The sequence below is a fragment of the Acinetobacter sp. P1(2025) genome, from assembly GCF_051390655.1.
Taxonomy (GTDB): domain Bacteria; phylum Pseudomonadota; class Gammaproteobacteria; order Pseudomonadales; family Moraxellaceae; genus Acinetobacter; species Acinetobacter junii.
In genome coordinates this window covers 1-56190 of sequence record NZ_JBPKBJ010000009.1, presented here as the reverse complement: position 1 = coordinate 56190, position 56190 = coordinate 1, and the positions used below count along the sequence as shown (strand labels likewise).

The window sequence follows — 56190 nt, the reverse complement described above, 5'->3', positions numbered from 1 at the left end:
ATCTAGATCTAAGATCTTTTCACGATGATGATTATTGAGTACTTCTGTGGAGTATCTTTCTAAGTCTTTGTGGATATCTTCTAAGATATCCGCAAGTTCATCAAGCTTTGCTTCTAGTAACCCCAATAAGATCCACGTCGGATCTTTATAGTCCATATCATAGTCATTGCGACGCGCGCGGGCACGGAATGCACGGAAAGCGACGAGCTTCTCACCACGCATGGTAAATAAACGGTCTTTATGCAAAATAAATGCGACGGTTTGTACCATTGCAAGCATATGTGATGAGTCGTCAGTATCACCATCTACCTGATAATTTTTATTCTTTGTTAAAAAATATGTGCTGATATGCAAAATACCATCATCATCACGGTAAAATCGTGCGGATGAGGAAATGTCTTCAAGTGATTTGAGAGTAGGTAAGTTGCGCTCATAAGCATCAAGTACCCATTGTTGTTCTTCTTGTGATGGAGCGATTAAATCAATCCAAACTAATTCAGGATGCAGATCAAAACTCCCATTGATCGTTGCATCTTCTAGACTACCGCGCTCTGTGGCATAAAAGGCTTCAAGCATGTCTTTTTTCCTCGCGCAGTTTATGAAAGTCAGCGTGTATTTTAGACAAGGATTGAACTAAAAACACTTGCCTAAACGCTATTTTGTCAAAAATCTTGTTTCATAGCCTACTTTATCAGCATGACAGTTATATAAAACGGTTTTAATTGTATGAATTCTATATGTGTTTTTTGCGGTTCTTCTCTCGGTAATGATGTGGTTTATGAACAAATCACTCAAGCAACAGGTCAAATAATTGCTGAACAAGGTTTGACCGTTGTTTATGGTGGTGGTCGTTCTGGCTTAATGGGTGTGGTTGCCAATAGTGCGCTTGAAGCAGGTGGCAAAGTGATTGGTGTTATTCCTGAAGCTTTGGTTGATCGTGAGCTTGCGCATGCTGAACTTAGCGAACTATATGTTGTGAAAGATATGCATGAACGAAAAACCAAGATGGCTGAATTGGCAGATGGTTTTATTGCATTACCTGGCGGTGCAGGGACTTTGGAAGAAATTTTCGAGCAGTGGACATGGAATCAATTAGGGATTCACCAAAAGCCTTGTGCATTTTTAAATATTAATGGCTTTTATGATGATCTGATTAAAATGTTACAAGCTTCAGTTGAGCATGGTTTTAGCCAAGCTCGATTTGTAGATACCTTGATTGTGTCTGATAATATTCATGATATTTTAGCGGCATTTCAGAAATATCAACCCGCAGTTCCGAAATGGACGTCTCGCAATGAAATTCAAGCTTGAGGATAACCTTTGAAAACAATCACTGTCGCTGCTGCCATTATCATGAATGACAAAAATGAGTTGTTATTGGTAAGAAAAAAGAACACGCGTGTGTTTATGCAAGTTGGCGGAAAGCTTGAACCCAATGAAGCGCCTGAAATAGCAATTCAGCGCGAAATTTTAGAAGAGATTGGGTCTACTTGTGACATCAAGCAGTATTTGGGGCGATATGAGACAGCAACAGCAAATGAACCTGATCATCAATTAATTAGCCATCTGTTTGTTGTCGAACTCCATCAACAACCTGAAATTGCGGCTGAAATCGCGGAAATGAAATGGATTGATTTGCATGAAGAGCCTATTTTGCTTGCGCCATTAACTACCGAGGTTGTCATTCCTTGGTGTCTTAAGCAATAACATCATGATTTGCCTGTTTAACACCACCAGCGGCTAAACAGGCTGAGTATATATGTTGGCACCCCAACTGTTTTAATACTTGACTGAGGGCATTGATAGAGCTGCCTGTGGTCACGACATCATCAATAATCAGCACTTTTCTATAAATCAATTGAAGATGTGTTTTAGCGACAAATTGATCTTCTATATTTTCCAGTCGCTCTAAACGGCTTAAACCTTTTTGAGAATGTTGAGCTAGTCGTTGCACGGGCTGCCATACTGGAATATTCAATACTTTGCTCAGTTCCTTAGCGATTAAAAGTGATTGATTGAAACCCCTTTCCATCAGTCGATCATTTGAAATAGGCATTGGTACGATGGCATGTACTTTTGGCAGTTTAAGTTCGAGTAATAGTCCGCTAAGTAATCGAAGATGATGTAACTGTTGCTCGTATTTAAATTGTTGAATGAGTTGGTTGATGGGATAGTCATAATGACAGGCAATAAGTATATCTTGCTGATGTCGTTCGATTTTATGTTTTAACCATGGCAATTGTTGCCAGCAATTTTGACAAACACCATGGTGTGCTCTGACACCAATATCGCATAAGTGACATGCTATTAAATAATCAGCAACTTGTTGTGCTCCTCGACTCAATAATTTAAACATAAGCGTATCGAGGTGCTTCAGGTAGCCAACGTTTTAATAGTCCTTCAGCATGTTGTGGATAATCTTTTAGTAATTGTTCAGCAACAAAATGTGCTTGGGTGAGCAAATGGTCATCACGTTCTAAGCGTGCGACACGAAACCCCATATCTCCAGTTTGCTTGGTTCCTAGTAATTCACCTGGACCACGTATTTCCAAATCTTTTTCAGCGATCACAAAGCCATCGTTGCTTTCACGCAAGATGGAAAGACGTTCTTGTCCATTTTGTGATAGTGGCGTTTTGTAGAGTAGGGCACAAAAACTAGCTGTTGCACCGCGACCAACTCGACCACGTAACTGATGTAATTGAGAAAGTCCAAGTCGTTCCGCATTTTCAATCACCATAATAGATGCATTGGGCACATCGACACCCACTTCAATCACTGTGGTGGCAATCAAAAGTTGTGACTGGTTGTCTTTAAAGGCTTGCATGACAGCTTGCTTTTCATCAGCTTTCATTTTGCCGTGTACTAATCCCACATTTAGATCAGGGAAGCGTTCTTTAATTTCTTGAAAAGTTGCTTCTGCTGCTTGGGCATCCAAGGTTTCAGATTGTTCAACTAAAGTGCAAACCCAGTAGGCTTGTTTACCTTCACGACAGTTACTGGCGATACGTTGTAAGACCTCTTCTCGACGATCAAGAGGAATCGTGACAGTTTGAATCGGGGTTCGTCCAGGTGGTAGCTCGTCAATGATTGAGGTATCTAAATCACCATAAGCACTCATTGCGAGTGTGCGTGGGATAGGGGTCGCTGTCATCACTAATTGATGTGGTGTAAATTGATCAACGCCTTTATTACGTAATGCAAGTCTTTGATCTACCCCAAAGCGGTGTTGTTCATCAATAATCACTAAGCCTAACTTCGAGAATTCTACATTGTCTTGGAATAGGGCATGCGTTCCTACAACGAGTTGTGAGTGACCTTCTTTAATTTCCTGCTCTGCTAAAGTTCGTGCTTTACCTTTTTGTTTACCTGAGAGCCAAGCCACTTTTATGCCTAAAGGCTCAAACCAACGTTTGAAATTTAAATAGTGTTGTTCAGCCAAGATTTCGGTGGGTGCCATCAGCGCCACTTGCCATTCAGCTTCTAAAGCATGGCATGCTGCAACGGCTGCAACCAATGTCTTACCTGCACCCACATCTCCTTGAACTAAACGCAGCATGGGTTGTTCTTGCTTCAGATCATGTAGAATTTCTTTAGAAACCCTTTTTTGTGCGTTGGTCATCTGGAAAGGCAGGGCATCTAAAAGGCTCTTTGCTAAAACTTTGCTGCTGCTAAAGCGAGGTGCTGCTATTTGTCGAATATAAGCACGACGTGTAAGTAAGCTGATTTGATGCGCGACCAGTTCTTCAAAAATCAATCGTTGCTGTGCAGGATGTGAGCCTTGATTGAGTTGTACCATATTGGCATCAATCGGTGGTTCGTGAATATAGTGCAGAGCTTCTTTTAATTCGTAGCCATTACTGTATTTGGCGGGCAGTAATTCAGGTAAAGCATCGCTATGATGTTCCAGTGCTTGGCGAACATATTCACGCAACTTAGGTTGTGTTAGACCCTCAGTGCTTGGATATATCGCTGTTAACTGAGTTTTGGGTAATGCGGTATGTCGTTGAATGACTTGTATTTCAGGATGATAAAGCTCTAAGCCTCGTGCACCGACACGCACTTCACCAAAGATTCTTAAACGTGCACCTGGTTTTATACGATCCGTTAAACCTTTATAAATATGATAAAAGCGTAAGGTGACTTTGCCAAAATCGTCTTGTAGCAAAGCAGCAAAGGATTTCTTTTTTCCTTGTGGGAAATCAATAGATTTAACTTCCCCCTCAAGCAAATAACTACGTCCAACAACCAGCTGATTCATTGGAATAATAGTGCTACGATCTTCATAGTCACGCGGAAGATGAAACAGTAGATCATCCGTGCTAAAAATATGGAGCTTTTCTAGTAGGCTTGCTGCGGCAGCACCAACGCCTTGTAATTGCTGGACTGAAGTCATTTTTTGGTCAAGGATCGGTATGCATATTTTATTTATTGGTTATGGTAAAACATCTCAGCGTGTCGCTAAACACTTATTTGAGCAAGGCCACCACATTAGCACAATTAGCCGTACTGAAAAAACAGATCATTACGCAACACACCATATTCAAGATGCCCATCATCTTGATTTAAGTGAATTTGAACCAATCGATGTGGTATATGTGATTCTTTCACCAAGTGAAAGTGGAATTGATGCTTATCAACATATCTATGTCGATAGTGTGGAACCAATTGCTAAAGCTTTACAACATCATCCTGTCAAACGGATCATTATCGTCTCTTCAACACGCGTTTATGGTGAAAACTCAGGAGAGCTTGTGGATGATGAGTCTGATATACGTCCAATAGATGAACAAGGACAGCTATTACGAAAAATGGAGTTATTATGGCAATCCTACTATCCACAACAGGCTGTGATTGTTCGTCCAACAGGTATTTATGGTGTATCCGTTGAGCGTTTAAAAAAGCTTGCCCAGCGTACACAGAGCTATCCGACGATTCACTTTAGTAATCGTATTCATATAAATGATTTAGCTCGATTTTTAGCTTTGTTGGCGACTTTGGAAAGTCCTGAATCAAGTTATATTCTCAGTAATAATAGACCTATAGCGATGCATGAAATTTTGCTTTGGTTTCAGCGAAAATTAGGTTTGACAGCATTGAAATTGGAGTCTGAACAGCACACTGGAAAGCGTATTTATGCGACTCGAGTCGCTAAAACTGGTTTTGAATTTGACCATTTGATTTGCTTTAATGACTATGAAGCCGCGCTGTTCGTACATAGTAATGAAAAATAATTAGATTAAACTGCGATCATGATTGAAGAGTTGGTATGAATCTTGATAGATACTTACCAACACATTCCGTTAAGGAACTGCCTAAGTTTGCACGTAGTTTGCAGTGAGGCGTTGAAGGTTGTATATGAGAAAAATAATTTATTTAATTTTGCTGTTATTTATGGGAACAACAAGCTGGGCTGGTGAGCAGGTTTGGTGTGTGTTTGAGCCTTTGAGTTCCAAAGGCGATATCAGCCGTCGTCTGCAAGATATACGTTTGCATGCCATGCAAAGCCAAGTTCAATTAAAATTCAGTTATTTTAAAATTGAAAAAGATGCGATTCAGGCTTTTGAGCAAAATAAATGTACAGGTTTAGTCGCATCAAACTTTAATACCTACCGCTACAACTCATTTATGGGAAGCACTGGTGGAATTGGCTTAATTTCGAATAATCGTGTTGCACGAATGTTTTTGCAACTGATGAATAATTCGAATGTTGAAAAAAGAATGATCAGTTCGAAGTATGAAGTGGTTGGTATGATTCCGATCGGAACGGCATATATGATCATGAATACTCAACAGATCAGTAAAGTATCCCAACTCAAAAACAAGCGCATAGGGATTCTAGAAGATAACCCACCACAACAAGCTTTAGTTCAAAGTGTCGCTGCTAAAGCGACTTATGTTGATTTTTCAAATGCAATTGATTTATTTAAACAACATAAGATTGATATTCTAGCAGCGCCTGCTTATGGAATTTTGCCTTACAATCTCAAAAAAGAGTTTGGTGAAGCAACACAGGTTGTGAATTTCCCAGTTGCTTATTTTGCAATGAATATTGTGATTAAACCAAAATCATATCCTGCAAATTTTGGGCATCATGTTCGTACATGGTTTGTCAAAAATAGTAATGTATTGGCCGCACAGGCGATTCAATGGGAAAATCACTTGCCTGCTTATTACTGGGCGGATATTTCAGACTTTGAGAAACAAGGTTATGAAGCATTGGTTGCGAAAATCCGTAATCGTTATGTTGAACAAGGATACTACGATGCTTTTTTTGTAGAATTAATTAAACGACTTCGATGTATCGATGATCCAAAATATCTTGAATGTCGCAAATGACGTAAATAAAAAGCCAAATCTAAGATTTGGCTTTTTTGTTTCGAGATGAACGTTGAGATTATGCTTTCTTACGCTTTAGACGACGTTTCGCTTGTTGAGAAGCCATTGCTTCCAAAGCGGTAGCTAATTCTTCATCACTAAACGTAGTAATATGTTGCAGCATCTGTAAAGTGGTTTCATCTAGAACCAATTGAGCACCTGCAGCCATTTCACTAAAGTTATCATCATATTCGATGAAGCCTAGCTCGTTGTTGCGAATATAGTTTTGCTGAGTCAGAACTTTAATAAAGCTTTGGAATAGTGCCTTATCAAAGAATTCTGGTGAATTGAATTCATATAACACCGATAAGCGCTGACCTAATAAGTGGCTTAACTCCTCAACTTGTTTGGTTGAGATGTTGCCTGAGCCTCGCTGTGTGATCAGTGCCAACGTCATATAATAACGTTCAAGACTTTGTTTTACAGGCATTGCCAAGGTCAGTAATTTTTGGTGCTCTTCACTGTTTGGAGTAGGGCTAAATAAATTACCGTCATGGTCTTGGAAAATTAACCCAATTTGAACCAAAGCATTTACATAGCTGTCGATGTGTTGTTGTAACTCAGAAGCTTGCCACTTCATAAACAATTCAGCTTTTAAGAATGGATACAAAGTACGAATTACATTACTTAAATCTAATTTATTGATCTTTCCATTGTGTTCCACTAAAGATGCAACAAGTGAAGGTAAAACAAAGGCATGCAAAATGTTGTTACGGAAGTAAGTCAACAATACCGCTTGATTGTCTTCGATCGCGATAATATCACCAAGTACATGGTGAACACGTTTGATCAGTTTTAATTTCAAGCCATAGGCAATAATTTCTTTGCCTGATAATGAAGTCACTTGAGTGCGTTCATCGTAAGGATGTTGAGTCGCTAAATCACGATAAATATCAAGCTGCTTAGCACAAATTTCTTCATCAAGCGTATGTTTCGGCGTTGCCAATAAGATCAGAGATAATAATGAAACAGGGTTAATGACAACTGCACGGTTAATATTTTCTAAGATTAGATTTGCTGAGCTAGAAACAACTTTCGAAATTTCAGCTGGAATAGGTGCATCATTTTTCTCGATTTGGATATTGTCTGCTTGATGCTGCTTCAAAATATCATCTAAGAAAACAGGCTCACCAAAATTCACATGTACCTTACCAAAAATACGTTCGATTTTACGTAAGGTTTTTACGATGCCAAAAATAGATTCTGCTTCTTTAGGCTTACCTTGCATCTCGCCAACGTAAGTTGAACCTTCCATCAAGCGTTCGTAACCGATATAGGTCGGCACGAATACAATTGGTTTGGCACGTCCACGTAAATGACCATGAATCGTCATGGCTAACATACCTGTTTTAGGTGGCAATAAGCGACCCGTGCGTGAGCGTCCACCTTCAATAAAGTATTCAATGGGGGTGTTGCGAGACAAAATGCTGTAAAGATATTCTTTAAATACAGATGTATATAGTGCATTACCGCGGAAAGAACGACGAATAAAGAATGCGCCACCGCCACGAAGTAATTGACCTACAAATGGAAGGTTGAGGTTGTCGCCAGCAGCAATATACGGAATCATCAAGCCACGTTTATAAATCACGTATGACAATAATAAGTAGTCGATATGACTGCGGTGACACGGTGTGTAAATGATTTCATAATCTTTAGCGAGTTCACGAACTGTACTGAAGTTATGAACTTCGACACCGTCATAAAGTTGTGTCCACAAACGCGTTAATGCCATATCAGCAAAACGAACGGCTGAAGCTGAGTAGTCTGATACGATTTCATTAACGTATCCGATAGCACGTCGTTCAGCTTCGAGCATACTGATTTTGTGTTGAATACTTTCACGACGGATTGCATCTTGAACATCACGAGATTTGACCACTGACTGCATGACGTTACGACGATCCGACAAGTCAGGGCCCAAAACAACTTCACGTTGCTGATCTAAATAAGTATCTAATGAGCTAGCGATATAAGTCGCAGGAGAGAGATTTGGGTGGTTGGTCTTGGCATAATCTACCAATTCTCTCAATGATTGAGGCTCATGGAATTCCAAATAAGACTGGCGACCATGTAAGCCGATATTCATAAGTTGTTTAACAGTACCTGGTGTTGCCCAAGTATCTGAAAATAGTAATTTGAACCAAGAATCTTCTTTATCAGGCGCACGTCCCCATAATACCGTAACAGGCACGAGTTCTATTTCAGTTTCAGGATGTTTTTCGAGGGCTTCAATGAGATGTAAAAGTTTGCTAGGAAAAGTTTGAGTATTAAAGTAATTATTTTCGTTATGATGAAGGAATAATACTGAGTTCTTTTCCTGATATGACCCAAAACTCAATGGGTCTAGTGCAGGTTTCAGATGAAGCCGACGAGTTTCACCATCGACAACAAGCGCATTACTGCGTGAATAGTTTTGTAAAACATAGCATACAATTTTATTTGAATCGGTTGTATTCTGCTCTGTTTTGGTGGATTCTGTAGGAACTTCACCAAGAACATGTGGGGTAACCACAAGGTCAAGTAACTTACTCGAAAGTTGACGATACATTTGACCAAATCCAGTCTTGGACATTACAGACTCCTAAATAATAATCCTGACATATAGCCATGATGAACACGACATTCTGCGATATTCTTACATAAAACGATATGCTATTTTCTGACAAAATATAGCGTATTTGGTAGATTTTATCGTTAAAAATCGTATTTTTAGCGGTTATAAATAAGGATTAATGTGACGGACAAATCATTTTATCCTGAGCATCTTTATTGGAATTTGTGGCACAATCAAAATCATCAACTAATATAACAATTCGTTGATCTCTCCTGATTGATGTTGGAAGGTTATTACATGAATGCTTTGACTCAAGAACTCGTTGAACTTTTGACCTTAGAAAGAATAGAAGATCATATCTTTCGGGGTAACAGCCGCAATTTGGTTGGTAAACGAGTATTCGGTGGACAGGTTCTTGGTCAAGCATTAAGAGCTGCTTCGTATACTACTGATCGTCCTGCACATTCGTTGCATGCTTACTTTTTATATGGTGGGGATGTAAATGCACCCATTATTTATGAAGTTGATCCATTGCGTGATGGAAAAAGTTTTGCAAGTCGTCAAGTGCGAGCAATTCAACATGGGCGTACAATTTTTTCTGCGATGGTATCTTTTGCCAATCCTGAAGAAGGTTTGAACTATCAACATAAAGAGCCTGAGTATCCAGCTCCAGAAGCACTGAAATCAGAAAAAGAACTGAAAGAAAGTATGTTGAATTTCGTGCCTGAAAATGTTCGCGCCAGTTTTATGCGTGAACGTCATGTTGAAATTAAACCGATTCAGCCTATGAATCCGTTTCAACCTCAGCCGGAAGCTCCTTTTTACGCACACTATATTCGTACTCATGATCGAATCCCATCGAACATTGATGAAATTTCACTTCATCAAGCGATTGTTGCGTTTTATTCTGACTTTACCTTGATGACAACAGCATTGCGTCCTCATGGTCTGTCTTGGATTTCCCCAAATCTACAATGTGCCAGTATTGATCATACGATTTATTTCCATCGACCTCTGCGTGCAGATGATTGGATGTTGTATGACATGGAGGCAACGATTAGTGCAAGTTCTCGTGGCTTGAACTTTGGAAAAATGTGGCAAAACGGACAATTAGTCTGTAGTACAGTACAAGAAGGTTTGATTCGGCTCAGAGAAATAGAAACGCAATAATGTGAAATTATTCTGCATGAAATCGTATTAAAGCCATCATTATGATGGCTTTTTTGTCATAAGCTTGTGACAAAAAATTGCTCGATTCTTAGATTTGAGCGTGCCATAGTAGCTGTACTGCATTCATTTTTAATACTCACAATGAATTTAAATACCCAAATTTTAATTGCAGCTATCGCGGGAGTAGGGTTAGGACTTTTATTGACTAGCTATCCTCAGGCTGATTTTGCTCAAACAACGTTATATGTTTTAGGTATTTTAAGTAGCATTTTTATTGGTTTGTTAAAGATGTTGCTGATCCCTTTGATATTTAGTTCTATCGTTGTAGGGGTTTCAAATTTACAAGCTGGAGGTGAGTTCGGTCGAGTTTGGAAGATTACCGCCTTGAGTTGTGTGACCACTACAACGCTTGCACTGATCTTAGGAATTGGCTGTGCACATCTTTTTGATGTTGGTAAGGGCGTTGATATCACACTTTTTCAGTCAGCAATGCAAAATCATCAAACGCCTGATACGCTTACACCTTCTAGTTTTCTTACCAATTTTATTCAAAATACCTTAATCAATCCTTTTAAAGCATTTAGTGAAGGGAATGTACTCGCTGTTGTGGTTTTTGCACTTTTCTTAGGCGTTGCTCTCGTTAAAGGTGGTGAGCGTTTTAATACAGTTCGTCAACTCAGCCAACAATTCTTTGAAATGATGATGATGCTTGTCAGTTGGGTAATGAAACTCGCGCCACTTGGGATTTTTGCATTATTGGCGAAGTTGATTGCGACTGAGGATTTATCTGTATTAAGTCGTCTTGCTGAGTTTGCATTCGTGGTGACTGGGACAACGATTTTTCATGGCTTAGTGGTTTTACCTACACTGCTTTGGATTTTTGGAAAAATGAATCCTCTGACGTTCTTCAGAGGTGCGCGAGCTGCATTGGTGACGGCATTTGCAACAAGCTCTAGTTCTGCGACCATGCCACTGAGTATGCGTTGCGCACAAGAGAATTTAGGGGTAAGGCCGCAAACGGCAGGCTTTGTAATTCCTTTGGGTACGCAGTTAAATATGGACGGTACAGCACTTTATGAGGCTGCAGCTGCACTTTTTATTGCCAATTTGATGGGTTTGGATTTAACCCTAACCCAACAGTTTATTGTCTGTCTCACCGCAATGATTGCATCATTAGGTGCGCCGGGGATTCCAAGTGCAGGCATGGTAACGATGATAATGATGTTGCAATCAGTCGGTTTACCTGCGGAAGCGATTGCAATTTTACTGCCGATAGATCGTTTGCTGGATACCGTTCGAACTGTAGTTAATGTACAGGGAGATATGATGATCAGTGTGGTTGTCGATCGTTATGCAAAGCAAACGGAAATAGAGCCAAGTTAATCGAGTTGTACGGACATAAAAAAAGCAGGAGAAAACTCCTGCTTTTTCTTTCTCTTCACTTATGCAGCATGTTGTAGTGCACGCTTAGCAGCAGGTGAATTATTTAAATAATTCACAGCATCTTGGGTACTTCCTTCTTTCACAGGATCATACCAAGGCATCAAATAATCAATTTGTTGTGATACTAACCAGATTGGATTTGGAAGAATTTGATTGTCTTTACGGCCAATCTTATACCATTCCAACCATATCCAAGGTTTGAATATACTTGGTTTTTTATCTGCAAAACGAGGGTCTTGGCTCATGATGTGAGCAGCACCATCTACCCACAAACCAAGTACCAGAACGATTACCGCAACGCTGAGGTAGTAACGTGCAATATAGCTACCACCTAAATGACGATAAAGATCAAATGCAACGGTACGGTGCTCGATTTCTTCAGAACCATGCCATTTAATTAAATCGATCATCTCAGGGTCAGCGCCAAGCTCTTCCCAACGTTTGTTGTAGAGTGCGTATTTACCAAGAACACACGTCATATGCTCAACGGTTGCAATCACACCTAGACGGAATAAATCCCATTGATGATCTAATATTTTAGGAACTTCTTTACCAAAAGGCTTATCAGCTAAAGCTTTGGTAAATAAGAAATCCATGATGTCTAAGTTGCGTTGAATATCGATATTGCGTTGGCTGAGATATTCTTTATTCGCAGAGGTATGAGCAACAGCATGCATTGCTTCTTGACGAATAAAAGCTTGTACATCTTCTTTTAATTTTTCATCAGTGATTTCAGGAAGTACTTTGTTGTACAAACGACAAAACCAGAACTCACCAGCAGGCAAAATGTTATTAATTTCGTTAATAAAATAGCTAGCAAAAGGTTGATTTGGAATCCAATCTACAGGGGTTTTTTCCCAATCAAATTTTACTTTTCGAGGGAGAATTTTATAGTCAATCGAAGAACCAAGAACTTTGTTCTTCACAAATGATAGTAATTTCATCTTTAGTCCTAATCGATAGTGCAATGAACCAACACTAAGCAGTATATGAAAACTACCTAGTGTTTGTGTTTAGCAATTCAGGACAATTAAAAATTATTTTATGCATCAAGTTGCATGAAATGCATAATTTATTCTTTATCGTCAGTTTCTGATGCTTCTGGGATTTGATCGAGGTCAAATTCCACCGTTTGATCAAGTGTGTAATTTAAACGACCACCCATAACACTCGCTAACTCCTCTAGACCAATACGGTTAAGAGAAGAGAATAGTTGTATTGAGAAGTCAAGCTTCATTTTTTTCAATTGTTGTTTAACGTCGAGCAAAGTTTTATTTGCTGGACCACGATTCAGTTTATCCGCTTTAGTGAGAAGAATATGAACAAACAAATGACGAGAATGCGCCCATTCCAACATCATTAAATCAAAGTGTTGTAAAGGATGGCGGATATCCATCAATAAAACTAAGCCTTGTAAGCTTTTGCGATGGATCAAATAATTTTCTAGTTCTTTTTGCCAAACAATTTTCATTGCTTCTGGTACAGCGGCATAGCCATAACCAGGTAAGTCTACCAAACGTTGATCAGGATTACCCAAGCTAAAAAAGTTGATCATTTGGGTACGACCTGGTCTTTTTGAAGCACGTGCCAATTGCTTTTTATTGGTTAAGGCATTAATTGCACTCGATTTTCCCGCATTTGAACGACCCGCAAATGCAATCTCATAGCCTGTATCTTCAACGCACAAAGCAAGTTTTGGTGCACTCATTAAAAATTCAGCTTGGCGTAACCAATTCAAAGACTGTACTGCATAAGCGGTTAATGCAGGATCAGTCTTTTTCTCATAACTGATTTTTTCTTTAGGTGCGAGTCTAGCTTTGGTGTCTTTCGATTTTTCACTACGGTGCATAGAAGCTTACTTTTGAATTTGAATAGCAATAAGCATTATAAAGGATGTATTGGATTCGTGCGAATCTTCATCCTAAATCTAAGCTTTTTGGACCAGTTCTAAGAATGTAATATCTGATCGAGTGGAAGATGGGAGTATGCCGTGTTGAACCACTTCACCCAAAGTATATTGATCTAAGCTTTGATAAAAGCTTTCAAGTGCTTGATCGAGAATGCCTTTCAGACCACATTGAGAGCGCAAGACGCAAGGGGGTGTATTGCATTCCACAATTTGCTGATGACCTTGTAAAACACGGACAATTTCACCAAGTCGAAGTGTCCGTGCTGACGGATTTAATCGAATTCCACCGCCTTTGCCTCGTGTAGTAACAATCCATTGTTGTTTACCCATGAAATGTACAATTTTAACGAGGTGGTTTTGTGAAACATGCAAATCTTTTGCAATATCAGCAATAGTGTAAGGTATCTCGCTCGGACGGGCGACATACATCAGGATTCTGAGTGCATAATCTGTAAATTTATTGAGTTGCATTGTTTCACTCAATCTATTGCGATAAATAGAAAAGGCTAGTCTATCATAGGCTAGCCTTATACAAAACGCAGCATTAATTAGCTAAGTTTTACACCACCTGTGCCAAATGCTTCGCTATGAATATTTTCAGCAGGAATGCCTCGTGCAACAAGTGCTTTGTGTTGTTCAGCCATAAATGGCATCGGACCACATAAATAATAATCAGCAGTTGTTGGCAATAGTGCTGCATCCATAGACGCTAAATCTAAACGACCGGCTGCTTCATAATCCACGCCTAATACATCCCCATCATGCGGAAATTCATATGTCGTAAATGTGCTTAGACGAGGGAATTTAGCTTTAAGATCATGAATATGTTGTTTCATAGCATGAACTTGACTGCTACGACATGCATGTATAAACGTTACAGGTTGTGGCATATCTAAAGTAACCAATTGATTCAGCATAGCAATCATTGGGGTTAAACCTACACCACCACTGATAAATACATTACGTTTCTTACTATCTATCAGATAAAAGTTACCTGTAGGAGCAGAAACTTCGATTTCAGAACCTTCCGCTAAACTATGTAATGTATTTGATACCCAGCCTTCAGCAAGCTCACCTTTCGCATCTTCACGTTTTACTGAAATACGCAAATAATCTGCTTGTGGGCTTGTTGATAAAGTGTATTGACGAGGTTGTCTCAAATTGAGTTCTGGGACAAAAACACGTACTGAAATATATTGGCCAGCTTCGTAGTTTGGTAAATCACCGCCATCGACAGGTGCTAAATAAAACGACGTAATTTCGTCACTTTCAATCACTTTTTTAGCGATTTTAAAATTACGCCACCCTAACCAACTGCCTTTAGTTTGTTGATGTTGGTCGTAGATCGCTTTTTCAGTGCTGATAAACAAATCTGCTAGTTGTCCATAAGCGGCAGCCCATGCCGCAATCAAGGGATCTTCCATTGAGATATTCAGTACTTCACTGATCGAATGTAATAAATTTTCACCCACAATACTGTAATCAGGCGCTTGGATATTGAGGCTGACATGTTTATGAGCGATCAGTTCCACCACAGGCAAAAGCACAGATGGATTTTCAATATTTTCTGCGTACGCTAAAACAGCTCCTGCGAGTGCTTGAGCTTGAGCACCACTGCGTTGATGACCCATGTTAAAGGTTTCTTTGAGCGCAGGATTATTTCCTAACATACGATTATAGAAATAACCTGTTAATGCGACACCATTTTCACGTAAGACAGGAACAGTTGCTTTTACGAGTTCAATTTGCTGTGGAGTCATGAGTGATCTCTCTGGGCTATCATTTTATAAGATATATTTAAAATACATCTTATAAAATGTATTTGCAATACATCTTATGATAAAAACCATAAAAAAAATAAGGGATAATTAATTATCCCTTATTTTTGAAAGTTTTTTATTTTCCGAATAATGAGCCGAGTAATCCACGCACTATTTTTTGTCCAGTGCTACCACCTAAGCTTCGGGCGGCACTTTTTGCAAATGTACCGACAATATCTTGTGTGAGCTTTTCACGATCACGTTGTGCTTTTTCTGCCGCTTTTTGTTGCTCTTTAGCAAATCGCTCTTGTTCTTTTGCTTGTTGCTTTGCGAGGGTTTCTTGTTCTTTTACTTGCTGCTTAGCAAGTTCGTCAGCTTGCTTTTGCTGAGATTGTTGTAATACTTTTTTCTGTAGAAGTTCGTAAGCGCTGTCACGATCTACTGCTTGATCATAAACCCCAGCAACAATACTTTGCCCCATCATGACCTGTCGTTCTTCAGGAGTGATTGGGCTAAAAGAGGAGTAAGGGGGCATCACCCAACCACGCTCAACAATCTGAGGGGTGCCTTGTTCATCCAAACAACTAATCAAAGCCTCACCCACGGCAAGTTCAGTAATCGCTTGATCAACCTTAAAATCAGGATTGGCTCGGAAAGTGTCGGCTGCGGTTTTGACTGCTTTTTGATCTTTAGGTGTAAAAGCACGTAAAGCATGTTGTACTCGATTCCCGAGTTGACCTAGAACACTTTCTGGTAAATCAAGTGGGTTTTGAGTGATAAAGTAGATTCCTACACCCTTCGAGCGAATTAAACGAACCACTTGTTCAATTTTCTCTTGCAAAGCTGGGCTAGCATTGGAAAACAATAAATGTGCTTCATCAAAGAAGAAGACAAGTTTAGGCTTATCCATATCGCCAACTTCGGGTAGTTGCTCAAATAATTCTGAGAGCATCCAAAGCAAGAATGTTGCATAAAGTTTGGGGGTATTCATCAACTTATCTGCAGCGAGAAGGTTGATATAGCCATGACCTTGAGTATCTGTTTGAATAAAATCTAGAATATTCAAACTTGGTTCACCAAAAAACTGATCTCCACCTTGATCTGCTAACGCAAGCAGATTGCGTTGTATCGCACCAATACTGGCAGGAGAGAGATTGCCATACTCATTTTTCAGTTCAGCAGCATTTTCACTGACATAAGTTAGCATCGCCTTTAGATCTTTAAAGTCGATGAGGAGAAGGCCTTGATCATCTGCGATTCTAAATACTGCGGACAATACACCTTCTTGTGTATCGTTTAAATTTAGCATCTGCGCTAATAATAAAGGGCCTATTTCAGAAATTGTGGTTCGAATTGGATGTCCTTGTTGGCCAAATAGATCCCAGAAAATAACAGGTGAAGCTGCAAATGGAACGGAATCCAGATGCAGACTTTTAATGCGTTCATCAAATTTGGGGCTGCTTGAACCTGCTTTGGCTATGCTTGAAACATCACCTTTCGCATCTGCTAGAAAAACAGGGACGCCGATACGAGAAAAACTCTCAGCAAGTACTTTTAGAGTTACTGTTTTTCCTGTACCGGTTGCACCAGCAATCAGACCATGGCGGTTAGCAAATTGAGAATGTAGAACAATATCTTGTGTTGTATCTGTGGTTTTTTTTGCAATTACGATGGGTGTACTCATTCTTCACCTATTATAAGAGTCATTCCAGTTGTTTTAATGCGTTTTGAATATCTTGAATTAAATCCGCAGGATCTTCTAGTCCTATACAGAAACGAACCAATAAACCTTGTTGTAAATGTGTATTTTCCAATGCACGCATCTGTTTTAAATCATAGAGCATCACCAAACTTACAGGGCCACCCCAACTAAAACCAAGTTTGAATAGTTTTAAGTTATCGCAAAATCTACGAACTGCATGCATATCATATCTTGAATCAAAGATTACACTTGCCAAGCCAGCACTCTTGCCTGTGGTGCAAACCTCTTTCCAAAATTGATGTCCAGCTGAATCAGAAAGACTTGGGTGTAAAACTTGAATAAATTGAGGCTGTTGTTTTAGCCAATCTAATAATCTTAGTGTGCTTTGAGATTGCTGTTCATAACGCAGCGACATATGCGCCAAACTACGTTGAATTTGCGCAGTATCATCACCTGAAACAGATATGCCTTGGATTGCATGCATGCGATAAAGTTTATGATGTAAATTTTGATCGCGTGTTACAACAGAGCCCATGAGGATGTCTCCACCACCACTTGGATATTTGGTAAGAGCGTGTACTGTTACATCAACCGATAGGTGTTCATCAGAAAAATCAAATGCATTAAATGCGAGACCAGCCCCCCAAGTGTTATCCAGGGCGGTGAGGAGATTAAATTGCTTGGCTTTTTTGACTAGTTTTTTTAAATCAGGAAATTCTAAACTTACAGAACCAGCAGCTTCCAGCCAAATTAACTTCGCTTTTTCTGAAGGTGTGAAACTATCAATATCAATTGGGTTATAAACTTTAACTTGAATGCCATAACGTGTTTGAAGGTTGTTGAGGTGCTCTAAATTTGGACCATAAATATTATCTGCAACCCATACCTCATCGCCTGAATTTAAAAGAGTACTGTTGACTAAATTGATCGCAGATAAACCACTCGGTGCAAGTAAGCTAAACAAACCGCCTTCAATTTGCGCGATGTTATCGCCTAGCGTAAATGTTGTTGGCGTGCCATGTGTGCCGTAGCTATAGTCATAGGGATCTGTCCAATGACGATCAAAAAGGTGCGATGTGCTTTTAAAAATAATGGTAGATGCACGATATAGGGGAGGTTGAATAGTTTCTATATATTGAGGGGCTTTTCTTGGTGCGTGAATAAGGTTGGTTTGTGCATTTTGTTGCTTAGTCATGGTGCTAAATCAAATCAATAGATGGATTTAGGTTAAGAGAAAAACAACAATTCTGCTAGTTGTTCAGGTGTTTTGTACACAATCGTTACAGATCAAATAGATTGAATGAAACTGGCTTTATTTTTGCTAAGACTTAATATCATTCTAACGATAATAGGTTTTAGCGCATGAAGTCGCATTTAAGAGTGCATTATTTTCAGCACATCGCAGGTGAAGGTTTTGGTAGTTGTTACAATTTCTTGAAAGCACATAAAGCAAAAATCACGGCAACAGAGTTTTTTGCTTTGCCCGTCGACCTGCCATTGGAATTGGAAGCATTGCCACATGTAGATGAGGTGGATTTGTTAATTATCATGGGTGGGACGATGAGTGTGAATGATGAGGCAAATTACCCATGGTTAAAATTGGAAAAAAGATGGTTACGTCGTTATTTGGCAGCGGGAAAGCCTGCTATAGGCTTATGTCTCGGTGGGCAGCTAATTGCAAATGCACTTGGTGCTGCGGTTAGCCGTAATCAATATCAAGAGTTGGGGTGGATGGATGTTGGTCGAGCTTCACACATACCTGAAAATTGTTTTCAAATTCCAGAGAAAATTAACATTATGCAATGGCATAGTGAGACCTTTGAAATACCTAGAGGTGGTATTCGTTTAGCAGAAAATGAGGTATGTAGAAATCAACTTTATCAAATCGGTCGTAATGTTTTAGGTTTTCAGTTTCATCCCGAAATGACGCCACATGCATTGCAATTGTTGATCGAAAATGAAGAAGACATGGCTGTGTTTAATGGGGAATTTGTTCAATCAATCGCTGAGCTCAAAAAAACAAACCAAAATAAATTTCAACAAGGCAACGATTTGCTTAATCAAGCAATTGAATATGTTGTAAGCGCTTAAATTGATTTTTTAACGGTAAAAAATAAAAGAAGAATTGCATAAGACTTAAACAATCGCTATAATGGGCGACCCTCAAATGGAGGGCGTTTTCTACGAAGAAAGTAGTTAACGCATTACAGTCGTGGCATCGATCACGACCATAGTGATTTTCACTGCCCTTGACACTTGCCAAAAGGTGAGGTGCGTCATGGGTGATTCTTTATATATTTGGCTTGGAGTTTACTGGTATGTCTAACCAGAGAATTCGTATCCGTTTGAAGTCTTTTGATCATCGTCTGATTGATCAATCTGCTCAAGAGATCGTAGAAACCGCTAAGCGTACTGGCGCACAAGTGTGTGGTCCAATTCCGATGCCTACTCGCATCGAGCGCTTCAACGTTCTTACTTCACCACACGTCAACAAAGACGCTCGTGATCAGTATGAAATCCGCACTTATAAGCGTTTGATCGACATCGTTCAACCTACAGATAAAACTGTTGATGCATTGATGAAGTTGGATCTTGCTGCTGGTGTTGATGTTCAGATCGCTTTGGGTTAAGGCTTTCGGTTAATTAACTCTAAGTTAATTAAGCCGCTTTTTTAGAGGTTTATGCACATGGCTATTGGTTTAGTCGGTCGCAAATGTGGTATGACTCGCATCTTTACAGATGCTGGTGTATCTGTACCTGTTACAGTTATCGAAGTCGATCCAAACCGCATTACGCAAATCAAAACACTTGAAACTGATGGTTATCAAGCAATTCAAGTAACTACTGGTGAACGTCGCGAATCGCGCGTAACTAGCGCTCAGAAAGGTCACTTTGCGAAAGCTGGTGTTGCTGCTGGTCGTTTAGTTAAAGAGTTCCGTGTTACTGAAGCTGAGCTTGAAGGTCGTGAAGTTGGTGGTTCTATCGGTGTTGACTTGTTCACAGTTGGTCAAATTGTTGACGTAACTGGTCAGTCTAAAGGTAAAGGCTTCCAAGGTGGTGTTAAGCGTTGGAACTTCCGTACGCAAGATGCTACACATGGTAACTCTGTATCTCACCGTGTATTAGGTTCTACAGGTCAAAACCAAACACCTGGTCGCGTGTTCAAAGGCAAGAAAATGGCTGGTCACTTAGGTGATGAACGCGTAACAGTTCAAGGTCTTGAAATTGTATCTATTGACGCTGAACGTTCAGTTTTAGTTGTTAAGGGTGCTATTCCTGGTTCAACTGGCGGCGACGTTATCGTGCGTCCTACCATCAAGGCCTGAGGGGAAATACTGTGAATTTAAAAACTGTTTCCGGCTCTGCTGTTGAATTGTCTGAAGTTGCTTTCGGACGTGAATTTAACGAAGCTCTTGTACACCAAGTTGTTACAGCTTACTTAGCTGGTGGTCGTCAAGGTACTCGTGCTCACAAATCACGTGCAGATGTTTCTGGCGGTGGTAAAAAGCCATTCCGTCAAAAAGGTACTGGTCGCGCTCGTGCTGGTTCTATTCGTAGCCCAATCTGGGTAGGTGGTGGTAAAACTTTTGCTGCTCGCCCACAAGATTGGTCTCAAAAAGTTAACCGCAAAATGTACCGCGGTGCAATGCAATGTATCTTAGCTGAACTTGTTCGCCAAGATCGTCTTGTATTAGTTGAAGAGTTTGCTGTTGCGGCTCCAAAAACTAAAGAATTGCTTGCAAAACTTAACGACTTAAATGCAACTCGTGCATTGATCGTTACAGATGCTGTAGATGAGAACTTGTATCTTGCAGCTCGCAACCTCCCACATGTAGATGTGGTGGACGCAACTGCAATTGATCCTGTTAGCTTGATCGCATTCGATAAAGTTGTCATGTCTGTAGCTGCTGCTAAGAAAATTGAGGTAGAACTCGGATGAACAACGAACGTTTATATCAAGTCCTACAAGGACCAGTATTCTCAGAAAAAGCACAAGTTTTAGGTGATACTGCTGGTGTTCAAGTATTTAAAGTTGCATTAAATGCAAACAAGCTTGAAATCAAGAAAGCAGTTGAGCAGCTCTTTGGTGTTGAAGTTGTGAAAGTAAATACAACGATCACTAAAGGTAAAACAAAACGCTTTGGTCGTACATTAGGACGTCGTTCTGATGTTAAAAAAGCATACGTCACCCTGAAAGCTGGCCAAGATGTAGAAATGGCTGACTTGGGCGATACCGCTGAAAACGCAGCGGAGTAAGGACGAAAATTATGCCGATTCAAAAATGTAAGCCAACGTCTCCAGGACGTCGCTTTGTAGAGAAAGTGGTTCATGACCATCTTCACAAAGGCGCACCTTATGCACCGTTGGTTGAAGCTAAAAAACGTACTGGTGGTCGTAACAACAACGGTCACATTACGACTCGTCACGTTGGTGGTGGACACAAACAACACTATCGTCTCGTTGACTTTAAACGTAACAAAGATGGTATTCCAGCGACTGTAGAGCGTATTGAATACGATCCTAACCGTACTGCACACATTGCATTAGTTTTGTATGCTGACGGTGAGCGTCGTTACATCATCGCACCTAAAGGTTTGCGTGCTGGCGATAAAGTACAATCTGGTAACGATGCTCCAATTCGTCCAGGTAACTGCTTACCGCTTCGTAATATGCCTATTGGTTCTACACTTCACAACGTTGAACTTAAAATCGGTAAAGGTGCTCAATTAGCACGTTCTGCTGGTACTTCAGTTCAGTTGTTAGGTCGTGATGGTTCTTACGCAATCGTTCGTTTACGTTCTGGTGAAATGCGTAAAATCCACGTTGAATGTCGTGCTGTAATTGGTGAAGTTTCTAACCAAGAAAGCAACCTTCGTTCATTGGGTAAAGCTGGTGCTTCACGCTGGCGCGGTGTTCGTCCTACTGTTCGTGGTATGGCGATGAACCCGGTTGACCATCCACACGGTGGTGGTGAAGGGCGTAGCAAAGGTATTCAACCTGTAAGCCCATGGGGTCAAAAAGCTAAAGGGTACAAGACACGTACCAATAAGCGTACGACTAAGATGATTATTCGCGACCGTCGCGTCAAGTAAAGGAATCTGAATAATGCCTCGTTCATTAAAAAAAGGTCCATTCGTCGACGCACACTTGTTCGCTAAAGTTGAAGCAGCAATTGCAGCTAACAACCGTAAGCCGATCAAGACTTGGTCACGTCGTTCAATGATCCTTCCAGATTTTGTTGGTTTAACAATTTCTGTTCACAATGGTCGTAACCATGTTCCAGTAATTGTTACTGAGCATATGGTTGGTCATAAGCTTGGTGAATTCGCACCAACTCGTACCTATCGTGGTCACGGTGTTGATAAGAAGTCTAAACGTTAATAGGTGCTATGATGGAAGTAACTGCAAAATTACGCGGTGCCGCTATCTCGGCACAAAAAGCACGTTTAGTTGCTGATTTGATCCGTGGTAAATCGGTTGCGCGCGCGCTAGATATTTTGAACTTCAGCAACAAAAAAGCAGCTGTGCTTGTTAAAAAAGCACTTGAATCTGCAATTGCAAATGCTGAACACAACAACAGCTTAGATGTTGACGATCTTAAAGTAACTACGATTTACGTTGATGAAGGTATGAGCCTTAAACGTATTTTGCCACGTGCTAAAGGCCGTGCGGATCGTATTACAAAGCGTACTTGTCACATCACCGTTAAGGTAGGGGTTTGATATGGGTCAGAAGGTTCATCCAATCGGTATCCGCCTAGGTGTTGTGAAACGCCATAACGCTAACTGGTATGCGAGTCCGAAACAATACGCTGAATACTTGCTTAAAGATCTTCAAGTTCGTGAGTTTTTAACTAAAAAACTTAAGAATGCGATGGTGAGCAATATTCTTATCGAACGTCCTACAGGCGCTGCTAAAGTAACTATTAGCACTGCTCGTCCTGGTATCGTTATCGGTAAAAAAGGCGAAGATATTGAGAAATTACAGCGCGAACTCACCAACATTATGGGTGTTCCAGCGCAAGTTAGCATCAACGAAATTGATCGCCCAGACTTAGATGCTCGTTTAGTTGCTGAAGCAATCGCTTCTCAATTAGAAAAGCGTGTAATGTTCCGTCGTGCTATGAAGCGTGCGGTTCAAAACACTATGCGTGCTGGTGCGAAAGGTATCAAAGTTGAAGTTTCTGGCCGTTTAGGTGGTGCAGAGATTGCTCGTACTGAATGGTATCGTGAAGGTCGTGTTCCTTTGCATACTCTTCGTGCTGATATCGACTATGCAACTATGCGTGCTGAAACAACTTACGGTACGATCGGTGTTAAAGTTTGGATTTTCCGTGGCGAGATCTTAGGTGGCATGAAACAAGTCATGAACCCTGCTCCTGCTGAAGAGCGTCCAGCTAAACGTGGTCGTGGTCGTGGTGAAGGTCAAGAGCGTCGTGGTCGTCGCGGTGACCGTGCTGCTGACAAGGGAGAATAATCCATGTTGCAACCTAAACGTACCAAATTCCGTAAAGTGCACAAAGGCCGTAACACTGGTCTAGCGCATCGTGGTAGTACAGTATCATTTGGTTCGATTGCGATTAAAGCGACTGAACGTGGTCGTATGACTGCGCGTCAAATCGAAGCTTGCCGTCGTACCATTAGCCGTCGTATTAAGCGTGGTGGTAAAATCTTCATCCGTGTATTCCCGGATAAACCAATTACCGAAAAACCATTAGAAGTTCGTATGGGTAAAGGTAAGGGTAGCGTGGAATACTGGGTTTGCCAGATTCAGCCAGGTAAGATCCTGTACGAAATTGAAGGTGTGAACGATGAATTAGCGCGTGAAGCTTTTGCTTTAGCTGCTGCTAAACTTCCGTTTAAAACCACTATCGTGACTCGGACGGTAATGTAATGAAAACTAAAGATCTACGTGAAAAATCGGTAGAAGAGTTGAAAGCGATGCTTGATGAGCAACAGCTTAACCAATTCCGTCTTCGTATGGCGAAAGCAACTGGTCAGTTGGGCAAATCGCACGAAGTGCAAATTGCTCGTAAGACAATTGCTCGTATCAAGACACTCCTTACCGAAAAACAGGGGAACGGACAATGAGTGAAAAAACAGTCCGCACGTTAACCGGCAAAGTCGTAAGCGACAAAATGGACAAATCTATTGTTGTGCTTATTGAACGCCGCGTTCAACACCCGTTGTATGGCAAATCAATCCGCCGTTCAACTAAATTACACGCTCATGATGAGAACAATGTTGCTAAATTAGGCGACTTGGTAACCATCAAAGAAAGCCGCCCAATTTCTAAAACTAAAGCTTGGACTTTAGTGGAAGTAGTTGAAGCTGCTGCTGAGTAATTAGACGTTCTTGTTGCATCATCGGACAATTTCGAGTACTCTTTGAGCCTTTCGAAATTGTGACCGGTGATGCTCGGTTTTGGAGTAGGGCAATGATTCAAACCGAAAGTATGCTCGACGTAGCAGACAACAGTGGTGCACGCCGCGTACAATGTATTAAAGTACTAGGTGGTTCACATCGTCGTTATGCTTCTGTTGGCGACATTATTAAAGTTACTGTAAAAGAAGCAATCCCACGCGCACGTGTTAAAAAAGGTGACGTGATGAATGCTGTAGTTGTTCGTACAAAATTCGGCATCCGTCGTCCAGATGGTTCAGTTATTCGTTTCGACGATAACGCAGCTGTTATTTTGAATAACAACAAAGCTCCGATTGCTACTCGTATCTTCGGACCAGTGACTCGTGAACTTCGTACTGAACAGTTCATGAAAATCATTTCATTGGCTCCTGAAGTTCTATAAGAGGCAATCATGGCTAAGATTAAAAAAGGCGATCAAGTAATTGTGATCGCAGGTAAAGAAAAAGGCAAACAAGGTGTTGTTTTGTCTGTTTCTGAAGATCGAGTTAAGGTCGAAGGTCTTAACTTGGTGAAGAAGCATCAAAAGCCAAACCGTGTAACAGGCGCTGAAGGCGGTATCGTTACTCAAGAGGCGACGCTTCATATCTCTAACGTGGCAATTTTTAATGCTACAACCCAAAAGGCTGACCGTGTTGGTTACCAAGTGATTGATGGCACGAAAACTCGTGTTTATAAATCAAATGGTGAATCAGTGGCGGCAGCGAAGTAATAGGTTGAAAAGGCAATGGCCAGACTTAAAGCACGTTACAATGACGAACTTAAAGCAAAGTTAAAAGAAGAACTTGGCATTAAGAATGTGATGGAAATTCCACGCATCACAAAAATCACTCTTAACATGGGTGTAGGCGCAGCTGCAACTGATAAGAAATTATTAGATGGTGCTGTTGCTGATATGCAACTCATTGCTGGTCAAAAACCAGTTGTGACACTTGCTCGTAAATCAATCGCTGGTTTCAAAATCCGTGATGGTTGGCCAATTGGTTGTAAAGTTACTTTACGTGGCGACCAAATGTACGAATTCTTGGACCGTTTGATCTCTATCGCGATTCCTCGTATCCGTGACTTCCGTGGTTTTTCTTCAAAATCATTTGATGGTCGTGGTAACTACTCTATGGGTTTAAAAGAGCAAATCGTTTTCCCTGAAATCGATTTTGACAAGATTGATCGTATTCGTGGTTTAGATATCACAATTACGACAACTGCTCGTAGCGATGACGAAGGCCGTGCGCTTATGCGTGCATTCGGCTTCCCGTTCAAATAAGAGGTCGATATGGCTAAGAAAGGTATGATTAATCGCGAATTGAAACGCGAAAAGACAGTTGCTAAATACGCTGCAAAACGTGCTGAATTAAAAGCAACGATTGCAAATGTAAACGCAAGTGACGAAGAACGTTTCGAAGCGATGTTAAAGTTACAAGCATTGCCACGTAATGCATCTCCAGTACGTCTTCGTAACCGCTGTGGTTTAACTGGTCGTCCTCATGGTTACTTCCGTAAGTTCGGTTTAAGCCGTAACAAATTACGTGACACAGTAATGCAGGGTGATGTACCAGGCGTTGTTAAGGCAAGCTGGTAAGGAGCGACTAAATGAGTATGCAAGATACCGTTGCCGACATGTTAACACGTGTTCGTAACGCACAAATGGCGAAGAAACAAGTTGTTTCTATGCCTTCTTCTAAGTTGAAAGTTGCAATTGCAAACGTACTTCAACAAGAAGGTTATATTTCAAATGTAGAAGTTGCTCAAGAAGATGCAAAATCTACTTTGACTATTACGCTAAAATATTTCGAAGGCAAACCAGTTATCGAAACGGTTAAGCGCGTAAGCCGTCCAGGTCTACGTCAATACCGTGGTAAAGATAAACTTCCTAGCGTTAAGCAAGGTTTGGGTATTGCAATTGTTTCTACAAGCAAAGGCATCATGACTGATCGCGCTGCACGTGCTGCGGGTGTTGGTGGTGAAGTTATTGCTTTTGTTTCTTAATAGGTGATTCCTCATGTCTCGTGTGGCTAAAGCCCCAGTAACTGTACCTAATGGTGTAACAGTTACTCAGAACGGCCGGCAGGTCGAAGTGAAAGGCAGCAAAGGTACATTGTCTTTCAACCTGCATGCGCTGGTCGAGCTAAAACAGGAAGAAGGTAAACTTCAACTTGCTCCAGTAAAAGAATCGAAAGATGCTTGGATGCAAGCTGGTACTGCTCGCGCTGTATTGAACAACCTTGTAAAAGGTGTTAGTGAAGGCTTCGAACGTAAACTACAACTTGTTGGTGTAGGTTACAAAGCTGCTGTTAAAGGTACTGTTGTTAACCTAGCATTAGGTTATTCACACCCGATTGACTACGCTTTACCTGAAGGTGTAACAGCGGAAACTCCAACTGCAACTGAAATCATTTTGAAATCAGCAAACAAGCAGTTGTTAGGTCAAGTGGCAGCGGAAATCCGTGCATACCGTTCTCCTGAACCATATAAAGGTAAAGGTGTTCGTTATTCGGATGAAGTTATTCTTCGTAAAGAAGCTAAGAAGAAATAAGGCGCGAGGTTCTTATGAACGAAAAGAAACAAACCCGTTTGCGTCGTGCGAAAAGCACACGCTTGCACATCCGTGCATTGGGTGCGACTCGTTTGTGTGTAAACCGCACTCCGCGTCACATCTATGCTCAGGTTATTTCAGCAGATGGTGGCAAAGTTTTAGCGCAAGCTTCAACTTTAGATGCATCTTTACGTAGTGGTACTACTGGTAACGTTGAAGCGGCTACTAAAGTAGGTGCTTTGATCGCAGAACGTGCTAAAGCAGCTGGTGTTACTAAAGTTGCATTTGACCGTTCTGGTTTTAAATATCATGGTCGTATCAAAGCCTTGGCTGATGCTGCTCGTGAAGGCGGCTTGGAGTTCTAATCATGGCGAAAGTTGAACAAAACGAAGGTCTCGTTGAAAAGCTGGTTGCCGTTGATCGTGTAGCCAAGGTTGTTAAAGGTGGTCGTATCTTCTCTTTCACAGCATTAACTGTTGTGGGCGATGGTAATGGTCGTGTAGGTTTTGGTCGTGGTAAAGCACGTGAAGTTCCAGCTGCTATTTCTAAAGCACTTGAAGCTGCTCGTCGCAACATGATTACTGTAGACCTTGCTGGTACTACTTTACAACACCCTGTGAATGCTCGTCATGGTGCAAGCCGTGTATACATGCAACCTGCTTCTGAAGGTACTGGCGTAATTGCTGGTGGTGCTATGCGTGCCGTTTTAGAAGCTGCAGGTGTACATAACGTACTTGCTAAATGTTATGGCTCTACTAATGCTGCTAACGTAGTAAACGCAACTTTCAAAGGTTTGCGTGATATGACTTCTCCTGAGAAAGTCGCTGCGAAACGTGGTCTTTCAGTAGAACAAATTCAAGGGTAATCAATCATGAAAACGATTAAAGTTACCCAGACTAAATCTTCTTCGCATCGTTTAAAAAATCATAAACTTTGCCTACAAGGTCTAGGTCTGCGTCGTATTGGTCATACTGTAGAAGTGCAAGATACGCCTTCTAACCGTGGTATGATCAACAAAGTTTACTATATGGTTAGTGTAGAGGAATAAGCCATGACTCTGCGTTTAAATGAACTTTCACCTGCTGAAGGTGCAAAGCGTGAACACCGTCGTTTAGGCCGTGGTATCGGTTCTGGCGTTGGTAAAACTGGTGGTCGTGGTATCAAGGGTCAAAACTCACGTAAAAGTGGTGGTACTCGTCCAGGCTTTGAAGGCGGTCAAACTGCATTATATCGTCGTTTACCTAAATTCGGTTTCACTAGCCAAATCGCTTTGAAAACTGCTGAAGTGCGTTTGTCTGAGTTGAATAAAGTGGAAGGCGATATCGTTAGCCTTGAAACTTTAAAAGCTGCGAATGTTGTTCGTCGTGACCAAATTCGTGCTCGCATCGTGCTTTCTGGTGAAATCACTCGCGCGTTCACTGTACAAGGTGTTGCGTTGACTAAAGGCGCTAAAGCTGCTGTTGAAGCTGCTGGCGGTAAAGTCGAGGAGTAATCTCGAGTGTCTATGACTCCTAGTTCTACTGGTCATGTTAACATGATGAAAGGCCAGCCGTTTCATGTGAAATATCGTGAAATTATCCGTCGATTAATGTTTTTAATTGGCGCGTTATTGGTCTTTCGACTAGGAGCGCATATTCCGTTGCCGGGTATTGATAATGTAGCGCTGGCACGTTTTTTTAAAGCTAATGAAGGTACCTTCTTAGGTTTATTTAACATGTTTTCTGGCGGTGCATTAGAACGCATGTCGATTCTAGCGTTAGGGATCATGCCGTATATTTCTGCTTCGATTATCGTGCAGTTAATGTCGACAGTGATCCCTTCGTTAGAAGCTTTGAAAAAAGAAGGCGAGCAAGGCAAACGCAAGATTAATCAATATACACGTTATGGAACTTTATTCCTTGCGCTCGTGCAAGGGGTGGGGATGTGTGCTGGTCTCATTAGTCAGGGTATTACTTTGACTTCGGGATTGGCATTTTATGTTCCAGCGGTAACTTCATTGGTTGCTGGAACAATGTTCTTGATGTGGTTGGGGGAGCAAATTACTGAACGTGGTGTCGGTAATGGTATCTCAATGATCATTTTCGCAGGTATTGTGGCAGGCTTACCAAACTTGGTAATTCAGTCATTTACAACAGTGCAAAATGGTCAAGGTAGTTTAATTGGTTTAGCTGTATTTGGATTATTATCTTTAGCAGTTTTAGCTGCGATTGTGTTTATTGAAAAAGCACAACGTCGTATTCCAGTGAACTATGCTCAAAAACAGCAAGGGCGTCGTGTATTTACTGCACAGCAAACACATTTGCCATTGAAAATTAATATGGCAGGTGTAATCCCAGCAATTTTCGCAAGCTCATTGTTATTATTTCCAGCGAGTTTGGGGCAATGGCTAGGTAGTGCTGATCCTAATGCAGGGATTATTAAGCGTAGTCTGCAAGACTTGGCATTGGTGTTATCGCCTGGACAGCCGTTATATTTAATGCTCTTTGGTGCGTTAATTATTTTCTTCTGTTATTTCTATACCGCGCTTGTTTTTAGCCCGAAAGAAGTTTCAGAGAATTTGAAACGTAGCGGAGCGTATGTGCCTGGTATCCGCCCAGGTGAGCAAACGGCTCGTTATTTAGATCATATCCTTAACCGTTTGACGTTTATTGGTGCAATCTACATCACCGTTGTGTGCTTAATGCCAATGGTTTTACAAAGTTCATTTGGTATTCCATTCCATTTGGGTGGAACATCATTGCTTATTGTAGTTGTTGTAGTGATGGATTTTATGGCGCAACTTCAAGCGCATCTAACTTCGCATCAATATGATAATCAAACGTTAATGAGAAAAACGACTGCTCATCCTCAGGGATAAGCGCACTTAGAGGTTTCATCATGAAAGTACAAGCTTCTGTAAAGAAAATCTGTGGTAGCTGTAAAGTTATCCGTCGTAATGGGGTTATTCGCGTGATTTGTAGCGCAGAACCTCGTCATAAGCAGCGTCAAGGTTAATTTAATTAAGACCTGTTGATTTCAGTAGGCTAATTAGGTTATTATCCGCCCCTCAAGATTTTTGTGGGGCGGTTGATTATCTTGACTGCCTTTTTGGAGAAAATTGAATGGCTCGTATTGCCGGTGTAAACATTCCGGATAACAAGCATGCTGTTATCTCTCTCACGTATATTTTTGGTATCGGCCGCCACACTGCTAAGAATATCTTAGCTGCTGTAGGTATCACTGAGACTACAAAAATTCGTGAATTAGATGATGCTCAGCTTGATGCGATTCGTGCAGAAGTTGCTAAGGTTCCGACCGAAGGTGATTTACGTCGCGAAATTTCCATGAACATTAAACGTTTAATGGATTTAGGCTGCTACCGCGGTCTTCGTCATCGTCGCAGCTTGCCTGTTCGCGGACAACGCACCAAAACTAACGCACGTACCCGTAAAGGTCCGCGCAAACCGATTAAAAAGTAAGATTTCTGGAAGCTAAAAGATGGCTAAAGATACTCGCACACGCAAGAAGGTCACTCGTACCGTCTCTGAAGGTGTTGCACACATTCACGCGTCTTTTAATAACACCATTGTAACGATTACCGATCGTCAAGGTAATGCATTGGCTTGGGCTACCTCAGGTGGACAAGGCTTCCGTGGTTCACGTAAATCAACTCCGTTCGCTGCTCAGGTAGCTGCTGAAGTTGCTGGTAAAGCAGCTTTAGATTACGGTTTGAAAAACCTAGACGTCCTTGTAAAAGGTCCTGGTCCAGGTCGTGAGTCTGCGGTTCGTGCATTAGGCGCAGTGGGTTATAAGATTAACAGCATTACCGATGTGACTCCAATTCCTCACAACGGTTGCCGTCCACCTAAAAAACGTCGCGTGTAAGGAGAAACATTCATGGCTCGTTATATTGGTCCAAAATGCAAACTCTCTCGCCGCGAAGGGACAGACCTGCAACTTAAATCTGGCGTTAAACCATTTGACGTCAAAACAAAAAAAGCTAACAAAGCACCTGGTCAACATGGTCAGGCACGCGGTGGAAAGCAATCTGAGTACTCACTACAATTACGTGAAAAACAAAAAGTACGTCGTATGTACGGTGTGTTAGAGCGTCAATTTAGTAATTACTATAAAGAAGCAGCTCGTGTTAAAGGCGCAACAGGTGAAAACTTGTTGAAATTGCTTGAAAGCCGTCTTGATAACGTAGTTTATCGCATGGGTTTTGGTTCTACACGTGCAGAAGCTCGTCAGTTAGTAAGTCACCGTTCTATTACTTTAAATGGTCGTCGTGTAAACATTGCGTCTATTCAAGTTAAAGCGGGCGATGTAATTGCAGTGCATGAAGGCGCTAAACAACAATTGCGTATTAAAAACGCGATTGAATTAGCTGCTCAACGTGGTATTCCTGCTTGGATGGAAGTTGACCATTCTAAGTTAGAAGGTACGTTCAAAGCTGCTCCAGATCGTTCTGATTTACCTGCTGAAATCAACGAAAGCTTGATTGTAGAATTGTATTCTAAATAATCCTTGAGGTAGCAATAAATGACGCGTACTGCAAACGAGTTTCTAACTCCGCAAGCGATCAAGGTCGAAGCGGTGAGCGGGACCTCGGCAAAAGTGATTCTGGAACCTTTAGAGCGTGGCTTTGGTCATACTCTAGGTAATGCTTTACGTCGCATTCTATTGTCTTCTTTACCTGGCGCTGCTGTGGTTGAAGTAGAAATAGAAGGTGTCGAGCACGAGTACAGTACTTTAGAAGGCTTGCAGCAGGACATCGTCGAGCTCTTGCTGAACCTAAAAGGATTGTCTATTAAGCTGTTCGATCAAAACGAAGCATATTTAACATTAGAGAAGCAAGGTGCAGGTGACGTAACAGCAGCTGACCTTCGTTTACCTCATAATGTTGAAGTGGTTAACCCTGATCATTTAATTGGTACTTTGAGTTCTAGCGGTTCATTAAAAATGCGCCTTAAAGTTGCTCAAGGTCGTGGCTACGAAACTTCTGATTCACGCTTCCCAGAAGGCGAAACTCGCCCTGTAGGTCGTTTACAATTAGATGCTTCATATAGCCCGATTAAACGTGTTTCTTATACCGTTGAAAATGCGCGTGTAGAACAACGTACTGATCTTGACAAGCTAGTGATCGATCTTGAAACAAACGGTACTGTTGATCCAGAAGAAGCAATCCGCAAAGCGGCAACAATCTTGCAACAACAAATTGCAATCTTTGTTGATCTTCAGAAAGATCAAACTCCAGTTGCTCAAGAACCTCGCGAAGAAGTTGATCCAATTTTGCTTCGTCCAGTAGATGATCTCGAGCTAACTGTTCGTTCTGCTAACTGTTTGAAGGCAGAAAATATTTACTACATTGGTGATCTTGTTCAACGTACTGAAGTTGAGTTGTTAAAAACTCCTAACTTAGGTAAAAAATCGTTAACTGAGATCAAAGATGTTTTGGCATCGAAAGGTTTACAACTCGGCATGCGTTTAGAGAACTGGCCACCTGCTAGTCTCCGTATGGATGACCGTTTTGCCTATCGTAGCCGTTAATTAAGTAGGACTATCACCATGCGTCATCGTAATAGTGGTGTGAAATTAGGCCGTACAAGCAGCCACCGTAAGGCGTTGTTCCAAAACTTAACAAATGCTTTAGTTGAGCATGAGTTAATTAAAACAACTTTGCCTAAAGCGAAAGAACTTCGCCGCGTTGCTGAGCCTTTAATCACTTTAGCTAAAAACGATACAGTAGCAAACCGTCGTTTAGCGTTTGCTCGTACTCGTTCTGCAGCAACTGTTGGTAAATTATTTACCGTTCTTGGCCCTCGTTACAAAGAGCGTAACGGCGGTTATCTACGTGTTCTTAAAGCGGGCTTCCGTGCAGGTGATGCTGCACCGATGGCTTACGTTGAACTCGTTGACCGTGAAGTAAAATAATACTTCTACGTGTAGAACAGTCAGTTGTTCCAAAAAAGGTCGGTGTAATAACCGACCTTTTTTATTGTTTAAGGTTAAGGACATTGTATTCAAATGTATTGAAAGAGTATTAAGTTAAGCAATTATGTTTAAATTATTCCTTTCAATTGGCGGCAAGTAGATCAAGAAACCTTGAATAATTTGGTCTGAATATTCTTCTGAGTACGCTATTCTGTAGTTTGTTTCTATCTCAACAGGAATAATTTCTCCAGCCAGGCTACTATCTTCCGTATATTCAAGATAGTGTCTATCACCTTCAAAATGAAAGTTATATTGTACTTTGACTGAATCTAACCGATCTCCTATTCCTAACAAACCTAATAATTTTCCTTGATATCCTTCGCCTACATAGATGAATTCTAGTCTATTTGTATTTGCATTGAATGTTAGCGTAATGCTTTTATTCCAATAACAACATATTTCACTAATAGGATGTCCACTTGGCTGTACTAAATTTCGGTGTAAAACTAGCCATTTATTTTGCTCATAAGATAAGTTGTCTGATTCTTCATAATCATGAATGATTTGAAAATCTCAAACTGCTTTAAAGGTGTTGAAATTTAACCCTAATGCAATTCCTGCAGCAGATTGAGCTGGTATAATTTCAGCAAATAAATTCGGAATCAATGGTACACACTCTTCACGGTTTGTTTATAGGATTATTCGCTTTCAAAACAATGTATATGAGCTATTTAAGCTTCCTATTTACATTAAAACTTTATTATAAATTGTCTTTACAATTGATGTGCTTAATTTATTTTATGTTCTATAAATATTAATTAGTTAACTTAGTTTTTTATATTAAAGTAAGGATGTGTTCTTAATTTCGAGTTTCCGAAAATAGCAAATCCAAGCAAAAATCTCAGGATTTTTTTACCCTCTTTTTTTTCAAAATGTCCCGAACTGATATAAAAAAACCGATGAATGACTAAACTTGACATTGTGTATTGTCAAATTTGTGCTTTAATAAAGACATGGTTTATACAGGGTATAAAAAAAATGGAAAAGCAAGTTGATGTATTAATTATTGGTGCAGGTATCTCTGGGATTGGGTTAGCTGTGCATCTTTCTAAGAACTGTCCGCAACGCCAATTTGAAATTTTAGAGCGTCGTGATAGCTTTGGTGGGACTTGGGATTTATTCCGTTATCCTGGTATTCGTTCGGATTCAGACATGTCTACTTTTGGTTTTAACTTTAAACCATGGGCAAAAGAAAAAGTTTTAGCAAGTGGTCCTGAAATTAAAGGTTATTTAGGTGAAGTGATCACTGAAAATAAATTAAAAGAGAAAATTCACTTTGGTCATCGTGTACTTTCTGCAAACTATGATTCTGCTAAGAAAAAGTGGTTGGTTGAAATTGAAGACAACAACAAGAAAAAGCAGACTTGGTCAGCTAATTTTGTGATGGGATGTACTGGTTACTATAATTACGACCAAGGTTATGCACCACAATTCCCAGATCAAGATAAATTTAAAGGACAATTTATCCATCCACAACACTGGCCTGAGAATTTAGATTATAAAGGCAAAAAAGTTGTAATTATCGGTAGTGGTGCAACAGCCATTACACTTGTTCCTTCGATGGTGAAAGGTGGGGCAGGTCATGTAACCATGTTGCAACGTTCACCAACTTATATCGCAACAGTGCCTTCAATTGACTTTATTTATGAAAAGACACGTCGATTTATGTCTGAAGAAACAGCATATAAATTTACTCGTGCTCGTAATATCGGCATGCAGCGTGCAATTTATGCATTAGCACAAAAGCATCCTAAGACTGTTCGTCGTTTGCTGTTGAAAGGAATCGAGTTGCAGTTAAAAGGTAAAGTGGATATGAAACACTTTACTCCAAGCTATAACCCATGGGATCAGCGTTTGTGTGTCGTTCCTGATGGTGATTTATTCAAAGCTTTACGCGAAGGTCAAGCAAGTATTGAAACAGATCAAATTGAAAAATTCACCGCAAATGGTATTCAGTTAAAATCTGGTAAACACTTAGAAGCAGATATTGTGATCTCAGCAACTGGTTTAGAGATCCAAATCTTGGGTGGTGTACAAGGTTCAATCGATGGTAAGCCACTTAATACTTCAAAACACATGTTGTATCAAGGTGTGATGGTGAGTGATGTGCCGAATATGGCAATGATTATTGGTTATATCAATGCTTCTTGGACATTAAAAGTTGATATCGCAGCTGATTATATTTGCCGCTTGATTAATCATATGGATAAGAATGGCTATGATGAAGTGATTGCTCATGCTGACCCAAGTCAATTTGAACAGGATACCATTATGGGTAAATTGTCTTCTGGTTATATCGCACGTGCAGCAGATGTTATGCCAAAACAAGGTAAGCAAGCACCTTGGAAAATTACCAATAACTATCTTGCAGATCGTAAAGATCTAAAAGATGCTAAGTTTAACGATGGCGTATTGCAATTCCATAAACGTGGTGAGCAAGCGGATCGTAAGCCTAAATTAGTTTCATAAATTTTTTGTTTGATAAAAAAACCTATGTTAATACATAGGTTTTTTTATTCCAAAATTTTAATTTCTGTTAAGAATTCGAGTATATTGATTCAAAATTTAAATAACGATCAAGGAAGAAATCATGAGGTTAGGCTTGCTTTTAATAACTTTAATGTTAAGCACAGCGACTTTTGCAGAAGATATTAAAAAGAAAGAGACCGTTGCACAGAAGCTGGTATCCATGGACGGCACTGAGCAAGGTTTACAGAATACTGATAAAATGATTATTGAGCAAATTCGTATGCGACTGCCTAAAGATATTCCTGAGCAGTTTTATGTGGATTTGGGTAAGAATTTGAATAGCGAAAAACGAAAGCAGTTTATTGTTCAACGTTATGTGGAAACTTTTAATCAAAAAGAATTAGAAGCAGCGTTGAAATTCTATGAATCTGCTGAGGGAAAGGCTTGGGCGAAGAAAGCAAGTGATATTGGTGGCGAGATTGCTCATTTCACAACACAAGATGCTCGAGCAGCACTGAATACTACGATGCAACAACATGCTGATCATGCCACTATAAAGAAAATCATGATGCGTATGAATGCGCAAGATGCACAACACTCAGAAAAAACAGAACAGAAGTGATTTAAAAAGGGATAGCATTATGGATAGTGCTATCCCTTTAGATCTTATTATAGGGTGCGAGAAATCAGCTCTTTCATGATTTCATTGGTTCCAGCATAAATACGGTTTGCACGGTTGTCGATGTAGGCACGTGCGATTGGGTATTCAAGCATATAACCGTATCCGCCATGCAATTGTAAGCATTCATCTACAACTTTAGAGAACATGTCTGAAATTTTGTATTTGGCAGCCGCAGCAGCATCGACACCTAGACTTTCTTCTAACTGTAATTCCATGCAACGATCTAAATAGGTACGACAGAAATCAATTTCAGTTCTTAGTTCAGCTAGTTTAAAGCGAGTATTTTGGAAAGTCCCAATTGGTTTTCCAAATGCTTTACGGTCTTTAGTATATTGAACTGTATGTGCAAAAGCTGCCTCAGCACCTGCTTGGCAAATAATCGCAACTAACATACGTTCCCATGCTAATTCTTTCATGAGCATGATAAAGCCCATGCCTTCCATACCTAGTAAATTTTCTTTTGGTACGCGGACGTTGTCAAAGAAGAGTTCGCATGTATCTTGTCCTTTCATTCCAATTTTGTTTAAAGGTTTACCTTTACTAAAACCTGCACGATCTGCTTCGACAATAATTAATGAAAGATTGGCTGAACCTTTGTCGCTGTTACCTGTTTTACAAACTACAATTGCCATATCGCAAAGATAGCCATTGGTAATGAAAATTTTAGAACCATTGATAACGTATTCATCACCATCAAGTACAGCCGTCGTACGAACAGCTTGCAAATCTGAACCTGTACCTGGTTCTGTCATAGCAATAGCCGTAACCGTTTCGCCTGATGCCATTTTTGGCAACCATTTTTGCTTCTGATCTTCATTACCAAAATTATTAATGTAATTAGCAACGATATCTGAATGCAAAGAAAAACCTGTGCTTGAGTCCATCGCATATGCTTGTTCTTCAATCAGAATCATACTGTAGAGTCGATCCACACCTGAGCCACCATATTCTTCAGGCATCGTTGTGCATAACAAACCTAGCGCACCTGCTTTGTTCCATAAATCGCGATCTACATGCTGCTGTTTCTCATACTTTTCGATATTTGGAACAACTTCTTTTTCGTAGAACTTACGAACAGTTTCACGGAATGCCTCATGGTCTGGAGTAAAAAGTTTACGTGGAAGCATGTTTGGAATTGGACGAATTGCACCTGATTGCATTTGTTATTTTTTCCCTAGTTCATTGGATTAAATGATCATCATGAAGATACAAGAAAGCTGAATTATTCAACAATGTGATCAATGCTCATTTTGATTGATGTATTTGGTCACCTTATAAAAATCTATGCGCAGATAAAACTGGATCAGGTACACTATGCTGTCTTTGTTGCAAGTGGAATAAGTAATGTCTGATGAAATGACACTGGAAGAGCGCAAGGTGATTTATCGTGCACGTCGTGGGTTAAAAGAAATTGATGTGTACTTTGACCCTTATGTTAAACAATATTATTTGACTGCAGACCCAACAGAAAAAGCATTATTTGCAGAGTTGGTGGATCAAGAAGATCCTGATTTGTTGGATTGGTTTATGGAAGTGGGTGAGCCACCACGTGCAGAGTTAAAAGCGTTTATTTTAAAATTAAAAAAATATGTACACGGCTAAACGTATTTTTGAGCTGCAATCTAGTCGATTTTCGCTAGGATTGCAGCTGTTTTGTTTTTTGGGTATCAATATCCTACTTTATCAATTATTGTCAGCTTTTTTATGGTTAGTGTGCTTGTTGATTATGGGATGGGCGGGCTGGTCGGCATTAAACAAACCGAAAATAAATCAAATTGAGTATCTCTGTGACGATGATTGGTCGATTCGTTTTGATGGAGTAGAGCTTAATATCGAGCAAGGAAAATTACTCAAAATTGTTGATCATCATTTATATATTGTGCTGCATTTTTCTAATATTGAATCAAAAACATGTGTAATTTGGTGGGATCAATTGTCTTTAAATCAATGGAAAATGCTTAAATTACTCTCAAAACTTGCATAATTGTTAGACAAGTCTACATTTGTATAATTAAATTAATTTAATATAAATCATTTAGATAGTGTTTTTTTACTCAACTTTAAAAACAATTGTTAGATTAAATACTCTAAAAAATAATGAAAATGATGATTGTCAGACAATCTGAGCATCAAGATCGCTACCTTTTCGCTAAAGTACAAACACCAACGTAAAGTGTGGTGGAGGTCCTAAAATGATGGAAATTCCAACATGGTCGTTTCTGGTGATTGCAATCGTTTTTGCAATTGTAATAGGAAGAGCAGGAACTTTACTCAGGGAACTTCTTGAATCACATCAACGTAATGTTGCAGTGACCAAGAGAAAGAGATTGAAGGTGTCATCAATATATCACAATCCCGTGAATGCTGATGTCGAACGTCGATCTAGTATCTATCAAAAGTAGATACAAAAAGTGTAGGAGGTCTCTATGGAGATTTCAATGTGGATGTTTCTAGTAATTGCAGTCGTTATGGCGATTGTTATAGGAAGAGCTGGAACATTACTCAAGGATTATTTGCAACAAAACTAAAATATAAAAGAGTTTCACGTTTTAACCAGTTAATAAGTAGCATGTGCTGAACCGTCGCAATGCTACTTTTTTTTGCCTGAAATTTTTAGATCTTCAATTCTCTGTCAATTCTCTTTTCTGTGACTTGTGTCAAAATGTCCACGTTAAAATTAGAGCAATTACTCTTGAATTCAAGTATTGCATCTGATAAGGTACATCTAAAAGGAAAAACAAATTAATTAGAGGACAGGAAGAATGTCTAAACTCCACAAAATTGGACAGGGTGTGGCGGTTGCTTTGGTTACAACTTCAATGTTATCAGGGTGTTCATATGTCATTAAAACTGGTGCAAATGTCGCGTTAGGATTCAGTGAAAAACATATCGTACCACCAATTTTAGCAATGGAAGATGCTGAAATGGTATGTAATTCAGGAAATGCATTAACTCCTGCAATTATGTCAACCAAAGATATGGGTGCCGACCCGACTCGAATGGCTGTTTTATTGTATACTGCCGCGGGTATTTGTGCCGAAAATCAAGCGCTTGAGGCTGAATTGCGTTATTTGCGTGCTTCTAAAGCGGGTCAAGTGACTGAAGCTCAAGATGCTCGTATTGAGCAAAAACGTTGGGCTGGTATTGCAGCAGAACGTCAATATGCAAGCTACAAGCTTTTCGCAAATCGTTGGGAAACTAAATATAAGTATAAATTAGGCGATTCATGTCCAACTATGCGTAATGATTTAGATCAAACCGTATATTTATTGGGTATGGTGAATGGTCTACAAGCGATGACCAATGATATTAACTCTGGTGGTGCAATCAATGTACCGAAAGATATTGCGGGTATTGTAGAACGTGGTATGGCATGTCTAGATAATGAAAAGTTCTGGGGCGCTCCAATGGCGACTCGTGCTGTGATTTGGACATTATTACCAGGTGCTGGTGATGGTAAACCTGAACCTTATGCAACGATGAAAGAATCGATGCAAATTGGTGAGAAAAAAGGTGTTCGCTTAGCACATGCACTTTATGCTGTTGCTGCACAAGCAAGTGGTGATGATGCAAAACTTAGAGATGCATTCCGTTCATATGCTGCTGCAACAGGGGAAGATAAACCTGCAAACCCTCAATTTAGATTAATTGACAAAATGGCAGGTCTAATGGTTCGTGGAATTGCGGATCGTTACTGGACAGAAAATACTGGCATACGTGCTACCGATGAAGGTCTATCAACATTCTGGGATGATAAACAAGAAAGTTCTTCAGAATTAGATGAGCTATTTGATGGTGGTGGGGATGGTGCATCTGCTCCTGCAGAAGAGACCCCAGCTCAGTAACCTAGATTAAACGACCTTTTACATTATTTAAGTACATTACTGATTAATGTTGAATGTAAAAGGTTCGTTTTAAAAGAGGGGTACGTAAATGAAAGATCAAATATGGATACGGAAAGTCATATTGATCGCAGTATGTATTTCGATCTCTGCAAGTCTGCAAGTTTTTGCTGATCATTTCATCTATTGGAAGCCTAGTGTACTGGTCGAAGTCTGGCGTTTATGGACAGCCCATTGGGTACATGTTGGATGGATGCATTTCTTTTTGAATATGCTTGCATTTGCTTGTTTACCTTTTATTTTTCCACATGCGCGTAATAGACATCTAGTTTGGTTGTTATTACTGTTACCACCATTTATCAGCCTCATTTTTTATTTTTACTTTCCTTATATTGAAGCTTATGCAGGTTTATCAGGCGTATTGCATGGTCTTTATACAGCGGTAAGTTTGGTTTATCTAAAATATCCAAAGGAAAGAACATTCGCAATTTTAGTTTTAGTGCTCATATTTGCCAAACTTGTTTGGGAAAATACCTTTGGTCAAACAGGTACAGCACAATTAATAGGAAGTCCTGTACTAACAGAAGCACATTTGATTGGAGCAATTGGAGGTGTATTTTGTGGACTTGGTTATTTGCTATTAAAAAGGATTAAGAAATAAAAACATTAAGTCACTTTCATACAAACTTATCAACAACTTAGACGGTTTAAATAGGGATTGGTTATCAAGAGGGTGTTATTTCTCTATCAACCATATACATCGCATGATTCAACATCTTTGGATGGGTGTCGAGAACAATAAAGTGGAATAGACATGCAACATGATCAAGAGAAAAAATCTGGATTAGGTCTGCTCAGCCATATATGGACAGAGTGGATTTCGACCTTTGTCATACTTTTCTTGCTTCTAATGACATTGGTTATTGGAACAGGTGAGATGATTCATGGTCAGCTTTTACGTATGGGGGAGCGCCTTTATGGTGATCCTGATACTGGAATGCAATATTCATTTCTACGTGCTGAACCAGAGAAACCAACCTGTGACAGAAATCCAAATATAGATGCACAAGTTCAAGAGCAGATGAAAATCAATGCTGCTGATGAGTTTGCAAGTATGTTTGGTGTAGCTTCTGAGGCAGATGTTCGAGCTTCGCTGATAGCGGCTCAGCAACAATGTGATGAGAAATACCAATTCTATGATAAGGCAATGAAGCATATCGAAGCCAATCCTGGTGTTCGTACTTATCGTAAAATTGAAACTAGTTTCTTTGGTATCTTTAAATTTGGTACAGAGAACCGTGCGTTATTCCTCGTTATTATGGTTGTATTTGCTGCAATAAGTGCAACATTGAAAGCGCATCACATTGGTTTACGTAGTCCTGCTACCAAAACTGATTTCCGTGTTTATGGTATTGCGATGTTGATGGGTAATGCATTACTCACATCATCTGTGATTAGCCAATATAAATCGGTCATGAATTCAGGTGTTCCGATCACACCAGAAATGAACGTGATTTATTGGTTGTGGATGATATTGTTTGGTGTGCTGACACTCATCAGTTTATTCCAACTGATCAAACCACCTACTGCAACTCGTGAAGGTGGTAATGTCGGTTTAGCCTTCCTCAGTATTCCTTTATATGCCTACATGGCGATTATTACAGGGGTTGCATTTACTTTCTTCATGGATTATCCAATGGGGCAAGGTATTTATCTGGGGCAGTTGGTTGAATTCTCGAATATTTTCTTGAATCTAGCATTGTTTATTTGGGCGGGTATGTTGCTCAAGCAAACACGTATTGTTGATTTATTCCTCAATATCTTGCGTCCTTGGAATCTGGCTCCAGAGACTTTAACTTGGTTAATCCTGATTGCAGCGGCATTACCAACAGCCTATACAGGTGCATCAGGTATTTTCGTTATCGCTGCGGGTGCGATTATTTATAAAGAAGTGTGGAATGCGGGTGGACGCCGTCAGTTTGCATTAGCTGCAACAGCATTGTCTGGCTCACTTGGTGTAGTTTTACGTCCATGCTTATTGATCGTAGTAGTCGCTTCACTAAACAAAGAAGTAACGACTGATTTGCTTTATAAATACGGGATGTACACATTCCTATTAACCTCAACCTTATTCTTGGTGATTGCATTATTCTTTGCAGAACAAAAATTCCGTATTGCACCATTTAAAGTTGCATTGCCTAAATCATTACGTGCGTTCGTACCTGTATCACCATATATCGTGATCTTTGTTTTGATTTGGTTATTCTACAAACATGCATTAGCAACTGATCTCAATGAATTTACTGCACCTGTAATGATGCCTGTGATTCTATTGATGATGGTATTGTTTGATAAGTTACGTAAAGAACCTGCACCGTTGGCGCCAGTTGGTCATTGGGACAGTACTTTGAATAGCTACACATTGCCTGCGGATGGTAGTCAACCTGCACCAAAAATTAATCCAGAAGATGACCCACGCAAACCAGAGCGTAACATCTCATTTGCTAAAGCATTGCATGCTTCTTCAAGTGAAACAGTAGGGCATATCGGTGCACTTGTGATTCTGATGGCGCTTTCAGTAAGTGTCGGTGGTTTCCTTGAGCAAATTCATATCATGGAAGCATTCCCACAAGATATTAATAATATTGTTGTCGTGATTACGTTGATTGTATTATTGATGATCTTCGTAGGTATGATTATGGATCCATTTGGTGCTGTGATTCTGATCACGGCTACAGTCGCACCTGTTGCATATCAATATGGTATTGATCCTGTTCATTTCTGGATGATTGCGCTTATTGGTTTTGAGTTGGGTTATGTCACACCTCCAGTTGCGTTAAACCATCTCTTGGCTCGACAATCGATTGGTGATGCAGAAGTGGCTGAAGCAGATGCAGAAGTTCGTCATTTGTCTTTCTACTATCGATATGAACGTTGGATATTGCCTTTATTGGTGATGGTACCTGCAATCTTAATTATTGCTTACGTTCCGTATTTCTTTAAATTGTTTGGTTGGTATAACTAAACTAACAATAAAAAAAGCACCTTCGGGTGCTTTTTTATTTCTCGAAATAGCTCATCAATTTTCTCTAAATAAGAAATTTGAATAAATTTGAGATAGTTAATCGTTTTAAATATTTTTGCCAAAGATTTTGCAAATCCAAGTAAACCAGTATGCTTAGACAGTAGGTTAAATGCTTTTAATATTTTTACGGTTAAAATTATTCTTTGTTTAAATTGATAAAAAAAACTTACAAAAAAGTGATTGCAGTCATTATTTTTTAGAAAACTTTGCTGCAAATTTAGGCGGTTTAAAAAGGGATTGGTTCCGAAGAGGGTAATTCATTTATCTATCAACCAAGGACAACGCATGATTCAACATCTTTGGATGGATGTTGAGAAAAAATAAACTGGAATACACATGCAAAATGATCAAGACAAAAAGTCTGGATTAGCTCGTTTGGGTTATATCTGGAATGATTGGATATCTACATTTATCATTCTTGCTTTGTTGCTAATGACTTTGCTTATTGGTACTGGCGAAATGATTCACGGTCAGATGCTCCGTATGGGTGAGCGTCTTTACGGTGATCAAACTACAGGAATGCAGTACTCGTATTTACGAGCTGAACCTGAAAAACCTTCTTGTGATCGACATCCTGACATCGAAGCACAAGTTCAAGCGCAAATGAAAGCAAATGCTGCGGATGAGTTCGCAAGCATGTTTGGTGCTGCTTCTGAAGCAGATGTTCGTGCTTCTTTAATGGGTGCACAGCAACAGTGTGAAGAGAAATATCAATTTTACGATAAAGCTATGAAGCATTTGGAAGCACATCCAAGCATTCGTACATATCGTCAAGTTGAAACATCTTTCTTCGGTATCTTTAAGGTTGGATCGGAAAACCAGACTGTTCTTTTATTAGTTATGGTCTTATTTACGTCGATTACAGCATCTTTGCGCTACCACCATATTGGTTTACGTGCGCCAAAAAGCAAAATTGATTATCGTGTTTACTCAACTTTGATGATCTTGGGTAATGGATTATTAAGTGCTTCTGTTTGGAGCCAATATCAGTCCTTACTCAATTCTGGTGTTGAAGTTACAGCTAAAACGATGGCGATTTCATGGTTATGGATTATTTTATTCGTAGTCATGACCATTATCAGTGTATTCCAATTATTCTTGGTCCCTAAAAATGCTCAAGAAAAAGGAAATGTTGGTTTAGCATTCTTAAGCGTACCTTTGTATGCCTATATGTCACTTGTGACAGGTATTGTTTTTACCTTCTTCATGGATTATCCAATGGGGCAAGGTATTTACCTCGGTATTTTGGTTGAATTCTCAGGGATTTTCTTAAACCTAGCATTGTTCATTTGGGCAGGTATGTTACTAACCCAAACGCGTGTCATGGATTTGTTCCTGAATATTTTACGTCCATGGAACTTGGCTCCAGAAACTTTAACTTGGTTAATCTTGATTGCAGCAGCGATTCCAACAGCATATACAGGTGCTTCTGGTATTTTCGTTATTGCAGCTGGTGCGATCATCTATAAAGAGGTTTGGAACTCTGGTGCACGTCGTCAATATGCCTTAGCGGTATCTGCAATGTCAGGTTCACTAGGTGTAGTGATCCGTCCTTGTTTACTTGTGATTTTGATTTCGATGCTTGATAGTCGTCATGTGACTTCAACAGAGTTATTTGATCACGGTATTTATGTCTTCTGGTTAACCGCATTTATTTTCTTAGGCGTTTCATTGATTCTTGCTGAAGAAAAATTCCGTGTGAATTCACCGAAAGTTGCTGTACCTGGTATGTTACGCGCGTGTATTCCTGTGATTCCTTATGTGATCATTGGTTTCGCCGTGGTGATGTTCTATAAGCTTGCTTTAGATACATCAATCAATGAATTTACAGCACCAATGATTCTTCCATTGGTATTAATCGCGATGATTTTGTTCGACAAATTATTTGCGGCTAAACATCCAGTACCAGTAACAGATCCTAAACATGAAGCTTTAGTTCGTGAGCATGAGAAAAAGTCTGAGTTCTTAAAGTCTCATGATCCACATGGCAGTAAAGGCTTTGGTTTTGGTGGTGCTTTACGTTTTGCAACATCAGAAACTGTAGGACATATTGGTGCATTAATCTTGTTGATGGCTCTGTCTGCAAGTGTTGGTGGTCTAATCGAACGTGCAGAAGTAGTTGAGTTATTGCCTACACACTTGGGTAATATCTATATTTCACTGGCATTTATTGCGCTTTTACTAGCAATTATTGGTATGACAACCGATCCATTCGGTGCGGTAATTCTTGTTGCTGCAACCATTGCTCCAGTGGCTTACGAGAATGGTATCCATCCAATTCACTTCTGGATGATCGTATTGGTTGCATTTGAGTTTGGTTATGTGACACCGCCTGTTGCGCTGAACCATTTGTTGACGCGACTCTCCGTCGGTGATGAAGAGGTTACGGCAGCTGATAAGGAAGCGAAAGAGAAATATACAAGTTTCTACTTCCGATATGAGCGTTGGTTATTACCTATTATCGTATTGTTCTCATCTTTAGTGTTGGTAACTTACGCACCATACATTTTCCAAATGTTTGGTTGGTATAAACACTAACTCTTATCTCCTAAAAAAGCACCTTCGGGTGCTTTTTTATTTGTGCTTTATTAGAGACTTTTTCTTTGCCTTTGACTCAAAGGACTACATAAAATAATTGCCAGTAATATTAATCCAAAACCGAATAAACTATAAAAATCAGGTGTTTCTTGCCATAGAAAGAAGCCCCAAACACCCGCAAAAATGATCGCCATATAGTTGACTGGTGCTATCTGTCCAGCTGGAGCAAGGCGATAAGCATGAGACATAAAAATTTGGCTTACATTCGCAAGTATTCCTGCTGCAATAAGAAAAAAAAGTTCTTTCAAAGCATATGGTCGCCAAACCCAAAACATCGGTATGGCTGAAAGTAAGGAGCCGATCAAGCAAAAATAAAACACGATACGTTCTGGAGGTTCAGTTTTGGTTAGTGCTCTTACGGTTACAAACGCCATTGATGCAAGTAGGCTAGATGCTATCCCTATCGCTGACACCCAATTCCACAATCCTTGATCAGGTTTTGCAACACAAAATACGCCTAAGAATCCTAATGCAGCTGCTATTAACATTGCTTTAGTAATACGTTCTTTTAAAAATAGCCAAGCAATCAGTGGAATAAAAATAGGTGAGGAATACGTAAATACCATGGCATTGGACAATTTCAAATGTGCAATCGCATAGAAAAAACCATACATTGCCGCAAGCCCAACCAGACTTCGCCAAGTATGCATCCACAATTTTTCTGTTTTAACAAAGCTTGTACCTTGTTTCATAATAAATGGTAGAAAAAGCATCAACCCAACGAAATTACGGAAAAAAACAATCGTGTAATTATCTACAGTTTGAGATGCGTATCTGATGCAGATTCCCATGATGGAGAAAAGAAAAGCCGAGATGGTCAGGCAGCTAATCGCTAAGAAGAGCTTACGATTAGGTTGATTCAGCGTCATAATCATTGTGAGTGCAAGGATGCAGCTTGTATTCTAAGCCTCTGCTGCCTTTAAAGAAATGTACGATTATTATTTTCGATTGAATTATATAAAGTAGAGAGGTTAAGACCTCACATTAAGGGATGAACTAAATCAAGCATGGCCAACAAATCATCGAAGACATTAAGGCTATAACCCATGTTAAAGCCTTATTTATTTATGATTTATTTTGTGCTGCAAGTTGAGCTTCAAGAAGCTTAATTTGATCTTCTTTCAGTTTTACTAAAGTATCAACATCAGTGTGTTGTTGCTTTAGCTCATTTTGCTGATCTTTAAGTTGTTGATGAATATCATCCAGTTTAGCAATTTCTTCTTTGGCTAAAGTGTCATTTGCAGGAATTGGATCTTTGATAATTGACTCTTCAACTAGTTGGATAGGTGCAGTAACTTCGCTTGCAGCTTGTACAGTTTCAGTCGTTTCGACTGGACGTGCTGACGGTGCAGCTTTACTAATCGTTGGCACCGTTGGTGTAACAGTTGCTTCATGATTTTTTTGAGATAGAAACCACTGTACTGCAAAAATCAGTACCACGACGATACTGATTCCACCGATGATCATCCATAATAATTTAGAGTTTTCATTTTGATACGAGGACATCATTTTTTAACCTTTCTAGTCAAAATGACGAGGCTTGAATTGTATCACCCCAATTTCATCTGGCTCAGCGGGTTCAGCTGGTTCTACGTGAGTAGGACGCTGTTCACTATAAGCACATTCGATACATTCAATCCATTCGTCATCCACAGTGATGATCTTAACCACACGATCTAAGGCTCCACATTTTGGGCATTTAGCACCCGCGATGAACTGTCTTTTCATGTCAGTTAATTACATCCTGTGAACAATAATGACGTAGTTTAAGCGGTTTTATGCGTATTCGTCCAACCTTGATGACGTAATAATGCATCTATTTTTGGTTCTCTTTTTCGGAAATTGCGAAACGCATCAAGTGCTGTATCTTTTCCGCCAACTGCTAGAATAAACTTTCTAAATTCTTTTCCAGTCTCGGTGTTAAAAATACCTTCATTTTCGAAACGATCAAAGGCGTCGCTCGCCAAAACTTCCGCCCATTTATAAGAATAATAACCTGCTGCATAACCGCCAGCGAAAATATGACTAAAGCTGTGTTGGAAACGGTTATAAGGAACAGTAGGAACAACCGCAAATTTAGCACGAATGTCATCTAATGTAGTTTGGATTTGCTCGCTGTTTAAAGCGGGTGTTTGACGGTGAATGTTTAAGTCAAACAGAGCGAATTCAATCTGACGCAGAGTTTGCATACCTGACTGGAAGAAACGTGCATTCAACAAAGCAGATAGCAATTCTTGCGGTAAAGTTTGCTTAGTTTCAGTATGTTCGCTGAGTACATCTAAACTTTCATTATCCCAAGCCCAAAATTCCATGAACTGGCTTGGTAATTCAACGGCATCCCATGCTACACCATGCGTACCTGCAACTGAGATATTATCCACTTCGGTCAGCATGTGATGTAAGCCATGACCAAATTCATGAAATAGTGTAATCACTTCATCATGAGTCAGTAGCGCAGGCTGATCGCCAATCGGTGGGGTAAAGTTACACACCATATAACAAATTGGTTTTTGTAGACCATTCGCATTTTGTACACGAGAACGGAAACCACTCATCCATGCGCCACCACGTTTGCCATTACGCGCATAAAGGTCGAAGTAGAAACCACCAACGACTTGACCTTGATCTTCAATTTCAAAATAACGAACATCATTCTGCCATACAGGAGCATGGCGCTCGATGATTTGAATACCATAAAGACGTTGAACGATTTGGAATAAACCATCCACAACTTTGGGTGCTGGGAAATACGGTTTAAGCGCTTCTTGAGACAAATTGAACTGTTGTTGTTTCAATTTTTCAGAATAGTAGGTTGCATCCCATGGTTTTAATTCTTCAACACAATCTTGTTGTGCAATTGCTTTCAGTTCAGCGATTTCAGCAAGGGCTGGTGTGCGGGCATGTTCGGCCAAGTCGACCAAAAACTTATCGACGGTATCAACATCAGGTGCCATTTTGCTAGCCAATGAATATTCAGCAAAATTATTGAAGCCAAGCAGTTGAGCCATTTCTTGACGCAAGCTCAGAATTTCTTCCATCACAGGGGTATTATCGAATTCAGTTTTTTCTGATTGTTCTGAGGCACGAGTCACGTAGGCTTTGTAGAGTTCCTCTCTAAGTTCTCGATCATCGGCATAGGTCATAATCGCAAAATAAGCAGGGAAGTCGAGTGTGGCAACGGCTTGCTCAAGCTCACGTTGTTGGCCGTATTGCTTTAATAATTCAACACTACTTTGTGGTAGGCCTTTGAGCTGTTCCTCGGTTAATGGTTTGAAGTAGGCTTGTGTTGCATCGAGTACATGGTTAGAAAAATCTGAAGATAATTGTGATAAACGTGCTGAGATTTCGGCATAACGTTTTTTGGCTTCGCCTTCAAGAGCAACGCCTGATAGTTTGAAATCACGTAAAGCGAGTTTAATTGCACTTTGTTGTGCTTCGCTCAGCGTTTGAAATACTGCACTATCATGAATATGTTGATAAGTTTGATACAACGCCGTGTGCTGTCCAAGCTGAGTGTAGTATTCGCTTAAACTTGGTAAAAGTGCCTGATACACCTCACGGGTTTCGGCATTGTTCATGACCGCATTGAGGTGTGACAAAATTCCCCATGATTCACTCATATTATTTTCAAGCTGATCGACTTCCGCCAAGGTTGCCAGTTGGTCTTCAGGAGCTTGTGGAACTTCTTTGAGTTGATTTAAGAAGTTTTGACCATTTTGAATAGTCTGTTCAATCTGTTGTTTTAATTCTGCAAGTTGAATTTGATCAAACTGGGGAGTGGGGAGTGTCGCTTGCTGTAGTGTCATTGTATTTTTGCCATATTCATCTTTAAACATAGTTATAGATGTAGGGCTTAGCGGGGGAGAAATCAAGTGTAACTATGCTTCATCTCTTATATCTAGATTCATTTTTTATTTATAAACGCCTGTATGTGGTTTAGGATTGTGGTTTAAAATATTGATAAGCAATTATAATTTAAAAGAAATTTTATCTGCGGTGTAAATGTCTTGATGAAAGCCGATTTCTTGCTAAACTCATGATCAAAGAAAATCTAACGAAGAATTTTTTGTAGCGCGATGCGTAACTAGATAGGTTAAACCTAATCATGAGATTAAAAAATATCAGTGTTTTGTTCTTAACTTTGTGTGTTTCTGCTCACTCCAGCGCTACGATAAACAATGCGGTATATGTGGGCTATAGGGGGATTGGAAGTCCATCTGCCAATAGTCCAGCTTCGACGTTGTTCTTTCTTGTGTGTGGTGCTGGGGCACTCTATGTCTACTATAAGTTATTCCTAAGCTGGTTTAAACGTAAGAAAAGTGGTGAAAAACCACAACGTTTATATGGCTTGGGAGATTGGGCAATCATGCTGGCGGTATTTGGGCTGTTAGCATTGTTTGCATCTGGACTCACTTTTGAAATACTGAGTACTTTTGGTGGGAAAGAATTGGTAGGGCAGATTTGGTATCTTGTCTTATTTGGCTTTTGGGGAGTACTCGTGTTTTTTGATAGAACTTAATTTAAGAAAAGCTGAAACTCTAAAACAGAAAGAGAGCCGAAGCTCTCTTATTTTATGAGTTATTCACTCTTTGCTTTTGCATTCGACTTTTTCTTTTTTATTTTTTTCTTTGCCTTTTCTTTATTTTCGGGCTTAGTCGAAGCTTTTTTAGCAGGTTTTTTAGTATAAGAACTTGGTTTGTTCTTATCCTTTTTCTTACGCACAGGCTTTTCACCATCTTCACTTACTTTGGATGCCGTTGGTGCCTTGCCAAAAACTTCTTCTGTAGTGGCTGCTCGAGTTGATGTTGTACGCGGTGCTTTTTGACGAATCACACGACCTAAATGAGTGAGTTGTTGTACCAATTGGAAGTCGATTTTACGTTCTTCCAAATTCACACCAGCCACTTGAATTTTTACTTCGTCACCGAGGCTAAATGACTGTCCACGATTCTGACCAATTAGACTTTGGCTAGCTTGATCATAGAGGAAATAATCTTCACCCAACTGGCTGACATGAATCATGCCATCTACATAGAGGTCTTTTAAGGTAACAAATAAACCAAATTCTGTTACTGCACTTATGATACCGACAAATTCATCACCTAAATGCTGTTGCATATAGTGGCATTTTAACCAGGTCGTGACACTGCGTGATGCTTCATCAGCACGACGTTCAGTTTGTGAGAAATGCTCACCCGCATCATCTAGTGCTGCACCTGAAAGAGGATAAGCCTTCTTATCTAAATAGGCTTTAATCGCACGATGCAATAATAAGTCAGGGTAACGACGAATTGGTGAAGTAAAGTGCGTATAGGCTTCGTATGCTAAACCGTAATGCCCAGAATTCTTGGCACCGTAATACGCTTGCATCATTGAGCGTAGTAACACGGCATGAATGCTTGGCGCATCTAGACGATCTTTGGTCGCTTCAATAACACGTTGATAATCAGCCTGAGTAGGTTGTTCTGGGAATGGTAAACCAAGTAATTTTACGAAATCACGAACTTTCTGGATACGTGAAAATTCAGGAGCCTCATGTACACGGTAGAGCATTGGGATGTCATGTTCTAAAGCATATTCCGCAGCAGCGACATTGGCTAATAACATACATTCTTCAATGAGCTTATGCGCATCATTACGTGAGCGAGGCAGGATTTCTTTGATTCCACCTAATTCATCAAAAGTCATGTAGGTTTCGATGGTTTCAAATTCCATCGCATGACGCTTAGCACGTAACTCTTTGAGGGTCTGATAAAGCTGGAAAAGAGTATTTAGTGATTTATGAATAGTTTTATCTTCAGGGATAGCATCGGTTACTCCCTCAAAATATCGACCAACTTGTGTGTAAGTCAGACGCGCCTTAGAATGCATTACCGCAGGATAGAATTCATAACCTGTCACTTTTCCAGCACGAGATAGCTTTAAGTCACAGACCATACATAGACGATCTACATGTGGATTTAAAGAACACAAACCATTTGATAATGCTTCAGGAAGCATCGGCAAGACAAAGTGAGGGAAATAAACTGAGGTGCCGCGTTCTTCTGCTTCTTCATTTAAAGGTGAATCTAAACGAACGTAATGGCTTACGTCAGCAATCGCAACAACCACACGATAACCACCACCTGAACGTTTTTCAGCATAGACAGCATCATCAAAGTCTCGTGCATCTTCACCATCAATAGTAACTAACGGTAAGTCACGTAAATCAACACGACCTTTAATATCTTGTTCTGAAGGTTCTTTAAAGCTTTCAGCTTCTTTGATTACAGCTTCAGAAAACTCATAAGGCAAGCCAAATTCTAAAATAGTCTGCGGAATGATAATCTCTGTATCCGCTTTATCTGCCATGGATTGAACGACATGACCTGTTGCCAATTCTTCACGGGTCGGGTAGTCATCAATCGCAACACGTAGCATATCGCCAACTTTGGCATTGGCATGCTCAATTAATTCTTTTTCTAAAGTAATCGGTTGGTGCTGATTCGGATTACTCGGTTGAATAAAGTATTCACCTTCATGCTCAGCGACTTTACCAATAATCTGTTTGACACGACGTTGTACAACTTCAGTAATAAAACCCCAAGGTTTACCTTTGCGATCAACTGAAGTCTGACGTACTTTAACGCGATCGCCGTTAAAAACGAGTCTTAATTCACGTTCAGGTAATAGCACATCATCGTGTCCAGCAATATTCGCTGTACCTAAACCTTTACTATTAATATAAACCGTTGCTTCGTGTGTTGGTAAATCTGTTGCAGGTTGATATTTAAAACCATCCTTCATGAGCTGACCATCACGTACCATTGCGCTTAAGCGATGATTTAACGCATCAATACTTTTTTGATCTGGTAGGTTGAAATGATCAACAAGTTCCGCATGAGATTTTGCAGTTTGTAATTGTTCTAATGTAGTTAAAATAAGAGTTCGGCTAGGAATAGGATTATCGTAACGTTCAGCTTCTGCTTTTGCTTCGGGATCAACCCAATTATTAGTCATATCGTTCCATTTCACATCTGGCAGATCACTTTAGCATAAGTCATCCAAACTTGGACTGCACGTCAAAGATTGCAAGATTCTGTTTATGTAAATGATCTAAATAAATAAAGAGAAGACTATCTTAACAAGCGTTGGACGAAAAAATGCTGAAAAAATACAGAAATTGTTTAAAAAATATTTGATTGATTTAAAAAAGATGAAAAAAACAGGATCATCCCTTGTGTAATGTGGTTTTAGTTTGTATTATTGCGCTCGTGTTACGGTGAGATGGGTGAGTGGCTGAAACCACATCCCTGCTAAGGATGCATACGGGTAACTGTATCGAGGGTTCGAATCCCTCTCTCACCGCCACTTTACTTAAGGCGCTCATAGCTCAGCTGGATAGAGCACTTGGCTACGAACTAAGGGGTCGGGAGTTCGAATCTCTCTGAGCGCACCAAGTAAAGATTAAAGTAACACATGCCGAAATAGGCACATAAGTAATGCGCTCATAGCTCAGCTGGATAGAGCACTTGGCTACGAACTAAGGGGTCGGGAGTTCGAATCTCTCTGAGCGCACCAACTTAAACAATTAACCGCTTAATCGCGGTTTTTTTGTGCCCAAATTTTGAAGATATTTATTTTACAGTATATTTAAATAACAAAAGCCGCTAATTATAGCGGCTTTTGTTTCAATTTAAGCTTTTAGAATAAGCTTAATGAATGGAAGAGATTGTCTGATAGATTAGTTAACGATGTTTGTGGAGTCACAGTTTCAGTTAATGGTGCAGTTGAAGTACTTGTATCCGTAACTGAAGTAAGTATAGATGTCGAACCTGTGATTGCAGTCAAGATACTATCAACACCGCCATCACAACCACAATCATCACCACTTTCAACACTTAAGCTAATCAAGCTACTAATACTTTCAAACGTACTATCGCTAAATATCGCAGTAGAACTTTCTTGAACACTATCAATTACAGAGTTACCACTACTGATAATCGTTTGTGTTGGTTCTGATACTCCGAGAATAATACTTTCACTATTAAGATCAAAACCAATATCACTACAGAATCCGTCAATCGCACCTGTGATTGGATCTAGAGAATCACCGTTCAGGCTTTCACTGATTGTTTCTGTAAGATTTGTGATCTCACCTAATGCTCCACCATTCAAATCACCTGTGATGCTACCAAGTAAATCTGTAATCGTGCTCAATGATTCATCAGTGTTTGTGAATTCACTTACAGTTTCTGTGATCATTTCGAGAGGAGAACCATCAGTACCGCCCGTGATGGTATCAATCACGCCAGTTACAGGGTTATCACCTAAGTCACCACCTGTGAAACCTTCGATTGCATCAGTGACCATTTCAAGAGGAGAGCCGTCAGTACCGCCAGTGATGGTATCAATCACGCCATTTACAGGGTTATCACCTAAGTCACCACCTGTGAATCCTTCGATTGCATCAGTCACCATTTCAAGAGGCGAACCGTCAGTACCGCCAGTGATGGTATCAATCACGCCAGTTACAGGGTTATCACCAAGATCACCACCGGTGAAACCTTCGATCGCATCAGTCACCATTTCAAGAGGCGAACCATCAGTACCGCCCGTGATGGTATCAATCACGCCAGTCACAGGGTTATCACCTAAATCACCACCTGTGAAACCATCGATTGCATCAGTGATCATTTCAAGCGGAGTACCATCAGCCAGATCACCTAAATTGCCAAGATCTTCACCGATATGTTGAACAATCTCAGTCGCAGTCGAACCATTGGTAATTAAGGTATCAATCACACCTGTAGCAGAATCCATCGCACCATCAAAATCAGCGCCAGCGAGATCAGAGATCGTTTCTAAAGAACCATTCACAGTATCGCGAGAAGTTTCAAAAGTAAGCGTACCTAGATCAGCTAAATCACCAACAGGATGTTCAGACTCAGGGAATGCACCAATGATCGTGCCAGCAACAGTATCAATACCTGTATTGATGATCTCAGTTTTTAAGCTTTCAACGCCCTGAACCACATCAATACCTTGTTGAACAATACCCGTTACAGGGTTATCACCTAAGTCACCACTTGTGAATCCTTCGATTGCATCAGTGACCATTTCAAGAGGCGAACCATCAGTACCGCCCGTGATGGTATCAATCACGCCAGTTACAGGGTTATCACCTAAGTCACCACCCGTGAAACCTTCGATTGCATCGGTCACCATTTCAAGAGGCGAACCATCAGTACCACCCGTGATGGTATCAATCACGCCAGTCACAGGGTTATCACCTAAATCACCACCTGTGAAGCCATCGATTACATCAGTGACCATTTCAAGAGGAGAACCGTCAGTACCGCCCGTGATGGTATCAATCACACCAGTTACAGGGTTATCACCTAAGTCTCCACCAGTGAATCCTTCGATCGCATCAGTGACCATTTCAAGTGGAGAACCATCAGCCAGATCACCTAAATTGCCAATCTCTTCACCGATATGTTGAACAATCTCAGTCGCAGTCGAACTGTTGGTAATTAAGGTATCGATTACACCTGTAGCAGAATCCATCGCACCATCAAAATCAGCGCCAGCGAGATCAGAGATCGTTTCTAAAGAACCATTCACAGTATCGCGAGAAGTTTCAAAAGTAAGCGTACCTAGATCAGCTAAATCACCAACAGGATGTTCAGACTCAGGGAATGCACCAATGATCGTGCCAGCAACAGTATCAATACCTGTATTGATGATTTCAGTTTTTAAGCTTTCAACGCCCTGAACCACATCAATACCTTGTTGAACAATACCTGTTACAGGGTTATCACCAAGATCACCACCGGTGAAACCTTCGATTGCATCAGTTACCATTTCAAGAGGCGAACCGTCAGTACCGCCCGTGATGGTATCAATCACACCAGTTACAGGGTTATCACCTAAGTCACCACCTGTGAATCCTTCGATTGCATCAGTGACCATTTCAAGAGGCGAACCATCAGTACCGCCCGTGATGGTATCAATCACGCCAGTTACAGGGTTATCACCTAAGTCACCACCCGTGAAACCTTCGATTGCATCGGTCACCATTTCAAGAGGAGAACCGTCAGTACCACCAGTGATGGTATCAATCACGCCAGTTACAGGGTTGTCACCTAAGTCACCACCAGTGAATCCTTCGATTGCATCAGTCACCATTTCAAGAGGTGAACCATCGGTACCACCAGTGATGGTATCAATCACGCCAGTCACAGGGTTATCACCTAAATCACCACCAGTGAAACCTTCGATTGCATCAGTCACCATTTCAAGAGGAGAACCGTCAGTACCGCCCGTGATGGTATCAATCACGCCAGTTACAGGGTTATCACCCAAATCACCACCTGTGAAACCTTCGATTGCATCAGTGACCATTTCAAGAGGAGAACCGTCAGTACCGCCAGTAATGGTATCAATCACGCCAGTAACAGGGTTGTCACCAAGATCACCACCTGTGAAACCTTCGATTGCATCAGTCACCATTTCAAGAGGTGAGCCATCAGCAAGATCACCTAAATTGCCAAGATCTTCACCGATATGTTGAACAATCTCAGTCGCAGTCGAACCATTGGTAATTAAGGTATCGATCACACCTGTAGCAGAATCCATCGCACCATCAAAATCAGCGCCAGCGAGATCAGAGATCGTTTCTAAAGAAC

Annotated in this window: 61 protein-coding genes, 3 tRNA genes and 2 pseudogenes (1 of these 66 only partly in view); 48 read left to right on the top strand and 18 right to left on the bottom strand. The window is 40.3% G+C overall.

The window, feature by feature from the left end; translation table 11 throughout:
* Positions 1-576: the 5' portion of a magnesium and cobalt transport protein CorA gene (locus tag ACSC97_RS04090; RefSeq protein ID WP_004909415.1), read on the bottom strand. 438 nt of this gene lie to the left of the window's left edge; the window shows 576 of its 1014 coding nt (coding positions 1-576); the start codon lies at positions 574-576; the stop codon falls past the left edge of the window.
* 150 nt (positions 577-726) lie between these two features.
* On the opposite strand from ACSC97_RS04090, the gene ACSC97_RS04085 reads away from it, so the two are divergent.
* Both ACSC97_RS04085 and ACSC97_RS04080 read left to right on the top strand, forming a co-directional pair.
* Entirely contained in the window at positions 727-1311 is a 585-nt protein-coding gene (locus ACSC97_RS04085) for a TIGR00730 family Rossman fold protein (RefSeq protein WP_436659437.1), read from the top strand.
* A 9-nt stretch (positions 1312-1320) separates the two neighbouring features.
* A complete protein-coding gene (locus ACSC97_RS04080) occupies positions 1321-1707 on the top strand; it encodes an NUDIX hydrolase (protein WP_436659435.1) in 387 nt (128 codons plus the stop codon).
* On the opposite strand, the gene ACSC97_RS04075 is transcribed toward ACSC97_RS04080, so the two are convergent.
* A complete protein-coding gene (locus ACSC97_RS04075) occupies positions 1697-2356 on the bottom strand; it encodes a ComF family protein (protein WP_436659433.1) in 660 nt (219 codons plus the stop codon). The two genes, ACSC97_RS04080 and ACSC97_RS04075, sit on opposite strands and share 11 nt — an antisense overlap.
* Positions 2349-4394, bottom strand: a complete 2046-nt coding sequence (gene recG / locus ACSC97_RS04070) for an ATP-dependent DNA helicase RecG (protein ID WP_436659431.1) — start codon at positions 4392-4394, stop codon at positions 2349-2351. The genes ACSC97_RS04075 and recG overlap by 8 nt, the downstream gene beginning before the upstream one ends.
* Before the next feature lie 19 nt (positions 4395-4413).
* Here recG and ACSC97_RS04065 point away from each other — a divergent pair, with 19 nt between their 5' ends.
* Positions 4414-5232 carry an NAD-dependent epimerase/dehydratase family protein gene (locus tag ACSC97_RS04065; RefSeq protein WP_436659429.1) on the top strand — a complete coding sequence of 273 codons (819 nt, stop codon included), beginning with the start codon at positions 4414-4416 and terminating at the stop codon, positions 5230-5232.
* Between the two features lie 124 nt (positions 5233-5356).
* Positions 5357-6337 carry a putative solute-binding protein gene (locus ACSC97_RS04060; RefSeq protein WP_004951756.1) on the top strand — a complete coding sequence of 327 codons (981 nt, stop codon included), beginning with the start codon at positions 5357-5359 and terminating at the stop codon, positions 6335-6337.
* A gap of 58 nt (positions 6338-6395) precedes the next feature.
* Here the strand turns inward: ACSC97_RS04060 and plsB are convergent, their stop codons facing one another.
* A complete protein-coding gene (gene plsB / locus ACSC97_RS04055; RefSeq protein WP_436659426.1) occupies positions 6396-8951 on the bottom strand; it encodes a glycerol-3-phosphate 1-O-acyltransferase PlsB in 2556 nt (851 codons plus the stop codon).
* A 279-nt stretch (positions 8952-9230) separates the two neighbouring features.
* On the opposite strand from plsB, the gene ACSC97_RS04050 reads away from it, so the two are divergent.
* Both ACSC97_RS04050 and ACSC97_RS04045 read left to right on the top strand, forming a co-directional pair.
* The gene (locus tag ACSC97_RS04050; RefSeq protein ID WP_004909395.1) at positions 9231-10103 is read left to right on the top strand and encodes an acyl-CoA thioesterase; all 873 of its coding nucleotides are present in this window, start codon (positions 9231-9233) and stop codon (positions 10101-10103) included.
* 141 nt (positions 10104-10244) lie between these two features.
* Entirely contained in the window at positions 10245-11486 is a 1242-nt protein-coding gene (locus ACSC97_RS04045; protein ID WP_436659424.1) for a dicarboxylate/amino acid:cation symporter, read from the top strand.
* A gap of 59 nt (positions 11487-11545) precedes the next feature.
* Here the strand turns inward: ACSC97_RS04045 and ACSC97_RS04040 are convergent, their stop codons facing one another.
* From ACSC97_RS04040 to ACSC97_RS04015, 6 genes are all read right to left on the bottom strand, one after another.
* Positions 11546-12490 carry a metal-dependent hydrolase gene (locus ACSC97_RS04040; protein WP_004951763.1) on the bottom strand — a complete coding sequence of 315 codons (945 nt, stop codon included), beginning with the start codon at positions 12488-12490 and terminating at the stop codon, positions 11546-11548.
* A 128-nt stretch (positions 12491-12618) separates the two neighbouring features.
* Positions 12619-13395 carry a ribosome biogenesis GTP-binding protein YihA/YsxC gene (yihA, locus tag ACSC97_RS04035; RefSeq protein WP_004951767.1) on the bottom strand — a complete coding sequence of 259 codons (777 nt, stop codon included), beginning with the start codon at positions 13393-13395 and terminating at the stop codon, positions 12619-12621.
* Positions 13396-13473: 78 nt separating this feature from the next.
* Positions 13474-13926: an RrF2 family transcriptional regulator gene (locus ACSC97_RS04030; protein ID WP_004951769.1), complete on the bottom strand. Its 453-nt coding sequence runs from the start codon at positions 13924-13926 to the stop codon at positions 13474-13476.
* Positions 13927-14003: 77 nt separating this feature from the next.
* Entirely contained in the window at positions 14004-15215 is a 1212-nt protein-coding gene (gene hmpA, locus ACSC97_RS04025) for an NO-inducible flavohemoprotein (RefSeq protein WP_212639032.1), read from the bottom strand.
* Between the two features lie 136 nt (positions 15216-15351).
* Positions 15352-16899, bottom strand: a complete 1548-nt coding sequence (locus ACSC97_RS04020) for a helicase HerA-like domain-containing protein (protein WP_436659420.1) — start codon at positions 16897-16899, stop codon at positions 15352-15354.
* A 19-nt stretch (positions 16900-16918) separates the two neighbouring features.
* Positions 16919-18112 (bottom strand): PLP-dependent transferase, encoded by a 1194-nt coding sequence (locus ACSC97_RS04015; RefSeq protein ID WP_125299065.1) that lies wholly within the window; start codon positions 18110-18112, stop codon positions 16919-16921.
* 167 nt (positions 18113-18279) lie between these two features.
* Between ACSC97_RS04015 and ACSC97_RS04010 the strand changes: the two genes are divergently transcribed.
* The 29 genes and pseudogenes from ACSC97_RS04010 (at position 18280) to rplQ (ending at position 32784) form a co-directional block, all read left to right on the top strand.
* The gene (locus ACSC97_RS04010; protein ID WP_129261594.1) at positions 18280-19008 is read left to right on the top strand and encodes a type 1 glutamine amidotransferase; all 729 of its coding nucleotides are present in this window, start codon (positions 18280-18282) and stop codon (positions 19006-19008) included.
* A gap of 227 nt (positions 19009-19235) precedes the next feature.
* Positions 19236-19547, top strand: coding sequence for a 30S ribosomal protein S10 (gene rpsJ / locus ACSC97_RS04005; protein ID WP_000070912.1), 312 nt, complete (start codon positions 19236-19238; stop codon positions 19545-19547).
* 57 nt (positions 19548-19604) lie between these two features.
* A complete protein-coding gene (gene rplC, locus ACSC97_RS04000; protein WP_004909372.1) occupies positions 19605-20243 on the top strand; it encodes a 50S ribosomal protein L3 in 639 nt (212 codons plus the stop codon).
* Positions 20244-20254: 11 nt separating this feature from the next.
* Positions 20255-20857, top strand: a complete 603-nt coding sequence (gene rplD, locus ACSC97_RS03995; RefSeq protein ID WP_004909368.1) for a 50S ribosomal protein L4 — start codon at positions 20255-20257, stop codon at positions 20855-20857.
* Entirely contained in the window at positions 20854-21174 is a 321-nt protein-coding gene (gene rplW, locus ACSC97_RS03990; protein ID WP_004877633.1) for a 50S ribosomal protein L23, read from the top strand. Before rplD ends, rplW begins: the two co-directional genes overlap by 4 nt.
* Before the next feature lie 11 nt (positions 21175-21185).
* Positions 21186-22010, top strand: coding sequence for a 50S ribosomal protein L2 (rplB, locus tag ACSC97_RS03985; RefSeq protein WP_004909365.1), 825 nt, complete (start codon positions 21186-21188; stop codon positions 22008-22010).
* A gap of 13 nt (positions 22011-22023) precedes the next feature.
* Entirely contained in the window at positions 22024-22299 is a 276-nt protein-coding gene (gene rpsS / locus ACSC97_RS03980; protein ID WP_004641066.1) for a 30S ribosomal protein S19, read from the top strand.
* Positions 22300-22310: 11 nt separating this feature from the next.
* A complete protein-coding gene (gene rplV, locus ACSC97_RS03975) occupies positions 22311-22640 on the top strand; it encodes a 50S ribosomal protein L22 (RefSeq protein WP_004683272.1) in 330 nt (109 codons plus the stop codon).
* A 1-nt stretch (position 22641) separates the two neighbouring features.
* Positions 22642-23458, top strand: a pseudogene (gene rpsC / locus ACSC97_RS03970) (30S ribosomal protein S3).
* Positions 23398-23811, top strand: coding sequence for a 50S ribosomal protein L16 (gene rplP / locus ACSC97_RS03965; protein ID WP_004641059.1), 414 nt, complete (start codon positions 23398-23400; stop codon positions 23809-23811). Before rpsC ends, rplP begins: the two are co-directional and overlap by 61 nt.
* A complete protein-coding gene (gene rpmC, locus ACSC97_RS03960; RefSeq protein WP_004909358.1) occupies positions 23811-24008 on the top strand; it encodes a 50S ribosomal protein L29 in 198 nt (65 codons plus the stop codon). Before rplP ends, rpmC begins: the two co-directional genes overlap by 1 nt.
* A complete protein-coding gene (gene rpsQ, locus ACSC97_RS03955; RefSeq protein WP_004657679.1) occupies positions 24005-24262 on the top strand; it encodes a 30S ribosomal protein S17 in 258 nt (85 codons plus the stop codon). The genes rpmC and rpsQ overlap by 4 nt, the downstream gene beginning before the upstream one ends.
* A gap of 92 nt (positions 24263-24354) precedes the next feature.
* Positions 24355-24723 (top strand): 50S ribosomal protein L14, encoded by a 369-nt coding sequence (gene rplN, locus ACSC97_RS03950; RefSeq protein ID WP_004657680.1) that lies wholly within the window; start codon positions 24355-24357, stop codon positions 24721-24723.
* A gap of 9 nt (positions 24724-24732) precedes the next feature.
* On the top strand, positions 24733-25050 hold the full coding sequence (rplX, locus tag ACSC97_RS03945; RefSeq protein WP_004909354.1) for a 50S ribosomal protein L24: 318 nt from the start codon (positions 24733-24735) through the stop codon (positions 25048-25050).
* A gap of 15 nt (positions 25051-25065) precedes the next feature.
* The gene (gene rplE / locus ACSC97_RS03940) at positions 25066-25602 is read left to right on the top strand and encodes a 50S ribosomal protein L5 (RefSeq protein ID WP_004909351.1); all 537 of its coding nucleotides are present in this window, start codon (positions 25066-25068) and stop codon (positions 25600-25602) included.
* 9 nt (positions 25603-25611) lie between these two features.
* Positions 25612-25917, top strand: a complete 306-nt coding sequence (gene rpsN / locus ACSC97_RS03935) for a 30S ribosomal protein S14 (protein ID WP_001074624.1) — start codon at positions 25612-25614, stop codon at positions 25915-25917.
* Positions 25918-25928: 11 nt separating this feature from the next.
* Positions 25929-26324 carry a 30S ribosomal protein S8 gene (gene rpsH, locus ACSC97_RS03930; protein ID WP_004909347.1) on the top strand — a complete coding sequence of 132 codons (396 nt, stop codon included), beginning with the start codon at positions 25929-25931 and terminating at the stop codon, positions 26322-26324.
* A gap of 13 nt (positions 26325-26337) precedes the next feature.
* Positions 26338-26871, top strand: a complete 534-nt coding sequence (rplF, locus tag ACSC97_RS03925) for a 50S ribosomal protein L6 (protein WP_004909344.1) — start codon at positions 26338-26340, stop codon at positions 26869-26871.
* A 14-nt stretch (positions 26872-26885) separates the two neighbouring features.
* Positions 26886-27236 carry a 50S ribosomal protein L18 gene (rplR, locus tag ACSC97_RS03920; RefSeq protein WP_004641044.1) on the top strand — a complete coding sequence of 117 codons (351 nt, stop codon included), beginning with the start codon at positions 26886-26888 and terminating at the stop codon, positions 27234-27236.
* Between the two features lie 2 nt (positions 27237-27238).
* A complete protein-coding gene (gene rpsE / locus ACSC97_RS03915; RefSeq protein ID WP_004657688.1) occupies positions 27239-27736 on the top strand; it encodes a 30S ribosomal protein S5 in 498 nt (165 codons plus the stop codon).
* Between the two features lie 6 nt (positions 27737-27742).
* Entirely contained in the window at positions 27743-27919 is a 177-nt protein-coding gene (rpmD, locus tag ACSC97_RS03910; protein WP_000849088.1) for a 50S ribosomal protein L30, read from the top strand.
* A 3-nt stretch (positions 27920-27922) separates the two neighbouring features.
* A complete protein-coding gene (gene rplO, locus ACSC97_RS03905) occupies positions 27923-28363 on the top strand; it encodes a 50S ribosomal protein L15 (RefSeq protein WP_004909340.1) in 441 nt (146 codons plus the stop codon).
* Between the two features lie 45 nt (positions 28364-28408).
* The gene (gene secY / locus ACSC97_RS03900; protein ID WP_171053828.1) at positions 28409-29728 is read left to right on the top strand and encodes a preprotein translocase subunit SecY; all 1320 of its coding nucleotides are present in this window, start codon (positions 28409-28411) and stop codon (positions 29726-29728) included.
* 20 nt (positions 29729-29748) lie between these two features.
* On the top strand, positions 29749-29865 hold the full coding sequence (gene rpmJ / locus ACSC97_RS03895; protein WP_000867907.1) for a 50S ribosomal protein L36: 117 nt from the start codon (positions 29749-29751) through the stop codon (positions 29863-29865).
* Positions 29866-29972: 107 nt separating this feature from the next.
* On the top strand, positions 29973-30329 hold the full coding sequence (gene rpsM, locus ACSC97_RS03890; RefSeq protein ID WP_000090815.1) for a 30S ribosomal protein S13: 357 nt from the start codon (positions 29973-29975) through the stop codon (positions 30327-30329).
* A 19-nt stretch (positions 30330-30348) separates the two neighbouring features.
* Positions 30349-30735, top strand: a complete 387-nt coding sequence (gene rpsK / locus ACSC97_RS03885) for a 30S ribosomal protein S11 (RefSeq protein WP_001040166.1) — start codon at positions 30349-30351, stop codon at positions 30733-30735.
* Positions 30736-30747: 12 nt separating this feature from the next.
* Positions 30748-31374: a 30S ribosomal protein S4 gene (gene rpsD / locus ACSC97_RS03880; RefSeq protein ID WP_004909337.1), complete on the top strand. Its 627-nt coding sequence runs from the start codon at positions 30748-30750 to the stop codon at positions 31372-31374.
* Between the two features lie 18 nt (positions 31375-31392).
* Positions 31393-32400: a DNA-directed RNA polymerase subunit alpha gene (locus tag ACSC97_RS03875; protein ID WP_004660372.1), complete on the top strand. Its 1008-nt coding sequence runs from the start codon at positions 31393-31395 to the stop codon at positions 32398-32400.
* 18 nt (positions 32401-32418) lie between these two features.
* Entirely contained in the window at positions 32419-32784 is a 366-nt protein-coding gene (rplQ, locus tag ACSC97_RS03870) for a 50S ribosomal protein L17 (protein ID WP_004641032.1), read from the top strand.
* A gap of 114 nt (positions 32785-32898) precedes the next feature.
* Here rplQ and ACSC97_RS03865 read toward each other — a convergent pair.
* Positions 32899-33450: pseudogene (locus ACSC97_RS03865) on the bottom strand (hypothetical protein).
* A 372-nt stretch (positions 33451-33822) separates the two neighbouring features.
* On the opposite strand from ACSC97_RS03865, the gene ACSC97_RS03860 reads away from it, so the two are divergent.
* Together ACSC97_RS03860 and ACSC97_RS03855 are read left to right on the top strand one after the other, a co-directional pair.
* Positions 33823-35313 carry a flavin-containing monooxygenase gene (locus ACSC97_RS03860; RefSeq protein ID WP_099948045.1) on the top strand — a complete coding sequence of 497 codons (1491 nt, stop codon included), beginning with the start codon at positions 33823-33825 and terminating at the stop codon, positions 35311-35313.
* 121 nt (positions 35314-35434) lie between these two features.
* Positions 35435-35935, top strand: a complete 501-nt coding sequence (locus tag ACSC97_RS03855; RefSeq protein WP_436659407.1) for a DUF2059 domain-containing protein — start codon at positions 35435-35437, stop codon at positions 35933-35935.
* Between the two features lie 47 nt (positions 35936-35982).
* Here the strand turns inward: ACSC97_RS03855 and ACSC97_RS03850 are convergent, their stop codons facing one another.
* A complete protein-coding gene (locus tag ACSC97_RS03850; RefSeq protein ID WP_004909327.1) occupies positions 35983-37155 on the bottom strand; it encodes an acyl-CoA dehydrogenase family protein in 1173 nt (390 codons plus the stop codon).
* A gap of 184 nt (positions 37156-37339) precedes the next feature.
* On the opposite strand from ACSC97_RS03850, the gene ACSC97_RS03845 reads away from it, so the two are divergent.
* The 7 genes from ACSC97_RS03845 to ACSC97_RS03815 all read left to right on the top strand — a co-directional run bounded on the left by ACSC97_RS03845 (position 37340) and on the right by ACSC97_RS03815 (position 45460).
* Positions 37340-37597 (top strand): succinate dehydrogenase assembly factor 2, encoded by a 258-nt coding sequence (locus ACSC97_RS03845; RefSeq protein ID WP_039047469.1) that lies wholly within the window; start codon positions 37340-37342, stop codon positions 37595-37597.
* A gap of 115 nt (positions 37598-37712) precedes the next feature.
* Positions 37713-37979, top strand: a complete 267-nt coding sequence (locus ACSC97_RS03840; protein ID WP_228128080.1) for a hypothetical protein — start codon at positions 37713-37715, stop codon at positions 37977-37979.
* Positions 37980-38190: 211 nt separating this feature from the next.
* The gene (locus tag ACSC97_RS03835; protein ID WP_171053826.1) at positions 38191-38397 is read left to right on the top strand and encodes a hypothetical protein; all 207 of its coding nucleotides are present in this window, start codon (positions 38191-38193) and stop codon (positions 38395-38397) included.
* A 360-nt stretch (positions 38398-38757) separates the two neighbouring features.
* Positions 38758-39840, top strand: coding sequence for a hypothetical protein (locus ACSC97_RS03830; RefSeq protein WP_099948048.1), 1083 nt, complete (start codon positions 38758-38760; stop codon positions 39838-39840).
* An 88-nt stretch (positions 39841-39928) separates the two neighbouring features.
* Complete coding sequence (gene rrtA, locus ACSC97_RS03825; protein WP_004951830.1) at positions 39929-40498, top strand: rhombosortase; 570 nt, start codon at positions 39929-39931, stop codon at positions 40496-40498.
* Positions 40499-40651: 153 nt separating this feature from the next.
* Complete coding sequence (locus ACSC97_RS03820; RefSeq protein ID WP_436659403.1) at positions 40652-42862, top strand: TRAP transporter large permease subunit; 2211 nt, start codon at positions 40652-40654, stop codon at positions 42860-42862.
* Positions 42863-43258: 396 nt separating this feature from the next.
* Positions 43259-45460 (top strand): TRAP transporter large permease subunit, encoded by a 2202-nt coding sequence (locus tag ACSC97_RS03815; protein WP_004951836.1) that lies wholly within the window; start codon positions 43259-43261, stop codon positions 45458-45460.
* A 50-nt stretch (positions 45461-45510) separates the two neighbouring features.
* On the opposite strand, the gene ACSC97_RS03810 is transcribed toward ACSC97_RS03815, so the two are convergent.
* The 4 genes from ACSC97_RS03810 to ACSC97_RS03795 form a co-directional block, all read right to left on the bottom strand.
* A complete protein-coding gene (locus ACSC97_RS03810; protein ID WP_419377628.1) occupies positions 45511-46389 on the bottom strand; it encodes a DMT family transporter in 879 nt (292 codons plus the stop codon).
* 196 nt (positions 46390-46585) lie between these two features.
* A complete protein-coding gene (locus ACSC97_RS03805) occupies positions 46586-47029 on the bottom strand; it encodes a hypothetical protein (protein ID WP_171191666.1) in 444 nt (147 codons plus the stop codon).
* 12 nt (positions 47030-47041) lie between these two features.
* Positions 47042-47248, bottom strand: coding sequence for a YheV family putative metal-binding protein (locus tag ACSC97_RS03800; RefSeq protein ID WP_004909296.1), 207 nt, complete (start codon positions 47246-47248; stop codon positions 47042-47044).
* Between the two features lie 38 nt (positions 47249-47286).
* Positions 47287-49326 carry a M3 family metallopeptidase gene (locus ACSC97_RS03795; RefSeq protein WP_436659400.1) on the bottom strand — a complete coding sequence of 680 codons (2040 nt, stop codon included), beginning with the start codon at positions 49324-49326 and terminating at the stop codon, positions 47287-47289.
* 299 nt (positions 49327-49625) lie between these two features.
* On the opposite strand from ACSC97_RS03795, the gene ACSC97_RS03790 reads away from it, so the two are divergent.
* Complete coding sequence (locus ACSC97_RS03790; RefSeq protein ID WP_436659398.1) at positions 49626-50039, top strand: putative four-helix membrane protein; 414 nt, start codon at positions 49626-49628, stop codon at positions 50037-50039.
* Positions 50040-50098: 59 nt separating this feature from the next.
* On the opposite strand, the gene rnr is transcribed toward ACSC97_RS03790, so the two are convergent.
* Positions 50099-52519: a ribonuclease R gene (gene rnr / locus ACSC97_RS03785; protein WP_436659396.1), complete on the bottom strand. Its 2421-nt coding sequence runs from the start codon at positions 52517-52519 to the stop codon at positions 50099-50101.
* A 261-nt stretch (positions 52520-52780) separates the two neighbouring features.
* Here rnr and ACSC97_RS03780 point away from each other — a divergent pair.
* The 3 genes from ACSC97_RS03780 (at position 52781) to ACSC97_RS03770 (ending at position 53080) form a co-directional block, all read left to right on the top strand.
* Positions 52781-52870 (top strand) — tRNA-Ser (locus ACSC97_RS03780).
* 11 nt (positions 52871-52881) lie between these two features.
* A tRNA-Arg gene (locus tag ACSC97_RS03775) sits at positions 52882-52958 on the top strand.
* 45 nt (positions 52959-53003) lie between these two features.
* A tRNA-Arg gene (locus tag ACSC97_RS03770) sits at positions 53004-53080 on the top strand.
* Positions 53081-53203: 123 nt separating this feature from the next.
* Here ACSC97_RS03770 and ACSC97_RS03765 read toward each other — a convergent pair.
* Entirely contained in the window at positions 53204-55582 is a 2379-nt protein-coding gene (locus ACSC97_RS03765; RefSeq protein ID WP_436659459.1) for a beta strand repeat-containing protein, read from the bottom strand.
* Between the last annotated feature and the right edge of the window lie 608 nt (positions 55583-56190).

Bases quoted from the DNA above. Each gene is read 5' to 3' on its own strand.
- rrtA (WP_004951830.1), top strand. From the start codon at position 39,929: ATGAAAGATCAAATATGGATACGGAAAGTCATATTGATCGCAGTATGT.
- ACSC97_RS04085 (WP_436659437.1), top strand. From the start codon at position 727: ATGAATTCTATATGTGTTTTTTGCGGTTCTTCTCTCGGTAATGATGTG.
- ACSC97_RS04010 (WP_129261594.1), top strand. From the start codon at position 18,280: ATGAAGTCGCATTTAAGAGTGCATTATTTTCAGCACATCGCAGGTGAA.
- rpsQ (WP_004657679.1), top strand. From the start codon at position 24,005: ATGAGTGAAAAAACAGTCCGCACGTTAACCGGCAAAGTCGTAAGCGAC.
- rplC (WP_004909372.1), top strand. From the start codon at position 19,605: ATGGCTATTGGTTTAGTCGGTCGCAAATGTGGTATGACTCGCATCTTT.
- ACSC97_RS03835 (WP_171053826.1), top strand. From the start codon at position 38,191: ATGGAAATTCCAACATGGTCGTTTCTGGTGATTGCAATCGTTTTTGCA.
- rplF (WP_004909344.1), top strand. From the start codon at position 26,338: ATGTCTCGTGTGGCTAAAGCCCCAGTAACTGTACCTAATGGTGTAACA.
- ACSC97_RS03875 (WP_004660372.1), top strand. From the start codon at position 31,393: ATGACGCGTACTGCAAACGAGTTTCTAACTCCGCAAGCGATCAAGGTC.
- rpsD (WP_004909337.1), top strand. From the start codon at position 30,748: ATGGCTCGTTATATTGGTCCAAAATGCAAACTCTCTCGCCGCGAAGGG.
- rnr (WP_436659396.1), bottom strand. From the start codon at position 52,519: ATGACTAATAATTGGGTTGATCCCGAAGCAAAAGCAGAAGCTGAACGT.
- rplO (WP_004909340.1), top strand. From the start codon at position 27,923: ATGACTCTGCGTTTAAATGAACTTTCACCTGCTGAAGGTGCAAAGCGT.
- ACSC97_RS03830 (WP_099948048.1), top strand. From the start codon at position 38,758: ATGTCTAAACTCCACAAAATTGGACAGGGTGTGGCGGTTGCTTTGGTT.
- ACSC97_RS04040 (WP_004951763.1), bottom strand. From the start codon at position 12,490: ATGAAATTACTATCATTTGTGAAGAACAAAGTTCTTGGTTCTTCGATT.
- rpsE (WP_004657688.1), top strand. From the start codon at position 27,239: ATGGCGAAAGTTGAACAAAACGAAGGTCTCGTTGAAAAGCTGGTTGCC.
- rplW (WP_004877633.1), top strand. From the start codon at position 20,854: ATGAACAACGAACGTTTATATCAAGTCCTACAAGGACCAGTATTCTCA.
- ACSC97_RS04045 (WP_436659424.1), top strand. From the start codon at position 10,245: ATGAATTTAAATACCCAAATTTTAATTGCAGCTATCGCGGGAGTAGGG.
- hmpA (WP_212639032.1), bottom strand. From the start codon at position 15,215: ATGACTCCACAGCAAATTGAACTCGTAAAAGCAACTGTTCCTGTCTTA.
- rplP (WP_004641059.1), top strand. From the start codon at position 23,398: ATGTTGCAACCTAAACGTACCAAATTCCGTAAAGTGCACAAAGGCCGT.
- rpsK (WP_001040166.1), top strand. From the start codon at position 30,349: ATGGCTAAAGATACTCGCACACGCAAGAAGGTCACTCGTACCGTCTCT.
- ACSC97_RS03795 (WP_436659400.1), bottom strand. From the start codon at position 49,326: ATGACACTACAGCAAGCGACACTCCCCACTCCCCAGTTTGATCAAATT.
- rplQ (WP_004641032.1), top strand. From the start codon at position 32,419: ATGCGTCATCGTAATAGTGGTGTGAAATTAGGCCGTACAAGCAGCCAC.
- secY (WP_171053828.1), top strand. From the start codon at position 28,409: ATGAAAGGCCAGCCGTTTCATGTGAAATATCGTGAAATTATCCGTCGA.
- plsB (WP_436659426.1), bottom strand. From the start codon at position 8,951: ATGTCCAAGACTGGATTTGGTCAAATGTATCGTCAACTTTCGAGTAAG.
- ACSC97_RS03855 (WP_436659407.1), top strand. From the start codon at position 35,435: ATGAGGTTAGGCTTGCTTTTAATAACTTTAATGTTAAGCACAGCGACT.
- ACSC97_RS03860 (WP_099948045.1), top strand. From the start codon at position 33,823: ATGGAAAAGCAAGTTGATGTATTAATTATTGGTGCAGGTATCTCTGGG.
- rplN (WP_004657680.1), top strand. From the start codon at position 24,355: ATGATTCAAACCGAAAGTATGCTCGACGTAGCAGACAACAGTGGTGCA.
- ACSC97_RS03790 (WP_436659398.1), top strand. From the start codon at position 49,626: ATGAGATTAAAAAATATCAGTGTTTTGTTCTTAACTTTGTGTGTTTCT.
- rplE (WP_004909351.1), top strand. From the start codon at position 25,066: ATGGCCAGACTTAAAGCACGTTACAATGACGAACTTAAAGCAAAGTTA.
- rpsN (WP_001074624.1), top strand. From the start codon at position 25,612: ATGGCTAAGAAAGGTATGATTAATCGCGAATTGAAACGCGAAAAGACA.
- ACSC97_RS04075 (WP_436659433.1), bottom strand. From the start codon at position 2,356: ATGTTTAAATTATTGAGTCGAGGAGCACAACAAGTTGCTGATTATTTA.
- rplX (WP_004909354.1), top strand. From the start codon at position 24,733: ATGGCTAAGATTAAAAAAGGCGATCAAGTAATTGTGATCGCAGGTAAA.
- rpmC (WP_004909358.1), top strand. From the start codon at position 23,811: ATGAAAACTAAAGATCTACGTGAAAAATCGGTAGAAGAGTTGAAAGCG.
- ACSC97_RS03845 (WP_039047469.1), top strand. From the start codon at position 37,340: ATGTCTGATGAAATGACACTGGAAGAGCGCAAGGTGATTTATCGTGCA.
- rpmD (WP_000849088.1), top strand. From the start codon at position 27,743: ATGAAAACGATTAAAGTTACCCAGACTAAATCTTCTTCGCATCGTTTA.
- rplR (WP_004641044.1), top strand. From the start codon at position 26,886: ATGAACGAAAAGAAACAAACCCGTTTGCGTCGTGCGAAAAGCACACGC.
- ACSC97_RS03765 (WP_436659459.1), bottom strand. From the start codon at position 55,582: ATGGTGACCGATGCAATCGAAGGTTTCACGGGTGGTGACTTAGGTGAT.
- ACSC97_RS03810 (WP_419377628.1), bottom strand. From the start codon at position 46,389: ATGACGCTGAATCAACCTAATCGTAAGCTCTTCTTAGCGATTAGCTGC.
- rpsM (WP_000090815.1), top strand. From the start codon at position 29,973: ATGGCTCGTATTGCCGGTGTAAACATTCCGGATAACAAGCATGCTGTT.
- recG (WP_436659431.1), bottom strand. From the start codon at position 4,394: ATGACTTCAGTCCAGCAATTACAAGGCGTTGGTGCTGCCGCAGCAAGC.
- rplB (WP_004909365.1), top strand. From the start codon at position 21,186: ATGCCGATTCAAAAATGTAAGCCAACGTCTCCAGGACGTCGCTTTGTA.
- ACSC97_RS03805 (WP_171191666.1), bottom strand. From the start codon at position 47,029: ATGATGTCCTCGTATCAAAATGAAAACTCTAAATTATTATGGATGATC.
- rpsJ (WP_000070912.1), top strand. From the start codon at position 19,236: ATGTCTAACCAGAGAATTCGTATCCGTTTGAAGTCTTTTGATCATCGT.
- ACSC97_RS03800 (WP_004909296.1), bottom strand. From the start codon at position 47,248: ATGAAAAGACAGTTCATCGCGGGTGCTAAATGCCCAAAATGTGGAGCC.
- ACSC97_RS04015 (WP_125299065.1), bottom strand. From the start codon at position 18,112: ATGACTAAGCAACAAAATGCACAAACCAACCTTATTCACGCACCAAGA.
- ACSC97_RS04050 (WP_004909395.1), top strand. From the start codon at position 9,231: ATGAATGCTTTGACTCAAGAACTCGTTGAACTTTTGACCTTAGAAAGA.
- ACSC97_RS04060 (WP_004951756.1), top strand. From the start codon at position 5,357: ATGAGAAAAATAATTTATTTAATTTTGCTGTTATTTATGGGAACAACA.
- rpsH (WP_004909347.1), top strand. From the start codon at position 25,929: ATGAGTATGCAAGATACCGTTGCCGACATGTTAACACGTGTTCGTAAC.
- rpsS (WP_004641066.1), top strand. From the start codon at position 22,024: ATGCCTCGTTCATTAAAAAAAGGTCCATTCGTCGACGCACACTTGTTC.
- ACSC97_RS04030 (WP_004951769.1), bottom strand. From the start codon at position 13,926: ATGCAACTCAATAAATTTACAGATTATGCACTCAGAATCCTGATGTAT.
- ACSC97_RS04065 (WP_436659429.1), top strand. From the start codon at position 4,414: ATGCATATTTTATTTATTGGTTATGGTAAAACATCTCAGCGTGTCGCT.
- ACSC97_RS03820 (WP_436659403.1), top strand. From the start codon at position 40,652: ATGCAACATGATCAAGAGAAAAAATCTGGATTAGGTCTGCTCAGCCAT.
- ACSC97_RS04020 (WP_436659420.1), bottom strand. From the start codon at position 16,899: ATGAGTACACCCATCGTAATTGCAAAAAAAACCACAGATACAACACAA.
- ACSC97_RS03850 (WP_004909327.1), bottom strand. From the start codon at position 37,155: ATGCAATCAGGTGCAATTCGTCCAATTCCAAACATGCTTCCACGTAAA.
- yihA (WP_004951767.1), bottom strand. From the start codon at position 13,395: ATGCACCGTAGTGAAAAATCGAAAGACACCAAAGCTAGACTCGCACCT.
- ACSC97_RS03815 (WP_004951836.1), top strand. From the start codon at position 43,259: ATGCAAAATGATCAAGACAAAAAGTCTGGATTAGCTCGTTTGGGTTAT.
- rpmJ (WP_000867907.1), top strand. From the start codon at position 29,749: ATGAAAGTACAAGCTTCTGTAAAGAAAATCTGTGGTAGCTGTAAAGTT.
- rplV (WP_004683272.1), top strand. From the start codon at position 22,311: ATGGAAGTAACTGCAAAATTACGCGGTGCCGCTATCTCGGCACAAAAA.